Consider the following 57,671-nt stretch of genomic DNA (forward strand, 5'->3'; position numbering starts at 1 on the left):
ATAAATTAAAATAAATTGTTGAATAAATACAATAAAGAAATTATCTTAAAATTGATTTCTTTAATTACTTTTGAGAGTGTGTAAATAGATTTGTATTTTGTGTGCTTGTATATAAATCATGAAACGAGGGTATCATTATTGCTTAATTTTTTTACAACAATTTTGTACAAATTAAAACTATTATAGACTTTAAATGACATCCCCTATACAGGCTGAGCGGTATATAAAAAGGAGCAATTAATTTTATAAAATTAACGATTAACTTCTAAATACTATAAAGTGGAGTCTTTTAAAATGATGAATGAAGAAATATTTGATTTATCAGTTCCTTGATGCTGGCAGCTATGATACCATAAGTTATTCTGAGAAACTATATACTTTTATAATTGACATAAATAAACTCTTAAAAAGATTAGAAATTTATAAATATAGAAAGAGGTTGTTTTAAAAACAACCTCTTTTTATGTCGATTAATGTAGCGAATCTTAGCTTGTACATATATTTTTTTTATGGTATTCTAAGCTTAACAATTGTAACTAAAGTAGGTGTTTAATGATATGACAGATTACATATGCAAATCAATATTAAAAGAATTAAATTCAAAAAATATTATAAAAGAAGATGATATGGAAGTATATTATTATGGACTGCAATTACTTATAGCTACATTATTTAAATGTTTAGGAATTCTCATTATTGCTGCTTTTACTGGTATAGTAAAAGAAACTGTTGTATTTATTATATTTTTTAGTAGCTTGCGAATACAAGCTGGAGGATATCATGCTAAGACTGTTTTGAATTGCTTTATAGGGACTATAATTTTAATTTCTATTTCCATTATACTAGTAAAAATCCTATTTATGGCTTATCAGCCGTACTATATTCTAATATCTATGGTAGCTTCAATAGCCCTTGTTTTCTTATATGCACCATCGGAAAGTGAAAATAAACCATTAACTAAAGAAGAAGAAATAATATATAGACGAAAAAGTTTACAAACCGTAATTATAGGAAATATTATTATATTGATTTTAATGGCTTTCAGCGATAAATCTATTTACTTTGGAGTCATAGCTTCTACTGGTTTTTTATTAGAATCATTAACCCTAATACATCCTTGCAAACGTAAAAGTAAAACAAACTAGTATTTAAAGAATTGCTGGCAAAAGGGTGATTCTTTTTTATTAATTGATTTTCTTAATACTATATATTATTGAACAATAGATAAAGTAAATAGATGGAAGATGTTATATTATAAGGTATTAAATTATAATATCTAAAAAGACTTTTTCTCAAGTATTGGAGGTATATAGTATAATGAATTCAATGGTAATGAATTTCTTTACAAATACGATTGATACGACTCTAGTTTTCTATTTTTTAGTTAAGATACTTCATAAAAAAGATATAGATTTAAAAGTATGTATTCTGTTTTTATTAAAGCTAATAATTTTTAATACACTAATTAATGAAATATTTGGTCTTGCAAATTCTTTAGGATTCTTATCTATATTTATTGTATCTACAATAGTTTATTCATATTTATTATCTGAAAAATTTTATAAAGCATTACTTTATAGTATTTTAGGAACGGGATTAATGTTTCTTATTGAAATTATCACTGTTAATATAATCGCATTAATTTTTAAAATTACTCCATCAACAATATTAGAATTAAATATATACCGAGTTTTAGCAATTATTTGTGCTAAAGGTGGATTTTACTTATTTATTAAATATTTGATACAAAAAATTTATATACCTCGATATATGAAAGCTAATAATATGTGGAGTATTATTTTAAGTGGATTTTTTAATATTTTAGTCGTATACATGATATTTGTTTTATATAAGATAATGGAAATAAAATCAGTTGCAGGATATGTGTTTTCAATAGGTATGGGAATAGGAGTAATAATATTTAGCTGGCTCATATTCTCAACCTCAAAAAGAAAGATATATCAAAATCAGCAGGAAATTATTTGGAAAATTAAAGAAGAAGAATTTCATAAAAAGGATTTTTACATTAAGAGTATGAATGATATTCTTCATACTATAAGGTCACAAAGGCATGATTTAAATAATTATCTTAGTACTCTTTACGGACTACTATGTTTAGAAGATTATGAAGATGCTAAAAATTACATAACAAAGATTAATGATAGAGTTAGTAATATGAATAAAATAATAGAAACAAATCATCCTGTAATTACTGCTCTTGTAAGTATGAAGAAAAACAAAGCATTTGAAGAGAATATTGACATGGAATTAGAAATAGATATGCCTGAAGATATTTCCATTGATTTTGTTGATTTATCCATTATAATAGGTAATTTATTGGATAATGCAATAGAGGCATGTACTTTAATGGATAAAGATCTTGAAAGGAAAATTAAGTTATCCATAAGTGTTAAAGAAAAGCATTTGATTCTTGAAGTAACTAATACAAAATCTCAAAAAATAAAATTAGAGACTGAGAATATTACAGGAAGGTTCACAACTAAAGTTGACCAAGAGAACCACGGATTTGGTCTAGGTAATATTGAATTTATAGTCAAACAATATAATGGAATTATGAATATAGAAGATTTGGGACAAGAGTTTAAGGTAAATATAGCATTACCTATAGGAAAAGATATTAAGTATGGGATGCAATCTACCATTTATGCCATATAGCTGGTAGTGCAATATATACTATGTATATATAAAAAAGAAAAGGGGGATAAGGATGAAAAACAAAAGATACCTACTTAATTTAGTAGCAGTTTTAGCATTTACATTTGCAGAAATTAGTGCAATGAGTAATTGCTGGGGATTTTTATATCAACCAAAGATGCCTCAACAATTAAGAAAGTAAATTATGATAGTCATTAAAGAAAAAATCTCAAGGGATAAAATTCTTTGAGATTTTTTCTTTTTTTATTAAAAATTTATTTTATAACTTGTTTTTTTTACATTTATAAATTAGAATATAATATTAAGATATAATAAAGTATTATTAATTTATATATTGTTATACTAATAAATAGAGTATTTTTATAGAAAATAAAGGAGGAGTTAATATTGGAATTTGTAGGAGAAGGTTTGACTTTTGATGATGTTCTTTTACTTCCTGGCAAATCAGAAGTATTGCCTAAGGAAACTCATATCAGTACTTATTTAACTAAAAATATAAAATTAAATATACCTTTAATGAGCGCTGGAATGGATACGGTAACTGAATCGAAAATGGCAATAGCTATGGCTAGAGAGGGCGGAATCGGCATTATTCATAAAAATATGACTATAGAACAACAAGCAATGGAGGTAGATAAAGTAAAAAGATCAGAACATGGTGTAATCACTGATCCATTTTTTTTATCTCCACATCATAGTGTATCGGATGCATTAGAGTTAATGGAGAGATATCATATATCAGGAGTTCCTATAACAGATGAAGATGGAAAATTAGTAGGGATTATAACTAATAGGGATATTAGATTTGAAAAGGAAACTGCGAAAAAAATTGATGATGTGATGACTAAGAAAAATTTAGTTACTGCTACAATTGATATATCTATGGATGAAGCTTTGGACATTATGAAACAACATAAGATTGAAAAACTTCCTCTTGTAGATGACGAATTTATGCTATCTGGATTAATAACTATAAAGGATATAGAAAAATCTATTCAATATCCAAATTCAGCAAAAGATGATACTGGTAGACTTTTAGCTGGTGCGGCTGTTGGAGTAACTGGAGATATGATGGAAAGGGTATCTGCTTTAATTAAGTCTAAGGTTGACGTTATAGTCTTAGACACTGCACATGGACATTCTAAAGGAGTATTAGAAGCTGTAAGCAAAATAAAGAGAGAGTATCCAAACTTACAAGTAATTGCTGGAAATGTGGCAACTGCTGAAGCAACTGTAGACTTAATAAAACACGGAGCAGATGCTGTAAAAGTAGGAATAGGACCTGGCTCTATTTGTACTACTAGAGTTGTAACTGGTATTGGTGTACCACAAATAACAGCTGTAATCAATTGTGCTAAGGCAGCGAAGGAATATGATATTCCAGTTATTGCTGATGGAGGAATTAAATATTCCGGAGATATAACAAAAGCAATAGCAGCTGGAGCAAATGTAATAATGGCAGGTTCATTATTTGCCGGAACTGATGAGAGTCCAGGTGAAGAAGTTCTATATGAGGGAAGAAGATATAAAGAATACAGAGGAATGGGCTCTATGGGAGCAATGGATTCAGGAAGTAAAGACAGATATTTCCAAGAAGATGTTAAAAAATATGTTCCAGAAGGTGTAGAAGGTAGAATTCATTATAGGGGACCATTAGGAGATGTTGTGTATCAACTTATTGGTGGATTAAAATCAGGAATGGGATATGTTGGAGCTAAAAATATTGAAGAACTACAAGAAAAAGCAAGATTTATAAAAATAACATCGGCATCTTTGATAGAAAATCATCCACATGATATTCATATTACAAAGGAATCACCAAATTATAGTAGAAGATAAAAGGAGTGAAAGAATGCAAGATTTTATAAATAAAAGTATTGAAGAAATTAAAAATAAGGTGGGAAATAAAAAGGCTATATGTGCACTATCAGGAGGGGTAGATTCTTCTGTAGCAGCAGTACTAGTTCATAGAGCTATAGGAGATAATCTAACTTGTGTATTTGTTGATCATGGCCTTTTAAGAAAAAACGAAAAACAAGAAGTAGAAAAGGTGTTTAGAGATAAATTCCATATAAATCTAATCGTAGTTGATGCAGAAGATAGATTTTTAGGTAAACTAAAAGGAGTTACTGATCCTGAACAAAAGAGAAAGATAATAGGGGAAGAATTTATTAGAGTGTTTGAAGAAGAACAATCTAAACTTGAAGGTATTGAATTCTTAGTTCAAGGTACAATTTATCCAGATATAGTTGAAAGTGTTAATGAAGACGGTAAGGTAGCTGTTAAATCTCACCATAATGTAGGAGGACTTCCTGAAGATGTAAACTTTGAGCTTATAGAACCACTTAAAGAGTTATACAAGGAAGAAGTTAGGGAAGTAGGTAGGGCATTAGGAATAGAAGAAGAATTAGTAAGCAGGCAACCATTCCCAGGACCAGGATTAGGTGTTAGATGTCTAGGAGAATTAACTAAGGAAAAATTAGATATCCTTAGGGATGCTGACTATATCTATAGAGAAGAAATCAAAAAAGCAGGATTGGACAAGGAAATCTGGCAATACTTTGCAGTATTACCTAATATTCAATCAGTAGGTGTTATAGATGGCAAAAGAACCTATAAACATTTAATAGGATTAAGAGCTATAACTACTAAAGATGCTATGACTGCTAAATGGTATCCAATACCACTAGATTTATTAGAAAAAATATCTACAAGAATTACAGATGAAGTACCTCAAGTAAATAGGGTGGTATTTGACATAACAAGTAAACCACCGGCTACTATTGAGTGGGAGTAATGAATTTAAGTCTTGGAACCTTTGGAAACAGAGGCTTCAAGACATTTTTATTTTTTGAAATTACTAAAAAGGTACTTTTAGGATTTGTTTTATCCATATTTTGAGTGATGAATGGTTATTCTGCTTCTTTAGTGAATCAGCTGGAGTTTTATGGAGGTTAAGAGATGTGTTTTTAAAATGAATAGGGTAGATGAACTAGGAACTAAAATAAAGAAAGATGATATTATAGAAACTATTTCAGGAATTGGTGGAGTAGAAAGAAGATTATTAATAGAATAAATTTTGGCAATTTAGTAATTAGCAACTTTACAATTGAAGTAGGACCTATGGATTATGGTTTTGAAATAGATGGAATAATGGTTATGGATTTTTTAAAAGTAGTGGGAGCAATAATTTATTTAGATAAAATGGTCATATGTGACTAAAAGTATAGATATAAGGCATGGGAAGTTATATGTATAGGTAGATTATTGTGAATTAAAGATTATTTATATAAATTGTAAAGGAGAAAAATTATGGAACATACTGAACGCTGGTTAGAATGGGCAAAAGAATTACAGTTTTTATCTCAGGTAGGATTAACTTATTCTAAAGATGTCTTTGATATCGAACGATTTGAAAGAATTAGAGAAATATCTGCTGAAATGATTAGTTACCAGAGTGACATGCATTTAGAAAAAGTGAAGGATTTATTTTGTAATGAAACTGGTTTTCAAACGCCTAAACTAGATACAAGGGATGCAATATTTGATAATAGAAAAATATTGTTGGTTAAAGAAAGGAGTGAAAAATGGTCTTTGCCAGGTGGCTGGGTAGATGTGAATCAATCTATAAAGTCAAATACTATAAAGGAAGTAAAAGAAGAATCTGGTTTGGATGTCAAAGCTTTAAGGTTAATAGCTTTACAAGATAGAAATAAACATAATAAACCTACTTATGCTTATGGGATTTGCAAAGTATTTATTCTTTGCGAGATAATAGGTGGTCGTTTTAGTCCTAATATTGAAACTGTAGAAAGTAAATTCTGGGGATTAGAAGAGATTCCTTTATTAGCAGAAGAGAAAAATAATATGGAGCAGATTGAAATGTGTTTTAATGCATATCAAAATGAGAAGTGGGAAGTCCAATTTGATTAAGAAAATAGAAAACTACATTTATTATTTAGTCGCATAATTTATAGAATGTGTCTTGCTTGCAGATAATATTAGATTCTATTATTCCTATTAACTTAGAAATTCTTCTGTTAATAATCAAAACTTTGTGTGTCAAGCTAATGATATGAAAATTCATAACTAATAATAAAAAACAAAAAGCCAATAAAATATTCCAACTAACTATTTTATAGAGGATTTAATCAAAGATTAAATCCTCTATAAAATTATATATAAAATATAGAATATCTTAAGTTCTTAAAAATACCAAATTTCTATTCGACTTCGCCTATAGGAAATGTGCTATAATAATGACACTAGTATGAGGTATAGATAAATCAATAGGTTTGTACAATCATGATAGTTTTAGGATTGAAAGTTTCCCATCCGTATTCCATATAGTAGAGTATTGGTGAGATTTACTAAAGGATTATAATTTAAAGGTTATTGCAGAAATAGCGTCAGATGACTTAAGTGAGTTGTTGACTAATAAAATAAATAATATGGATAAAAAAGCTATGTTGCTCAATAGTTAAAATACCATTTCTATTGCCGCGAAAAATCACAATTTTATTAACAATTGGGGATTTAAAGTAATAGTTTCTTTAATAATTACAACAGCGGTAAATTTAATTACAAGAAAAATAGAATTTAAAAATTAATTTTGCAATCTTCCAATGTTGTTGAACATAAGTAGGGTTTATACGAAGTAATCTAAAATATGTTAATAAGGGTGAAAATATTGGCTAAAGAAAGAGATAAAATAAGAGTGTTTCTATATGTAAGTATGATTTTAGCTGTTGTACTAGGGGTATACGCTCAAGATATTGCTTATTTTTTATATAATAAATTGACTATACACTTAATAGTAGGTTTAAGCATTGCTACAGCAGCGAGTATAATCTTATTTCTAACTCCACCTATATTAGTATGTAAATTTAATAAGCGAATAGAGATTGGAGATAAAGAATTTAATATATATCTAGGAATTAATGTTTTAATAGGTATAATGATATCTGCTTTTTCATTAATCGTTTTAATAGCATGGTTAGGGTAATAAAAGAATTAATGATATGAGCATGAGCTATCATTCTAAAATGATTCCTATGTATAATAAAATATGCTTTGGATAATAGAATCGGAGATATTCATGCTCAAACATGACCAGCCAATATAAAGATTATAGAACTTATGAAAAATTGTGGTATTAAGGAATGTAATTATGAGGAAAGTTTTCGTATTGTTAGAGGTGAATTATATGCTGGCCTCACATTTAATTAAATATTCTAAAATATAAAGAATCCAATAAAAAATATATTATTTAACTCGATATTTTTCAAGTAGGTTGTCAAATTTAATTATAAAAATATAAGATTGTTCCATTACTGATTTGTCATTGAGCCATCTTTCTAGATGTTTTACTCTAGCCTTTTCATAGGTTTCAATACGTTTTTCCATTATATTTTCACCTAGATCATAATGCTTTGTATGAGGTAATAAAATTAATCCCAATATATCCGTTTAACAAACTGTCATATCCATTTTCTTAATTCATTAAGGCTCCCATCTACGGTCCATTTTTGTTGTGTTCTAAAATTGATTCTTAATTTATTTTGATCTCCTTAGATTACATTTGTTTTTAAATTTATAATTATTATGTTAAATATAGAAGAAAGGTCGGACAAAAAGCATTACTTGATTGTATTACTTATAGAGGGGTGGAAGGGGGGAAGCATATGTTATACACAGATGAAGAATTTCAGGAAATCTATCATAGAAATATTTCTATGATTTATAAGATTTCCATGATGTTCTTAAAAAAGCCCGATGATGCAGAAGATGCAGTACAGAGTGTATTTATAGAATTATTAAAGTTGAAAACAAAATTTGAAAGTTTAGAGCATGAGAAAGCTTGGTTAATTGTAGCAACTCAAAATCACTGTAAGAATATTGTAGCCCACTGGTGGAAGAAAAAGAGGACGGATTTAGAAAAAATTCCAGAGCTAGTTTATCTAGATGACAATTTAAAAGTTTTTATATGGGATGAGATATTAAAGCTACCAGATAAATATAAAATTGTGGTTTATCTGTATTATTATGAAGGTTATCAGACAGAAGAGATAGGGGAGATTTTGGGAATAAACAGTTCTACTATAAGGACACAACTTTCTACAGCACGAAAGTTATTAAAACCAGTTTTTAAGGAGGTAAATTATGTGTACTAAGTTGATTAGAGATACTATTGCAGGAATAGAACCTACTGAAGGAAAAGTAGATGAAATTTGTGAAAAATTATTGATTGAGAAAAGAGAACTAGAAATAAGTGAGAAAAGAAAAGGAAACCCTGGAAGGCTAAAAAAATTACTTCCTCTAGTAGCAGTTTTTACAATAATAATTTCTACAACAGCATTGGCTTATACGGGAGTGGACTTTAGTTTTTTAAAGTATTTAAATGAAAAAAACATAGTAAATGAAAGTTTAATTGGGGACATTGGAGTAGATGACTATATTTATAATATAGATAAAGAGATAGCAAATAAAAACGGAATTTTGCATATAAAACAAGTCATAATGGATGAAGATACAATTTTTCTTTATATGAGTTTTGAAGGTAAAGAAGATATAGACTTTACGGGAAAGAATAGATATTATTCTTTTAAAGGAGATGTATATAATAAACAATGGTTTTCAGAAGATGAAGTAGAAAGAAAAAAATTGATGGATGAATATGCAGAAAGCGAAATAGAGGTAGTAGAAAAAGGTTCAGCTGTCTATATAGATGGAATAGAGTTAAGAATTATGAAGGGAAATCCTAGAATTATAAAAGTGGATAAGAATAAAATGGGTTTAGTATTTTCTTATAATATGAGAGAATATTTAGAAGAATTTGAAGGGTTTATAGGTAGTAAAATGACTTTTTGTTTTAAAGATTTAGGATATTATAAAACTTATCCAATGACTTCAGATGATGGGAAGGATATCAATGTAATATCAGATAGATTTGTACCTTTGGTAAAAGGTAATTGGGAAGGCAATATTAAATTGGATGGGAAACTTCTTCCAACTAAGACTTATAAGATAGATGAAGAAATTGATTATAGTATAAAAGATGGAACAGAGGTAAAAATAAAAATTACAGATATAGGAATATCTAATTTTTCTCTAAAAATAAACGTAGAATGTGAAAAAAATGAAGATGTAGATATAGTAACACAATTAATCTTTGAACATACAGATCAACAATCCAAAATTGATGGAAATGTAGTCAGAAGTGGAGATATTAAATTAAAACATAAGAATGATAAGATTACACAGGCAGTAACCAATATAATTTTATCTTATTCAGAAGATGGAAGGATAACAGTAGAGAGAAGTTTCGACAGTCCAATCAATTTAGAAGAATTAAAATCCATAATTATTTGGGGAAAAGAGATAAAACTTAAGTAGGTGATTAGTTTAGGGTTGTAAGTAGAGATACTTATAACCCTATTTTGTTACGGTATTAAATTGTTATTATGGTTATTAACCACAGATATGATAAGAGAAATAGTGGAGTACATTATTAGCTAACTATAAAGATATAATTAATTGCGTAGTTATAGATATTTTAAATGTAAATTAGAGGTATAAATATGAGGAACCTGAGATATATGACTACTGTAGTTATGAAAATTATAGGAAATACTTTACAAGTAGTGTACTATAGGATATAATACACATAGTACACTGGAAAGGAGGGCTCTTATGTTTAATATAAATATTATGAGTGATAAACCCCTATATGAACAAATTATAGATAATATAAAAGAATTATCTTTAAAAAACATACTTAAGCCAGATGATAAACTACCTTCTGTAAGGCAGATGGCTAGTATGCTTTCTATCAATCCTAATACTGTTAGCAAAGCTTATCAAGAGCTGGAAAGACAGAGAATAATATATACTGTTCAAGGAAGGGGAACTTTTATGAGTGATTATAGTAAAGGTCCTGTTGATTACGATAGATTAGAAAAGGTTTTGGGAGAACTTAGAGATATATGTATAGAGTTAGCACACTTAGGATATGACAAAAATAAAATTTATAAAGAGATAGATAAAATACAATTAGGTATAGGAGGGGGGATAAAATGATAGAAGTAATAGGTGTAAATAAAGTTTTTAATGACTTTAAAGTCTTAGATGATATTAATATAAGTATAAAAAAAGGTACAATACATGGAGTAATAGGAGAAAATGGAGCAGGGAAAACTACCTTATTACAGATGTTATCAGGAGTATATCAAGTAGAGGAAGGAAAAATACTCATAGATGGTGAGGAAGTTTATGAGAATAGAAGAGTTAAAGAGAAAATAGGATATGTAGCAGATAGAAACCAATACTTTAAAGACTATAGAGTAAAAGAATTATTAGACTTTTACTCAGGAATATATAAAAACTTTTCAATAGATGACTTTTATAATTATAATAAAATTTTTAATTTAAAATTAGATAAAAAAATAAGGCAACTATCAAAGGGTATGCAAATGAGATTAGCCTTAATGCTGAATCTATCAATAAATCCGGAAATTTTAATATTAGATGAACCAACTTCTGGGCTAGATGCTATTATAAAAAAAGATTTACTAGATATTCTAATAAATCAAGTACATGAAAAAGAAACAACAGTAGTTATAAGTTCTCATCATATTGGAGAGTTAGAGAAAATATGTGATGAAGTAACAATACTTCACAGAGGGAAAGTTAAATATCAATCTAATATAGATGAAATAAAAGAAAGTGTTAAAAAGCTACAAGTCATATTTAAAGAAGATGTGGAAGCAGAACTTGAAAAAATAGATAATATTATAAATATTGAAAAGATAGGAAGTGTATATTATTTAATCATTGATAATTATGGCGAGGAAGTATTATCAGATTTAAATAATTTAGGAGCAGAACTTATTGAAAATGTAGGAATTTCTTTAGAAGAGATATTTATATATACAAATAAAAAAATAGATAGGAGTGAAATATATGAATAGATCAATATTAAAACATGAGATTAGATCTATGAAATGGATATCATTGTTATCTGTTATAATTAGTTTTTTTATAATATTAATGTTTAGTATAAATTTGAATACTAGGTACGAGGGTATTATTTTAGACGGTATATCGAGAAATAAAACTCTAATTAAAGATGCAATAGAAAGAATTACACCTATGGCATTAGTATTATTTACAGTTATTGCAATAATACAAGTTTTTATGCAATTTCAATCAGAAAAAGGTCAAGAAGTAGGTAGGTTTTTAAAATCATTACCAATAAAGAGGGAAACATTTTTTAAAATAAAGATATTAATTGGATTAGTAAATATAACATTAGGGTTCATAGTTTTAATAATAGGTTTAATAATTGTAAGAAAAAGCAATATGTTTTGGATAAAAGATATATACAGAATAAGCTTAATATCAGCACCTTTTATAGAAATGGATAGTGTAAGTACTATTTTAAAAGAAATAGGGATAATCTATTTCGTAGTCATTAGCTTTTATACATTTCTATTCATGATTCAATATACTTTTACAAATACAGTTGGTGGTATAGTAACTGGAATATTAATATGGTTAGCTCCTTTATTCTTACTATGGGCTACAATATTAACATTAGGAAGATTTAATATTATTTCCATGTATAGATCTGAGCTATTAAACAAGATATTGGGAAAAGCTAATTGGTTATTGCCTTGGACATATCCTATAGACTATGGCTCCATAGATTTAATTAGAGATCATACAGGAAGAGGGATAGTAGGAAGATATATTATAGAAAACTTATCATTAAAATATCTGGTGAGTATAATTCTAAGTTCATTAAACATAACCATAGCTTACAAATTTGCAAAGAATTCAAAAATAGAAGATGAAAATAGAATAATAATATTTAAGATATTTAGGCAAATATTTAAGTTTGGAGTTACGATATGTAGTGGATTATTAGTATCTATGATTTTTAATAGATTTTTGATGATTGAAATAAATAATATATTATTCTTGATTATAATCTTGGTATCAGCGTATATAGGTTATTTTATAAGTAATAAAATAACTGAAGTAGGAAATAGATAGGAGGGATAATATGAATAAATTAATAGTGTTAATTGGCTGCTCTTTAATCTTGACTGGCTGTTCAAGCTCAATAAATACAAGAGCTAGTTTAAATGATGGAGCAGAAGTAGTGAAAGTGATTTCGCTTGAAAATGACCAAGAGCAGATGTATATAAATGATGATATGAAAGAAGTTATAGATGAAATAAATAATTTAAGAGAAAAATATAAAGATATTTTGAAGGAAGGCAATTTTGAATCACTATATATAAATATATATGATAATTATCAAAGAGATTCTTATGATACAAGATTTGATAATAATATGTCTAGATACAATGAAGATTATTTTAATGATTTAGTTCAGATTATAGATAAGAGTATAGCTCATGGGTTAAAAGATTATGTAGATGAAATGTCAAATAAAAAATTAGAACCAAATGATTCAATTTCAAAAAAAATAGGAAGAGCAGTTGCAACAGTTATAACAGCAGACAATATAAATTATAAAGATAATCGTATAGTTATTGAACTAAATATTCTAGATATTAAAGATGATAATTATAGAAATATTTTTAATAAAATTTCAGATAATAACTATATTTTAGATAATGTAGTTAAGGGAGAAGAATTGGATTTAATAAATTTTGTAAATTGCAATGGATATACAAGAAACTATAGAGCTAATAATCCTAGTATAAGATATAATTTGTTTTTAAAAGATAAAGAGATAGAAAAAGTAAATATACTTATAAAAAAAGTTAAAGATAATAAATTAGATGGAATAGATATAGAAGTTTTTCTAAACTTGCTTTCTAGCCTAAATTTAAATGAAGAGGAAAAGAAAGTACTATTAGAAGAATATAGAAATATCTTTGAGGAAAAAGTTAATAGTAGAAAAACATCTACAGAAAAATATAATATTATTATTGAAGGTAATAAAGGAAATAAATATTTAGGAGAAAACAAGCAATTTATTTATTTTTCTATTGAAAACCGTCTATGAGCTCAATCATGGGATCAGCAATACTAAGCTCTTTAGTCTCAAGAATATACTGTATATCTTATAAAAACAAAAAATCCTTTTTGATTAAAGGATTTTTTGTTTTTTAATGTGTTTTTTATTTTATATTCATTTTAAATAATCTAAGTTTTATTAATATACTTCTCTAACAGTAAGTTCTTCGCTTATAGTAAACCCAAATCCATCTTCACGGATTCTCTTTACTGTTTCTTTTACAAATTTGTCTGCATTTTCAATAGCTTCTTCAGCTACCATAATACCTTTTTTAGTTATTTCGCCTTTAGCTAACATTTCAGCACCAATAATTAATGGTATTGCTGTAAGTGGAGCCATATTTCCTGCTACTCTTCCTATATAAGACATACTTTTGCCATCTTTTTTACCATGTAGCTCTGTGGCTGCACATGCAGTAACTCCCTTTAAAAATTCCTTAAGTTCTTCTTCTGTCATTGTGGGTTTGCTTGCTTTTTGTGCTAATAATACAGCTAGTGCAAAATCACGAGGTGATACAGGATTACCATTGATGTCAAGCGGATAATTAGATGTAAGACCTGCTAAGCTAAGGTCTTTAAAGCCTTCATATGCTGATACTGGTTCAAGGCTGAACCTTACAGATACATTTTGAATTCCAGATGAATATCTAGGGAATGTAAATACTTCAGGATGACCTATTCTGGTAACCTTACGAACGCCATAAGGTTCTCCAAAATCGAAATTCCATTCTTCACGGAATGAAGGTTCATTTAATTTTTCTCCATTTTTAATATATGGAGCATTGTGTACACATTCTAACATATGTCCAAGTACTGCAGGACCACCTGGTTCTTTCTCATCACATGCAAAGTAAAATATAGCTTCATTTAGTGAGTCGAAATAACGTTGTTCTGCACTACATGCTAGTACTGATAAAAATCCTGGGCTTGCACCAAGGCCCATTATCATACTAAGACCTTTTTCTTCAGCCTTCTTTGGTAAGTCTGATTCAAATATTTTATGGAATGCTTCAATATCATCACAGAAATCAATATAGTGTTTACCAGCTTTTATTGTAGTTTCTATAATCTTATATGCAAGAATATGATAAGGACCTGTACAGTTAGCAACTACATCACAATCCTTTATAAGTTCGTATAAAGCTTCCTCATCAGAAACATCAACTTCTGCTGCTTTTACTATTGGTGAGTTAAGACTTTCTACAATTTTCTTGTTTTTTTCAAGATTACGAGATGAAATTATTACTTCATCAAAGATGCTACCATGATTGATTAAATCTCTAATACCATAAAGTGCTTGAGAACCTGCTCCACCTAATACAACTAGTTTCATAAATAATCCCCCTTAAATCATTTTTGTGTATTTGGTTATTACCAGCTTGTTAATATTATATCATCAGTAGATGTAATAGTCTAACAAAATAGTAATTAATTTCCATTTATGATTTTATATATGAATTATTATATTTTTAATTACATCCTATATAGTGCTAAGATATATTAAATTCCATAATTAATACAAATATCTATGATAATACAATAATATAAAAATATATACTACAAAATAGAAAATATAAAAGTCAAAAAGAGTAGAATAACAAAATTGAATCCTTTAGAAACAGAAGGTTCAAGAGCTGTTATTTTTTGGTAGGTAGATTGAATTATTCTAGTTATCATTCAAGTATATATCCAACTTATTATGTTATAATACGTTTAGAAATTATTTGTTTTATATCTAAAGGGAGGAAAATTAAATTGAAAGCAGGATTATTAGAAATTTTAAGAAAAGAGGTAAGTCCAGCATTAGGGTGTACGGGACCAATATCTGTTTCTTTTGCTGTAAGCAAAGCAAAGGATATAGTTGGAGGAGTTATAGAGGAAGTAACAGTTACTATGGATCGTGATACATATAAGAATTCTATTTCAGTAGGGATTCCTGGAACTAAAGAAAAATGGTGAGGTTATTTTAAAAAAAGAATTTAATAATGATAAAAATGCTATATATCAACCAGGTCATGAAATAGGAGATTATACCATTAAGGATTTTATTAAATTTTCAAAAGAAGTTTCAATTGAATCTCTAGATTTTATTAAAACGGCTGTAGATATGAATATGGAACTAGCTAAAATAGGGATTAAAAAAAGCAGTGGAGATGGGTTTGGAAAAGCATAGTTACAAATAGGTGGAAAAAATCCCTTATATAAGGCAAAAGCCTATACGGCATCAGCCTCTGATGCAAGAATGGAAGGAGAAAGTTTACCTGCTATGAGTTGTGCTAGTAGTGGAAATGTGGGAATTACAGCATCTATACCATTAGCGATTATGGCAGAAGAAGAAAACTGTAGTGAGGAAAAGATGATTCGTTCTGTTGCATTAAGTTTTCTTATTACAGTTTATGTTAAGAATCATATTGGAAGATTATCACCGATGTGTGCATGCTCAATAGCAGCCTCTTTAGGTGTTGCCGCAGGGATGGCTTATTTACTTAATGGAACTGATGAAGAAATAGATAGGAGTATTACAAATGTAATAGGAAGTATAGGTGGTATTTTATGCGACGGAGCTAAAAATGGATGTGCCTTAAAGTTATCAACTGCAATAGGAGTTGCAATAGAATCAGCTTATTTAACAAAAGTAGGTGCTTCAATTGATACTGGTGAAGGATTAGTTTCTAAGACAGCAGACGATAGTATAAAAATCCTCGGAAAAATTGCAAGAGAAGGAATGATAAAGGCAGATATTGTAATGTGTAAAGAGATTATATCAAGGAAATCGGTATAACTTTAATTTTATATAAATAAATATTAGGAAAACTTTTTAAATTATTTTCTTATCTAAAACCCATGGAATTCCATGGGTTTTAGATTTATATTATATTTTATTTTTAAATATCTTTAAATTATATGTAACTTTTCTTCCATTTTTACGAATAGTTAGTGGAGGATGATAAAATGGAAATTAAAATACAAAATCTTAGTAAGAAATATAAAAATGTAAAGGCTTTAAATAATATTAATTTAACTATTAAAACTCCATCTATGATTGGACTTATAGGCCCAAATGGAGCTGGAAAAAGCACATTAATGAAGATCCTAGTAGGACAATCTATAGCTACAGAAGGGGATGTGCTAATAGATGGAGTTTCATTAAATAAGAGAGAAAAATATTTAAAAAGTAGGCTAGGATATTTACCTCAAGACTTTGGACTATATGAGGAGTTAAAAGTAGAGGAATATCTAGACTATATGGCTTCATTGAAAGGAATAAACAGAAATAAAAAAGAAGTGATAAAAAGAGTTTTAATAATGACTAATCTTGAAGAAAAAAGAAAACTTAAAATAAAGACACTTTCTGGAGGACAAAAGCAGAGAGTTGGAATTGCCCAGGCAATGTTAAATAATCCAGAACTAATTATAGTTGATGAACCAACAGTAGGGTTGGACCCTGAGGAAAGAATTAAGTTTAGGAATCTTTTTTCTGAAGATTCTATTAATAAAATAGTTATATTGTCTACCCATATCATTGAAGACGTAGAATCTATATGTAATCTAATTATTGTTATAAATAAGGGGAAAATACTTTTCGTTGGAGAACCTAGTGAATTAGTCAGTAAAGCCGTAGGTCATGTGGGAATTGTAGAGATTAGAGGTAATGATAAGGATGATTTCTTACAGAGAGAATCAAAAGGAGAGTTTAAAATTATATCTACAGTTATAACTCCTTCTGGTATTAAATATAGGGTAGTATCTGAGAATCTAGATTCTTATTTTGAAAAAGTAGTTCCTTCATTAGAAGATGCTTATATGTATTGTATGTTGGAGGAGGAAAGACAATATGGGGTTATTTAAGAACGAAGTTAGATTAATGTTTAAATCCAAGATGGTTATAATTTTAATTGTAGTTGCCTGCATTATGGTTTCTATAGGTATCAATTCATTAAATATGTCTAATGACTTTGATCTATTTTATATAAATAGATCTTCTTCAACTATTTCCTTTGGTTCTGCAAAATTTGGAGCATCAATATGTTCTATATTATTTGGTTTGTTTACAGTGTTGACTTTAGATAAGGATAAGAGAAAGAGAAGTAAAGAGGTTATAGAATCCAATATTAGCTACCATAATTTAATGATGATTAGGATTTTATCAATAGTTTTTTATGAAATATTAACAACTATACTTGGAATGATAATTGTTATTGCTACACAAAGGTTTATATATGGTATTCCGATTAATATTTTTTATTATTTATTTAATTATTGGATTATATTTTTTCCATCTCTTTTATTCTCTACTTTAATAGTAAGTGGACTATATTTTTTAACAGATAGTATGGATATAAGCTTTATAACTTTAGGAATATTTTTTGTTAAGAGTCTAACTTCAAACAATTATTTGTTTACATGGGTACAGACTAATATAGATATTATTTCAGATTTTGTAGGAATTCAGGTTATAGGAAATACAATTCTATATAATAGGCTATTATGGATTTTTATTTGTATTTCAATATTTTCCATAGGATTATTGTGTAAGAGAAGATATGAATTTGGTCTAGGAAATTCATTTTCAGTTAATATAAAAAACAGAGCATTGATATTATTAGTTATAGCTGCAATACTTGGAAGTGGATTTACTTATATAAAAGAACCTTATACAATGGAATTAGTTAGAGATTTTGAATCTGTTATTGGTGAAAAAGTAAGCTTAATTAGCCTTAGTCCAGAAATTATTTTTAATAATGAAAAGGGAGAAATGAAAGGTACGGTTTTATATAAATTCATAAATAAAGGCTCTAATTCAATTATATTTGAGACAAATACTGGACTGAGTATAGACTATATAAAGGTTAATGGAGAAGAAACAGGATATAAAGAAACTAAGAATAAAACTACTATTGAAATACCTATACCAAATACGGAAAAAATAGAAATAGCAATTTCATATGAAGGCAAGGTAAAATCAGATAAAAATAGTGTAGGCAGAGGTATGCCAGGATATATTTCTAAAGATAGTATTTATTTGATTGAGAACTCTAATTGGATTTTTAGACCTTTAGTTAAAGAGGGAGATAATATAAAGATTTCTGGATATTATTCTGCACCAGATTATTTAACGATGATAGTACCTGGAAGACTTGTAGATATGGAAATAAAAAATGGGATGAAAAAATGGATATTCGAGTATAATTCCCATACATGTGATATTGGAGCATTTGCAGGTATATATAAAAAATCTCAAATTGCATTTGAAAATATGATTGTAGAATTTTATTATTCTCCTAGACATGAAGAATATGTTAAAAATATGAAAATAGAAGAAAATATAAAAAATATAATGAAATATTATACTGAAAATATAGGAGAATATTATTCAGATATATATCCTTTAAAGATTGCAGAAGTTCCTCTATATAAACGGGGAGGACATTCATCTGAGAATGTTATAACTGTTTCTGAAAACATGTTGAATCGTGAAAAGGACATGTATTCAATAATAAACAATGAAGACCTTCAATATAGTGATATGAGAATGGATGTTTTTATGGAGGATATAAGTCTTATAGCCCATGAAATGGCTCATCAATGGTGGGGAACTGGGGTTAATGTAGTAGAAGCAAGCCCTTGGTCTAGTGAAGGACTTGCCCAGTATTTTTCCTATAAATATATACAAAATGAATTTGAGGATATTGTATCAAATATGTATTTAAGTAGATGGGAAAGACGTGTAAATGAGTTAAAGAACTATTATTATATAAATAATAATGAAATGTTAGATAGAGTAAATGAAAAATATAGAAGATCTTTAGAAATGGAAAAGATGCAAAGTGAATTATACTATTTAATGCCTATTAAACTATTAAAGGGAGAAGAACTTCTAGGAGAAGAAGAATTTTTAATGGAATTAGGAAAAGTATATAAAAAATATGTATCAAAAGATTTAACTTATGAAGAATTTCTTAAAGAGATGAATCTTTCTAAGGGGGACATAGAAATTGAATAATATTAATCTATTAAAATACGAACTTAAAAGAATTATAATATCAAAGAAATATTTTTATATGCTACTTCTAGTGATGGCATCGGCTTATGATTCATTAACTAGACTGGTAACAGGAGGATATTATGGAACTGCCCCATTTTCAGAATGGACCTATACATTTTTTATTCAATTAACTTCACCTTTAGTAATAAGTATTATGATATTCATAATGACTAGTATTTTTACTGAGAAAGAGTTGAGAGCTAGAAAGATATTATTTTCAGCACCAATATCTCAAAGTAAATATTATATATTAAAATCCATCTCTATAATAATTGCATTTATAATAACAGCTTCGATTCCTATTATAATAAGTTTTGTATATTATAAAGTTTTATTTAATTATACTCAATTTTTCATTTTTATGAAGTCTATTATATGGTTTCTCATTCCTTCTTTTATATTTCTCCTAGGGGTTGCAATGGCTTTAGGGAAAATTAGTATAAGGTTATTATATGGATTAATTCCAATTACTTTTTTATTAGGGACTATAGATACGACGTATATTTTGCCACAATGGCTAGATATATTTGGAGCTCATTTTTTTAAGATGGCTACATTTGCTGATTTATTTGGAAGAGAAAGTGAAATTGTATCATTAAATATACCAAATTCTTTTATTTATACTAGGATTGTATTTATCACTTTGGGAATTATATTTTTAATATATACATGTATGAAGAGTGAAAAGGAATAAATGAAATATGACGATGCAAAAGAATAAGGAAAACAGGAGGTGGGAAAGTGGAAGAACAGTTACAATTATTAAAAGATGGAAATGAAGATGCTTTTGAAGAATTCATTCTTGAAAATAGAAAAGCTGCTGTAAATTTTGCATTAAATATACTCAAAGATTACTATGCAGCAGAAGACATTGTACAAGACAGCTTTGCCATCTTTTATGTATATAGATATAAGTTGAATAACTATAGTACCTTAAAATCCTATTTGTTTTCTATTATACACAATAAATCTGTAGATTATATTAGAAATAATAATAAAAATATTTACATTGATTATGATACTATTTCCACTATTTCTCCTGAAGAAATTCTTATAGAAAAAGAAAAGAAAGATAGGTTTATGAAAAATTTTAATAGACTTAATGAGAATGAAAAAAACATACTTTATTTATATGCCTTTCAAGAAATGAGTTATAAGGAAATTGCAGAAGTATTAAAAATTAGCTTAGCTAAAGTGAAGATTACTATTTTTAGATCAAGAAAAAAATTAAAGGCTTCCTATATGGAAAAATAAGCTATTTGGAGGTAGAGCTTATGAAATATTATGAAGATGAGCGAAGATATTTAAATGAGATATGGAAAAAAGTAAGAACACATGAGTATGATAGGTATCAATTAGAAAAAACAAAAGAAAATAAGAAACTTTTGAGGAGAATAGAGATAAAATTATCACTTTTAATATTTGGAAGTTTAGCTTTTATAAGTTTGATGCTATATTTTATATTGGGAATTAGTATGGAGATGTTAATGATATGTATACCAGCATTTTTATTAGGAGCTCAAGTATATGAATACTTGACTTTTTATGAAACTAAAAGGAGGATATTCTGTGAAAATTGAGATTAAGGAATTGGTAAAAGACTATGGGCGTTATAGGGCATTAGATGATGTAAATCTTACTTTTGAGGGAGGATTACATGGACTTTTAGGACCTAATGGGGCAGGAAAGACAACTTTTATTAGAATTTTATCTACATTATTACCTAAGACATCAGGAGAAATTTATTATGATGATATAAAGATAGATAATAAAAAGGAAATAAGAAAGCTAATAGGTTATCTTCCGCAGGAATTCTCCTTTTATCCAAATTTCACAGTTTATGAAACATTAGATTACTTTTCTTCTCTTTCCAATATAAAATTAGATAAAAAAGAAATATTACAGAGGCTAGAAAGAGTACATCTTCAAGATATATATAAAGCAAAAATAAAGACTCTTTCAGGAGGAATGAAGAGAAGACTAGGAATAGCTGTAGCAATAATATCAGATCCAGAAGTATTAATTGTAGATGAGCCTACGGCTGGCCTTGATCCAGAAGAAAGAATAAGGATTAGAAATATGCTTTCTGAATTTGGAAAAACAAAAACCATACTATTATCAACTCATATTGTTGAAGATATTCAATTAAGTTGTAAAAGCCTTTCTATCCTCAATAAAGGAAAAGTTCTTTATAATGGAACAGTAAAGGATATAATAAAAAATGCTGATGGATATATATGGAATTTGACTATAGATGCAGAAGAATTTTATCAATTTATGGACAAGTACAATGTTATTTCATCTATAATAGACGGGGAGAAAATTTCCTTGAGAATATTATCAAAGGAGAAGCCTTCTTTAAAAGCTTGTAATATTCAACCGACCTTAGAAGATGCATATATGAAACTCATAAAGGGGGTATAGAAATTGCTCAGAAAAATCTTTTTAAAGCAAATAAAGGAACAAATCAAAAGCATAAATATATGGATTTTAATAGTAGCTATATTTTTATTTTACTATACTCAGTTTATAGGGGATATAAAGAGATATAGTGTTAATCCTATAGAGTCTAGGATAAAGGATGAAGTATTTTTATCTATAGATCAATTTTTCGGAATTACAAAGGAGTATACGGATTTAGAAGAATTAATGGAAGCTATTTATAATAATATGAAAATTGATTATGAATCTGGAAAGGTACTGAAAATAAAAGGAACAAATAGAATATACGAAAAGATAGATGACGAACAGAAAAAGACTTTATACGAAGCCATAACTGAGATTGAACAAAAGGATTTTATATTTGATTCTAATATACTAGAAAAAGTAGATAAGTCTTTAGGAGAAAATACGGTCTATGATTTATATAAATTAGATTTAAATCTCTATTCAGAATATATATATAATAATATGAAATATGATTATGAATTAGGAAATACTCTAAGGTTCAGAGGAATAGGCAGGGTATATGAGAAGATAAATAATGAACAGAGAAAATATTTAAAAGAGGCTATGGAGGAAATAAAAAACACCTCTTTTGAAACTATGGATGAATATGATGAATTTATGGGAAAAGTAGATGTAGCTTTAGGAGGACATACTATATATAATAAAAATAATAATATAACAATGATTATGGAAATTAAACATAATGACTATGAAAAAGAAATAGAAAAATATAATACCATAGTCAAAGAGGATAAGATAACTAATGCTTATGGGAGACTTTTTGCTGATTATATAGGAATTGCTACAAGTTTGTTTACTGTATTTATAACTGCCTTTACTCTTATAAAAGATAAAAGATATAGTACTAATGAGATTATATACACTACTAGAGTATCCTCCTATAAGTATATTATAGGAAAATATTTAGGAGATATAATAATTGCAATTTTAATAGTATTATTAGTAGCTGCCCGTGCAACATGGGTATTTCATGGATTTTCAAAACTAATAGGAGAATCTATTTCTTATACAGCATTTTTTAAGTATTCCATATTATGGATTTTTCCGACTATTATGTTTGTAACGTCCTTAAGTTATGTACTTCAACTTATATTTGATAATGGAATAGTTCCTATTATATTTCAATTTTTTTATTGGAGATATAGTGTTACTCCTCTAATACCAAAGGGCATTCAACCTACAAAATATTTCATAAGGTTTAATAGAGTTGTTCCATATTCGGAGTTTCAGCCGCTTATAAAGGATATATGTTTAAATAGAATACTATTTACTCTATTTGCTTTAATATTATTATTTATAGCTATAAAGCTGTGGGATAGGAAGAGAGGGAATATAAATAGTGGATTTAAAATTAGAAAAAAAGGTATTTTACACTAATGTAAAGATAATTTCATTTAATATTATAGCCTTAGCATTAGTATATATAGGAACCCTTTATCTAATGGTAAATATAAATAGTTTATCAGAAGATAGTATAATTTTTATTGGTGAGCAGCTTCTATCGCCTATTGGAATAGGGATGTTTGTTGGAATAGGACTGATTGAAAATGGATATAAAGTAGGAGAAATGGTTTACTTAAAACCATATCCTTATTGGAAAATTGTTTTCTATCGGATCATCATTGTATCTATACAGTTGTTTCTAATATTAGCCATTTTAATTAATAATTATAGACTGATAGTATTTGGATAAAATTAATTTAATAATAGGTTTCTATAAAAGTAAAATTTACTTTGATTAGTACTAGTTTTGGTATATAATTAGTTAATGGGTAATAATGAATAAGCTGGAGGTGATAAGATTGGCTGATATGGAGAATATACTACAGCAAATTTTAGAAAATCAGTTATTTATGCAAAACCAATTTAATAACATGCAAAATCAATTTAATAACATGCAAAATCAAATAAACACCATGGATAACAAAATTGACAATAATCATAAACAGGTAATGGATCGTCTAGATAATGTGGAAAAAGGATTATTAACTTTAGAAAATAACCAGAGCGCAATTAAGGAATTTATATTACAAAGTGACTCATCATTTAGAAAAAGTGAAGAAACTTATAAAGTAATTCAAGATATTAGAAATATATTTGCAAAAGAAGATTAATATATTAAAACCATAATTTTAGCTATTGCTACTATTATGGTTTTATACTTTTACACATAAAAAAGATTAAATATAGTTGGTTAATATTTAACATCTATCAAACAAAGACCCTTAGGTTCAATCATAGGACCTGCAATACTACGGTCCTTAGATTCAAGTATAGATTTTATATCCTTTGGGTTAATTTCTTCTTTCCCTACTCTAACTAAAGTTCCTGTAATAATTCTGATCATGTTGTGTAAGAACCCATCACCTTCAAAGTCTATGTATATATAGTTGCTTTCCTCTGAGATACTAATACTTGTTATAGTTCTAACAAAACTTTTCTTTTTTGATTTCATAGTAGTAAAGGCAGAGAAGTCAAAGGTTCCCACCAATTCGTCAGCAGCCTTTTGCATTAAAGAGAGATTTAGTTTTTCAGGAATATGAGAAACAAATTTCCTAGTAAATACATTTTGATATTTATTATTATCTATTGTATATCTATATAATTTGGATTTTGTATTATATCTTGAATGGAATCTTTCATCTTCTTCTAGAAGATTATAAGCTACGATATCATCAGGTAAATATCGATTAATATATTTTTCTATTTCTTCTATGGTCATATTAGAATTGGTAAAGAAATTGCAAACTAAAGATTGTGCATGAACTCCCTTATCAGTTCTTGAGCAGCCTATTACATTTATATTTTCAGATGTCATTTTACTAAGTAAATCTTCTAATTTTCCTTGTATAGTATTATTTTTATCACCTAATCTTTGCCAGCCTGAATATCGACTACCATCGAATTGTAAGTTCATTTTAATATTTTTCATTTTATCTACTCCCATTAATTGATATAATCATTATAACTCATATTGTAGATTCTATAAATATAAAAAATAATCACTCTGTATATACAGAGTGATCAAAGCAAATATAAACTATACTTACTCCATTTCCTTTAAAATTCTTAAATAATGGTTTGCTTCTCTTAGAACGTGATCTCCCAAGAGAGGTATGATGATGGACCTGATTTTACATGCTAATAAACCCTGAGTACCAGCTTTTTTAAAGGCCATTACTTTCTCTGTTGCTTTTAGACTTTTATTTAATATCTCTTTTTCATTGTTTTTATTGCAGTTTTCTTCTAATATTTTTTCTAATGTTTCGGCCAATTCTTCTGCTGTTTCCTTTAAATTTTCTTCTGTAGGGTCAAGTAGTCCATCAATAAACTCTAAATGTTCTTCCATTATTTGATTCCAAAAATTTAGTTCATCGCATATAGTTCTATCTGGTAACTTTCTATTTTGTAGAGATTTTAATGATTCCATATATAATTTAGCTTCTCGAAGAATATGTTCTATTAGAAGAGGATAAAGGGTGGTAAATATCTTACATTCTAATTGAGATTTAATCAATTTTTCCTTAAAGTCAATGACTTCCTCTAATAAATTAATTGATCTCATATTTATATTATATAATTTTTCTTCTAACCATTCAGTATAGTTAAAGTCTACATCTGATTTTAAATTACTTTCAACTTTAGTAATTTCCGTATTTATAGAAGAACCAGATAATTGTGAGGATATTTCTTCAGCTTTTAAAGTAAAAGGTGTTATAATCTCATTTGATTCTAATACTTGATTTTCTATGGCACAGTTTGCAAATACAACTGTTTCAGCCAGTACCACTTCAAATGATTTCTTAAGTAAATTAGCTTCACCGATTTCAGCACTATTAATTGGTGGAAGATTAACTTCTATGAAAAACATATGCTCTTTCATAATCCTTTGAAAAAATAAATTTGTTTCCAACGAAATTTGAATAAATTCTTTTCTCGATAACAATAAAATCCCCCCTTTAAATATAATATTCATATAAATATAATATTATGAGGGGATTGATGATTAGTTTATACTGTTATTAAGTTTTTCTCTAATACTATCATTGATTATATTGTTATTTGCCTTCAAATTACTTAGAAATTCTTTTATTATATTTGAAAAATTAGTATATTGATATTTTTCCATAGTCTTTTCAAAATCTTTAATTACATTTTCCCTCATTGCAAAAGTGTTTTCGTCAAAGTTAGGACTATGGTTATCTCCATAGAAATAAGTGTAGACATACCATTTATAGATTTCATTGACCCTTGGCAATAAATTAGAATATGGATAAATCATTTTAAAACTTTCCACGGTCAATATTCTTTCAGCTAATTTATCCCTTGGTATTATAAGGCTACCATCTTTCATGAAGGGTTCATTAGTGTCTAAGGCTAATATTTTAAGATAATCATTATATTCATTGGTAATATTTTCACTAAAGTTATCTATAAACTTTTGATTATCAATCGAGTAATAATACATATTCTCAGAAGTATCTAATTTATATCCCAAAGTTATATTATCTATTAAATGTTTTTTCAATTCAGGTTCATCTTTTAACACTTTTTCACGATTTAAATATTCTAAGCTGTTTAATTTATCGATAGATAAACCATATTTTTTAAATAGATAATCAAAGTTCTCACTATATTGATACATTTTAAATAAATCATCTATTTCAATACTTTTGTTTAAAGACATTTCATCTAATTTTTTTATATATTCAGTTAAAATCTCTGTATTATCATGTGTGGATAACTTGCCTTTGTGCTCATTTATATATTTTAATGCTTCTGGAAAATTGCTTTCTATTAGTTTTTTTGATTCCTCAAGGACTTCTTTATCGGAATTTTCTTTGGAATAATCTTTTCTTTCAACTTGAAGTAATTCAGCACTATCTTTACCATCCCATTTATACCAAAGAGTCATTTTATCAGAACCTACGGAACTTGAATCTTCAGTTTCTGGATCTACTGTATAAATACTAAATTCTAAAATTCCATCATTATTTATATCCTTGATTTCATTATTAGTATATACGGATATTAAAGATATTTTATTTTCATTTAATATATTTTTAAGTTTCTCATCTTTTAAAATAAATCCATAGGTTACTCCAGAGTGAGCACCTACACTGTTATTAAGAAGTAATCCATTTTGATCTTGAGATATTTTTCCGATTACAATTTGATAATTAGTATTATCATAGTTCATTGAGACTTTATCTATAAGGGTATATTTATCTCCATTAAATTTGTATATTTCTAAACTTCCTTCATCAGCCATATTATTAGGATCTCTCTCTTTAAATACAGCAATTTCAGGTATATTATCATCATCAAGGTTTCCAATAGCATAAGAAGGATTATTATTTGTAAGTTCATTTCCAAATTTAGTTGCATATTCCATATATGTTTTATCTTTTAGAAAGTCATAATCTTTATCTTTTGATAAGATAAAGTCTTTTATTGACTGCTCTAGAGTCAAAGGAGCAGGCGAGCTTTCATTAGTAGAACAAGCAATTAAAAAAATAGCCAGACATAATACTAGGACTATGAGTTTCATTGATTTCTGTGACATATAGCACTCTCCTTTCTATAAGGATATTATACACTGAAATCACTAGTCGTTGGTAACAAACAAGTTACAATAATAACTGCCATTTTTGTTAAAATAATATCTATTGTTTTGTTAATATGTTATAATTATATAAATATGAAATAATAGGAGGATAATTAAATGTCAGTTAATGTAAAGATTTGTATGGGGACCCATTGTGCCATGATGGGAAATTTAAATTTACAGGAGAGTATTGAGAATCTCCAATCTGAATATCCAGGTAAAATTGAAATTGAGGCGGTAAAATGTCTAAAATATTGTGAAAATAATAAAGCACCTGTAGTCGAAATAAATGGTAAAATAATTACTAATGCTAGTGCGGAAAAAATCATATCACAAATACTAGAGGAGGTCAGATGATGAGAGGTATATTTACACCTATTACACATATCCGAAGGCAAGTATTTACAGAGATAGCAAAGGTAGCTTGGGAAGAAAGAGACCCAAGAGAAGTAGATGACATACCTTATAAAGTAATAAGTGGAGAAGTACCAAATTATAGAGGAAGTATTTTTCATGAAAGGGCAATTGTAGCAGCTAGAACTAGACTTGGATTGGGATTAGATAGAAAACTAAATGTTGATAATGGTCGTTTGTCTAAGGTAATTGATGAAGCTGTTGTAACCCATAGTATAATTAAAGAACCTTTAGTAAATGTAATTCCTTTCGCTTGTGCGTCTTGTGAAAGTTCAAAGCATTTTGTTACTGATAACTGCAGAAAATGTATTGCTCATCCATGTATGATTGTCTGTCCAGTTAATGCTATTAGTATTGGTAAGGATAGAGCGATAATAGACAAGGAGAAATGTATAGATTGTGGCAAATGTGCAAAAGCATGTCAATACCATGCAATTATGAAATTAGAAAGACCTTGTAAAGTTGCATGTGGAGTAGATGCTATAGAATCAGATGAATTAGGAAGAGCAAAAATAAATTATGACAAATGTGTAAGTTGTGGAATGTGTATAGTAAATTGTCCTTTTGCAGCCATTACAGATAAATCTGATATATTCCAACTAGTTTTAGCTATTAAACAAGGCGAAGAAGTACATGCAATAATAGCACCTTCTTTTGTAGGACAATTTGGACCATTTGCAACACCAGGAAAAATAGTAAGAGCAGCCAAAGATTTAGGATTTACAGAAATTATAGAGGTGGCCCTTGGAGCAGATGCTGCTGCACGACATGAGGCTGAAATGTTTCCGCAATTGGTACCAGACAAACAACCATTTTTAGGTACATCATGCTGTCCATCTTGGACAATGACAGCTAAAAAATTCTTTCCAGATTTATATAAATATATATCTTCATCAAATACACCTATGGTAGAGACTGCAAAAGCAATTAAGAAAAGAAGTCCAAGTGGTAAAATAGTATTTATAGGACCATGTATTTCAAAGAAAATTGAGGCAATGGATGAAGAAGTTAGGCCATATATTGATTTTGTAATTACATATGAGGAACTTGCTGCAATATTTGTAGCGGCTAATATTGACGTTGCTGAGATTAAAGAAGATGAAATTGTTGCAGATGCTTCAACAAAAGGAAGAAATTTTGCATTTGCATCAGGTGTTGCATCATCTGTAAAATCAAGTATAGAACAGGCTCATCCAGGATTAGAAATACCAGTTCATAATGCAAATGGATTGTCAGATTGCCGTAAGATGTTAGCAATGGCAAAGGCGGGTAAATTTAATGGATATTTATTAGAAGGTATGGCATGCCCAGGAGGATGTGTAGGTGGACCAGGAACAATGTTACCAATAGAAAAGGGTGAAAAAGAAGCGAAGGAATTTGCTAAAAAGTCACCATATAGTGATGTTTTCCAAAATCCATTTTTTGAGGAAGATAATGAGGAGAAATAAAACTTTAAATTTAAATTTAAATTGGTAAAGGGCTATTACAAAGCATCCAGTCGTAAGATTGGATGCTTTGTTTATTTGTCGAAATTTACACTATGAGAAATTTAAGAAAAATAGAGGAGAATAAGGAGTATTGGAGAATAAGTAATATAGTGTAAAATTTAATTGAAGGAAGTATAGGTAGAAAATAATATTTAATTATTTTTTAGACAAAATCCAAAGGAGTTCGTAATTAGAAGACAGTATGAAACTACATTTAAAGAACTCAGTCTTGGGTTTTTATTAGATTTTAACTTAAAGTTGGCTAAAGCTGATAAATCCTGGGTTACTATATGGGTGGAGGGGTATAGTAAAGGGAAACCTGTAGAGCCTTTTCATCTTATTGAACTTTCATCTGGATTAAGCTCAAAGGAAGTAGAAGAAGGATCTATGGGATTTGGAATGATAGACTCTCATAATAAAGAAAAATTACTTTTTCTTTATTCACCATATTCTGGGTCAAGACTTTATATTGATGACGATAATTTATTTGTAAATTCTAGAGCTAGTACATGGGACTATGCCATAGGAAATGAAAAAATTACTTTGGAATCAGGACAAGAACTAATTTTAGGAGTGTATCGTCAGGTTGAAAAATCTTTAAGGACTTATGACTATCAAGACTTAGATTCTATAAATCAAATGATAAATGAGGATATAACTGTGCTTTTACTTAAAATCAAGGTAGAAGAGGAAAACGAACCAATGGAAGTAAAGGAAGAGTAATGCTAAGAAGTGATTTATTTTGAAGAAATTAGAAACTGCAATTAAGTTGAGAGGGGAAGGAAGAGTAAATATGAAAAAAATAGAGCATAATTCAGTGGGCATTATGTGGGAAAAGTATTTAGAAACAATTGGCGAATCTATTTCTAATACTAAGAAAGAATATGTATCATGGCATTTTGAGATAACAGAAGATGCAGCAAACAAATTAGCAAAACTGGTTTTGGAAGGCAAGAAAAAAGCTACAGCATCTTCATTATGGGTGTATGACTACGAGGGAGAACCTATACCAAATGGAGGTGATTACAGTATAATAACGGATTGGGACGGTATTGCAGTATGTATTATTCAGACAAGACATGTTGAAATAATACCATTCAAATTAATTACAGAAGAACATGCAAGAAAAGAAGGTGAAGGAGACTTAAGTCTTGAATATTGGAGAAAAGTTCATGAAGAATTTTTTACTGAAGAATGTAATAGTATTAACAAAGAATTCACCGAAGATATGCCAGTTATTTTTGAGGAGTTTAAGGTAGTTTATATTTAATTGAAGATAAGTCTAAAAAATGAAAATTATATTAAGAAGAAGGAAGTATATATGAAAAAACTAATTATTATTAATGAGGTGCTAGGAGTTGATAATATGATAAAGGTGAATTTTTATGATTTAAATACAGTAGAAGATATCAAACTTCAATTTGCAGTTATTATGGCAAAATATAGAGGCAAATGGATATTTGTAAGGCATAAAGAGAGGTCGACTTGGGAAATTCCAGGAGGACATAGAGAAATAAATGAAGATATTAATTTTACTGCTTCAAGAGAATTAAAAGAAGAGACTGGTGCAAAGAATTTTAGAATTCTTCCGGTTTGTATATACTCTGTAACTAGGAATGAGACTAAATCTTTTGGGCAATTATTTTATTCTGAGGTAGAAAGTCTCGATGAATTGCCAAATTCTGAAATAGGTGAGATCAGGTTATTCGACACCATACCTCAAGGCTTAACCTATCCTTTAATTCAACCATATTTATTTGAGAGAATAGAGGAGTTTTGCGTGGAATTAATTGAAGATTAGTTGGGGGCAGATATATATTACTTGTTAGTATGTGTAAAATTATGTGTAATTAACTATATTAATAAGAAACAATATGCTGCCATATTAGACCTTGTATACTTTACTTAATCTAATTCTAAGAAGAGATTAGAAGCAAATAACTCAATATATATTTCTCAATAGACTTAAAGAAAAAAGAATATGGGATAAGTGACCCAAGGTTACTGTAATCTATAAATAAAGCTTGAATAGAATTATATAAAGTAAAAGTTTGGAGGAAGAATTATGGGATCTAAAAATTTCAGGGTTATAATATTATTTAGCATTTTTGTAATATTATTTCCATCAGTAATTTATGCAAATTCATCTTGGCATTGGCTAACTACTAGTCCCTTAACAGTTTTGCCTTTCGCCATTATTTTTACATTGATTATTGAAATAATTATGGTAATAAAATTGGGTAAGGTAAGGAATTATAAAAAAGTTATAATGATTGTAAGTCTAGCAAATCTAATATCTTTCCTTGTGCCATATATAGATAGAGCATATCGGTTTAGACCTATGAGCCGTGAGTATGCTTTATTAGATGCTTTTCATGCAGGGCCATTCTATATAGTATTAGTGGGATATTTATTATTAACTGTTCTGGTAGAATTACCAGTGGTATATTTGTTACTTAGAAAAGATTCTGATGATGAAAAAGATTTGAATAAATCAATTATATTTTCTAATATAATAACTACTTTATTAGTTGCAATATGTGAAAGGCTTATTTGTATTGGCAAATGGTAATTTATAAGCTAAAATAGTTAGAAACTTAGAGGTGAGGCTTTGAAGGTAGCATTTTTAGATAGAGATGGAACAATTATAGAAGATTATGAAGATAATTTATGGAGTAGTATAACTGAACCTGTTTTTATAGATGGATCAATAGATGCCCTTAAAGCTATAAGGCAAAAGGGATATGAAATCGTTATTATAACAAATCAATATTTGATAAATGAGAATATCATTAGCTTAGAACAATATGAAGATATTGCAAATAAGTTTACAAAAAAATTGTTAGATAATGGAGTTGAAATATTAGATACATTCTACTGTCCACATTCTAAAGAAGAAAACTGTAACTGTATGAAACCCAAAGATGGAATGATAAAAATGGCATTAGAAAAATATCTCAATATAGATTTGGAAAGTTCTTTTATAGTTGGAGATTCCTTATGTGATGTTCAACTTGGAGAAAGGTTAGGGATAAAGACATTTGGTATAGGATTAGACAAAAGGGGAGGAAAAACAATAAAAGTAGATTCTATAAAAGATATAGTTAAATATTTATAGATATGTTTTGTCGAGGCTAAGTCAATGGAAAATTGTTTATATTAGGATTATATGAAAGCTATAGATCATTTAAATAGATATGTTTCAAATGTAGATAAATTTATTGATTTTTATAGAGAGGTTCTTGATTATGGACTAATTGATAAAGGAATTAAAGAAAATGGGAAAAACTATGCAATTCTTAAGAGTGATAGACATGAACTATTTATTTCTGAAAGAGATAATTTTAAAATAGAAACAGAGGAAAATTTTAGACATATTGGCTATTATATTGAAAATGTAGATGAGCTTCTTGAGAGCTTGAAATTAAAAGGATATGTAGATCAAGAGAAGGAAATTATAGTTAATCCATTTTCAAGGCAGTTTTATATAAAAGATCCAGATGGCTTTGAAATAGACTTAATTCAATGGACAGATAAGAATAAATTTTATCATCACTTAAAAGATAAAAATATAAAATGGGTTATCCTCAAATATCATTTGCTCGTAAATATGAAAAAAAGTTAGAAGATAATTTTATTGTTGTTAATTGGGATCAAAGAGGTTCTGGCATGTCTTATTCATCTAATATTCCAAAAGAGTCTATGAATAGAGGACAGTTTATAGAAGATACAAAAGAACTTATTGATTATCTATGTGAAAAGTATGAAAAAGAAAAGATATATCTAGTGGGACATTCTTGGGGAACAGAACTTGGTTTGTATGTAGTAGATAAATATCCAGAAAAAGTAGCTGCCTTTATAAGTGTTGGACAAGTTGTTAATGGAATAGAAAGTGAAGTGATTTCATATGATTATGTTCTAGGAATGGCTAATGAGAACAATGATAAAAAGGCCCTAGAAGACCTAATGAGAATAGGAGAGCCGCCTTATAAGAATACTGTTAATGATATTGCAATACAGAGAAAATGGCTATCTGAATATGGAGGAGTGGAAAGAAAAGTAGATATGATTATAACACCCCCTCTGTGTTGATTGAAGAATACTATAATGAGATAATGGCACCTAAAAAAGAATTGATATGGTTTGAAGAATCAGCACATTTTCCAAATTTTGAGGAGTATGAAAAGTTTAATGAGCTAGTTATACGAATAAAAGATAATATTGAAAGTGAGGTTAATCATGGAAAATTCAAGCATAAGTAAATATACATTTGAATCCCCTAGATTAGGATTTAGAATGTGGCAAGAATCAGACAGAGAATTATTTGCTAAGATGAATGCTAGTAAGGAAGTAATGAGATACTTTCCAAAGACTTTAGATTCTAAAGAAACAGATGATTTTCTTAATAGGGTACAAGAACATTTCAAGGAAAATGGTTATGGCTTATGGGCAGTAGAAATAAAAGATACTAAAGAATTTATAGGATTTATCGGATTATTGACTGCAACTTTTGAATCAGATTTTACACCATGTGTTGAAATAGGATGGAGATTAGATAATAAATACTGGAATAAGGGGTATGCAACGGAAGGTGCAAAGGCATGTTTAGAGTATGGATTTAATAAATTGAATTTAGATACCATATATTCTTTTACAGCAGAGATAAACAAGCCGTCTGAAAATGTTATGAAGAAGATAGGTCTAAAGAAGGTTGGAGAATTTGACCATCCAAAGGTGGAAGATAGTAGTCGGTTAAAACATCATGTTTTTTATAAGATAGATAAGAAAGAATATCAAAGAATTTAGATACAAAATTTATAATAAAGGGGAGAGGTTTTATGGCAACATGGGGGGCGCATATTAGAATAGCTGAAACTATTCTAAATGCAGATAGGAGTTTAGATGAAAAATATTTTCTTGTAGGTAATGTAGGTCCAGATTGTGGTGAACCTAATGAGGATTGGAGTGAGTTTTTCCCTTCTAAATCAGTTAGTCATTGGATTAATGAAGATGATGTTATTGAAGCAGAAAAATTTTACAATGAATATCTGAATAAAGAAATAGAAGATAACAAATTGTATTCATTCTTATTAGGTTATTATGTCCATTTATTAACGGATATTGAGTGGATAAACATAATAGATGAAAAGAAAAAAATAGATGGTGAATATAAGAAATTAGAGACAGATGAAAAATTTATATGGACTATTAAGGAAGATTGGTATGACTTAGATCATCTATATTTTAGGAAAAACCCTAATTGTATATTCCATAGGATATTTAAAAACATAGAATCATTCCCTAATTATCTAGATTATTATCCTGCTGGAGCAATAGAGAGACGATTAAGATATATTAGCGAATTTTATACTAAATATAGTGGTAATCCAGAAAGAGAATATATATACTTGACAGAAAAGGAAATGGATGATTTTGTAAGTAAAAAATCCGATTATATTATAGAATTGTTAAAAGGGAAAAGAAAATAGGAAATAATTTTATAAACCTCTTATTGAATTTTAAATTTTGAATCAGTGAGAGGCTATTTTTATGCTGTAAGAGATTGTATAAAAAGAAGGTATTTAGTAAACTTTGTAGAATAAGTATATAATGTAGATTGTTGAGGAGGAATTTATAATATGAATGAAAGGATAATTGAAAAATTTTGGACTTTAATGAGTGATGGAATGTTTGATGAAGTAGGAGAGTTAATGCAAGAAGATGCTAATGTAAGACTACCAAATACTAGAGAATTTTTCAGAGGTAGAGATAAATATATTAACTTTAATAAAAAGTACCCAGGGTGTTGGATAATAACCGTAGATAAAATTTTCTCTAAAGATGAGATAGTTATTTCTGCTGTAAAAGTAGAATCAGAGGATAAATCAAGCAGCTTTTATGCTACTTCTTTTTTTACTATTAAAGATAATTTAATTAGTGAGATTGCAGAATATTGGGGTGATAATGGAGAGCCGCCACAGTGGAGAATTGAAGAATCACTATCAGAAAGATATTAATTATATTTAAAGAAGAGTAATAAGTAATTAATTTAATTAAAATGTGATAATTTCAGTACTCTCATTATATATGGATTTACATAAATTAATACAAAGAATTCTCTGTTTATTAGAGTTTATATAAATGAAATTTTTAAAGAAAATAGAAATTGGATAAATAAATGATAAAGGTGTAAAATATGTATTAATTAATATAAAGGATGATTTTGACAGAGCTTAGGAGGTAAAGGTTTGGAAAACAATATGATTGTTATTGTTAAAGGAATAATTCTGTATAATGATAGAGTTTTAATTGTAAAACGTGATGCTAATGAACACATTGGAGCAGGTAATTGGGAGTTTGTTGGAGGAAAAGTTGAATTTGGAGAAGAATTAGAAGAAGCATTATATAGGGAAGTAAGAGAAGAAGTTAGATTAGATATTTCCATAGATAGGCTTCTCTATGCTACTACTTTTAAAACCAATCCTGAAAAGCAGGGAGTTATACTTGTATATAGATGCTATGCAAAAGATGATAAAATTAAACTTTCAGAAGAACATAGTAACTATAAATGGGTATTTGAAGAGGAGTTAAGAGAACTAATATTTGAAGACATTTTGGATGATATGGATAAGTACAATATTTTTCCATTAATATTTTAAAATAGAAGAATTTAAGTCATTGTAATGGAATAAAGAAGATTATGAAAAATAGTTTGATAAATATCAATTTTATTTTAAAACAATTCTTGACATATATAAACCATACTGTTAATATGTAAGTGTAATAAATAATAAATACGTTGCTCATATAGGTTCCATAATATGGTTGGGACGTTTCTACAAATGACCGAGAATCATTTAGCTATGAGCGAAAGTGTACCTAGGGTTCCGAAGATTTTATCTTGCTGGACCAAGCGGTACAGATACTCTAAAAGGTATTACACCGAAGGGATAAAAGCCCAGTCGGGTAGGTTTCGCTTTGCCTACCCGGCTGGGCTTAATTTAATTTTTTGAGGAGGGTTAAATTTGGAATTTAAAAGAATTTTTATCGAAAAGAAAGAAGAGTTTAACACTGAAGGACAGTTATTATTGAAAGATTTTAGAGATTATTTAGGAGTGAAAAATTTAAAAGCGGTAAGGACAGTTAATGTATATGATTTAATTAATGTGACAGAAGGAGAAAAGGAAGTAATAGTCAAAGAAATACTCTTTGAAGAAATCCTAGATAATAAATATGAAAATAACCTTCCAATTAAAGCAAATGAAAGATTATTTAGAGTTGAATATCTAAAAGGTCAGTACAATCAAAGAGAAGACTCTACAAATCAAATGATTAGAATGTTAACAAAAAATGAAGATATAATAGTGCAAAATTCAAAGATAATAATACTAGAAAACATAACAGAAGAAGAATTGAATAAAATAAAAAGATATTATATGAATCCAGTAGAGATGAAAGAGGTTTCCGTTGATAGCTTTAAATTTGAAAGTGAAGAAGAAACCACAAAAGATATTGAAATAATAGATGGATTTATAGATATGAATCCATCCGATATAAAGTTTTTTAAATCAAAATATGGAATTGGAATGGATATAGAAGATATCTTATTCTGCCAGAAACATTTTAAAGAAGAAGATAGAAATCCAACTATTACAGAGTTGAAATTAATAGATACCTATTGGTCAGATCACTGTAGACATACTACATTTATGACAGAAATTACAGACATATCTATGGAAGAAGGAAAGTATAAAGAAGTATTTCAAAATGCATTAAATGAATATATAAAATCTAAAGAATTTGTTTATGAGAATAAAGAAAGACCAATTTGTTTAATGGATTTGGCTACTATCAATATGAAAGAAACAAAGAAAAAAGGTTTACTAGATGATAAGGAAGAATCAGATGAAGTTAATGCTGCTAGCATTGAAATAGATGTAGATGTGAACGGAGTAAATGAAAAATGGTTATTGATGTTTAAAAACGAAACTCATAATCATCCTACAGAGATAGAACCTTTTGGTGGTGCATCTACTTGTTTAGGTGGAGCCATAAGAGACCCATTATCAGGAAGAGCATATGTATATCAAGCCATGAGGATTACAGGTTCCGCAGATCCAAGATCTAAATATGAGGATACTTTACCTGGAAAATTACCGCAAAGAAAGATTACACAAACAGCTAAGGCTGGATATAGTTCTTATGGATATCAAATAGGTGCGGCAACAGGATATGTTAAGGAAATATATGACAAAGGTTATATGGCTAAGAGAATGGAATTAGGTGCATTAGTTGCAGCAGCACCAAAGAATGCTGTATTTAGAGGAAATTCTGAGCCAGGAGATTTGATTGTTTTAGTAGGGGGAAAGACTGGTAGAGATGGATTAGGTGGAGCTGTTGGTTCTTCTAAGGAACATACTGAAGAATCTTTACACACATCTGGTGCAGAGGTACAAAAAGGAAATCCTCCTATAGAGAGAAAGATAGTTCGTCTATTTAGAAATGAAGAAGTATCTAAGATGATTAAAAAATGTAATGATTTTGGTGCTGGAGGAGTTTCAGTAGCTATAGGTGAATTAGCAGATGGACTTTTCATTGAATTAGATAAAGTGCCACTAAAATATCTTGGACTTGATGGTACAGAGATTGCATTATCTGAATCTCAAGAAAGAATGGCTGTAGTTATAGCACCAGAAAATCTAGAAAAATTTAAGTCCTTTGTAAAAGAAGAAGATGTAGAGGGCACAGTAGTTGCTAAGGTTACAGAGGAGAAAGTTCTCAAAATGGTTTGGAGAGGAAAGACTATAGTAAATATTAAGAGAGATTTCCTAGATACAAACGGTATAAGAAAGAAAAATAAAGTTAATATAGAACACCCTATGGAAGAACTATATTTAAATAAAATCCCATCCCATATAGAAGGAAAGAATATTAAAGAAGCGTTTATAGAAAACGTAAAGGATTTAAATATTTGCAGTCAAAAAGGTTTAGTAGAAGGCTTCGACCATACTGTAGGAGCAAGCACAGTGTTGATGCCTTTGGGTGGTAAATATGGACTTACTCCGGCAGAGGGAATGGCAGCAAAGCTTCCTGTATTAGAAGGAGAAACAAATACTTGCTCTTTAATGAGTTATGGTTATGAGCCAAAGATTTCAAAATGGAGCCCATTCCATGGTGGATATTATGCTGTTATAGAATCTGTTGCTAAGATTGTAGCCATGGGTGGAGATTACAAAAAGATAAGATTAACTTTCCAAGAATATTTTGAAAGAATTGGTAATGATCCAACTAAATGGGGAAAACCATTTTCTGCATTACTTGGTGCATTTCTAGTACAAAAAGAATTAGATACTCCAAGTATTGGAGGAAAGGATAGTATGAGTGGTACATTTGAAGATATTCATGTTCCACCAACTTTAGTTAGTTTTGCAGTGACTACAGATAAAGTAAAAAATATTATTTCACCAGAATTTAAAAAAGCTGGTTCAACTGTGGCATTAGTTAAGTTGGATATAGATGAAAATGGTATGGTTGATTTTAATCAATTAAAATCAAATTATTCTACAATTAAGGAACTAATAAATAAAGGTCAAATAATTTCAGCTTCCACAGTTAAATTTGGTGGTATTGGAAGATCTATTGCAGAAATGACCATAGGCAATAAAATAGGATTTAAGTTTAATGAAATAAATAAAGATGAATTATTTAAACCATTATATGGCTCCATAGTAGTTGAGTTAAAGGATATAGAAACATTAGAGAATGCTGATTATAGAATCCTTGGAACTACCATAGAAGAAAAATATATTGAAATAGATAAAGAAATCATCCAACTAGATTCTTTAATTAAATCCTTTGAGGAACCATTGAATGAAGTATTCCCAGTATATAAAGATGAAGAGTCCATAGAAAGTATGGTTTATAGTAAAGGAAATATAGTTACAAGAAAAGCTAATATAGTAAAACCAAAGGTTTTAATACCAATATTTACGGGAACTCATGGAGAATATGATATGACCCGTTGCTTTGAAGAAATTGGAGGCAAAGTAGATACATTTGTATTTAAAACTTTATCTATAAAAGACATGGAAGAATCATATAAGGAGCTAGCAAGAATAATTAAGGATTATCAAATAATAGGATTGCCAAATGGCTCGTTACTAGGAGATGAACCAGAGACTGGCGGAAAATTGATGAAACTAATATTAAGTAATCCTTATATAAAGGAAGAAATAAATAATCATTTATATAAAAGAGATGGGTTAATACTTGGTGTAGGTGCTGGTTTCTTGGGATTGATGAAATTAGGTTTAATGGAAAATGATTCGGATAATAATGGATTAAATATTATTTACAATAAGAGTGGTCAGTTTGCTTCAACTTTAACTAATATAAGAGTTAGTTCAAATCTATCACCTTGGTTTAGCGAAATGAAAGTAGGAGATATATATACTGTTCCAGTAGCTACAAAGGAAGGAAGAGTAGTAGGAGAAAATGTAGATGAATTAATAGCTAAGGGACAAGTTTCAACTCAATTTGCAGATGAAAATCCAACTGGGGCTATATATGGTATAGAATCTATAACTAGTCCTGATGGAAGGATACTAGGTACTATTTCCTCCATAGATAGAATTGGAAATGGATTATATAAGAATTCAGAAATATTAGGAAAACATAAGATTTTTGAATCAGGTATAAAATATTTTAGATAGGAGAATAGAGGATGAAAGTTAGTATATTAATGGGAAGTATATCAGATAAACCTATAGCGGAAAAGGTAATAAAGATTTTTGATAAATTTGGAGTGGAATATGAGTTAAAAGTAATATCTGCCCATAGAACTCCGTATAAGGCTATTGAATTTGCTGAAAATGCTGAAAAAAACAATACAGAAGTTATTATAGCCATAGCTGGAAAGGCAGCCCATTTGGCTGGAGTATTAGCAGGAGTAACCCCTCTTCCTGTAATAGGAATTCCTGCTAAATCCTCCACTATGGACGGATTAGATTCACTTCTTTCTGTAGTACAAATGCCAAAGGGTGTTCCAGTAGCTACAGTAGCCATAGATGGTGGAGAAAATGGAGGACTCCTAGCAGTTCAGATGCTTTCTATAAAGTATCCTGAGCTAAGAGAAAAATTTAAGGAATACAAAAAAGAGATGGCAACGGAAGTCGAGCAAATAAATTTGAGTTGCGAAACTGCGAGTAGAAACTAACTAGAGAGAAGGTGCAATCTTGAGCGGAGTTGTAGGAATTTATAGCAAGAAAAGAAATGATGTGTCAAAAATAATATACTATGGATTATATGCATTACAACATAGAGGTCAAGCAAGTACTGGTATTGCAGTAAATAACAATGGGTTTGTTGATTATTTTAAGGACTCAGGTTTAGTACATGAAGTATTTCCAAAGGAAACTATGGAAAGGCTTCGAGGAAATATTGGTATAGGACATGTAAGATATATAACTATAGGTGATAATACTACTATAAATGCACAACCTTTAGTTGTAGGATATAAAAGAGGTGCATTGGCATTGGCTCATGATGGTGCTATAGTAAATTTTGAAAGATTAAGAGATGAGTTAGAGGACAATGGCACCATATTTCAATCCCAATTAGATACTGAAGTAATAGCTAACCTGATTGCAAGATATCATAAGGATAATATAGAAGATGCTGTAATAAAGGCTTTAGATACTATAAATGGTACCTATGGACTTGTTATGATGACTACAGATAAGTTAATAGGTGCAAGGGACCCTTATGGGGTTAAACCTCTTTCTTTAGGAAAAATTGGAGAAGATTATATAATAGCATCAGAGACTTGTGCTTTTGATACTATAGGAGCTGAATTTATAAGAGATATAGAACCTGGAGAAATTGTAGTTATAGATGAAAATGGGTTGAAATCAATAAGAAAAGCTTCAAAAAGCAAAAAGCTATGTCTGTTTGAAATAATATATTTTGCAAGACCAGATAGTAAATTAGATAATAAGAGCATTTATTTATCAAGAATAGAAGCAGGGAAAGAGTTAGCTAGAGAATCTGCTGTAGATGGAGATATTGTTATAGGTGCTCCAGACTCTGGTACAATAGCAGCCATAGGATATGCAGAAGAATCGGGAATTCCCTATGCAGAAGGACTAATAAAAAATAGATATGTTGGAAGAACATTTATAGAGCCTACTCAAGAATTAAGAGAGCAGGGAGTTAGGATAAAACTTAATGTATTAAAGGAAAATGTTGAAGGGAAAAGAGTAATATTAGTAGATGACTCTATAGTAAGAGGAACTACTATAAAAAGAACTATTGAGATGATAAAAAATGCAGGTGCAAAGGAAATACATGTAAGGATATCTTCACCGCCAGTTCTTTATTCATGTCATTTAGGTATGGATACACCTAATAGACAAAATTTAATAGCGGCTCAAATGACAAAGGAAGAAATAAAAGAATTAATAGGAGTAGATTCCTTAGAATATTTGTCTCTTGACGGATTATTAAAGGCTTCAGGAGGAAAATTATTTTGTACAGGATGTTTAAGTAATGATTATCCAATATCTAATGGTATCGAATAATTATAAATATAATGAAGGTAATTAATATTAAAGAAATGTATGATGTATAACTTAAATAATATATAATTGCAAAATTAATATTTCATAGACTTAAAATTAAGGTCAAGGTCATAAATATTGTAAATCATGTAATTAAGCAGAAATAAATTTGTGATTTTTAAACTTATATTTACCATCAGATTATAAATCATTAGTATTTTATCATGTTTTAATCTAATGAGATGCAAATAAAAAAATACTGTGAATTGGGAATTATGGATTGGAGGGTTCGGCATGAGTTTAACATATAAAGATGCAGGTGTAGATAAAGAAGCAGGATATAAAGAAGTACAGCTTATAAAAGGGATGATAAAGAAAACTCATATTCCAGGAGTGCTATCAGATATAGGCGGATTTGCAGGTTTATTTCAATTAGATACTAAATCCTATGAAGAACCAGTTTTAGTATCGGGAACAGATGGAGTAGGGACAAAGTTAAGAGTAGCTTTTATGATGGATGAACATAATACAATAGGTGAAGATTGTGTAGCTATGTGTGCCAATGACATACTTTGTCAAGGAGCTAAGCCTTTATTTTTCCTAGATTATATAGCTACAGGAAAGCTTGTACCTGAGAAGATGGCTAGTATCGTAGAAGGTGTATCTAATGGATGTATTAAAGCAGGTTGTGCATTAATTGGTGGAGAAACTGCTGAAATGCCAGGATTTTATAAAGAAGAAGAATATGATGTGGCAGGTTTCTGTGTAGGAGTAGTCGATAAGAAAAAAATAATAAACGGTTCTACAATAGAAGAAGGGGACTATATTATAGGGCTGCCATCTAGTGGAGTTCATAGCAATGGTTTTTCCCTTGTAAGAAAAATAGTATTTGATAAGGAAAATATGAAAGTAGATCAATATATAGAAGAACTAGGCTGTACCATAGGTGAAGAACTTCTAAAACCTACTAGAATATATACGAATCCAGTATACAATTTAGTAGAAAAATTTAATATTAAAGGATTATCCCATATAACTGGAGGAGGCTTTTATGAAAACATTCCAAGAATGTTACCAGATGGGCTAACAGTTTATATAGATACTGCTAAAATAAATACACCAGTTATTTTTAACCTACTGCAACAATGGGGAAATATTTCTAAAGATGAAATGTATGGTACCTTTAATATGGGAATAGGTATGGTTATGGCAGTGAGTAAAGATGAATTAAATGATATAGCTAAATTTTTACAAGACCAAGGAGAGGAGTTTGTAATTCTTGGTGAAGTTAAAAAAGGAGACAAAGGAGTAGTATTATGTCACCAGTAAATATGGGTGTTTTAATTTCTGGAGGAGGTACTAATCTCCAGTCTATAATAGATAATATTAAAGATGGAAATATAAATGGAGAAATAAAACTAATTATTTCTAATAAAGAAGATGCTTATGGTTTAACTAGAGGAAAAGATGCAGGAATAGAAAGCATATATTTAGATAGGAAATTATTTAATAATGATAGAGAATATAATTTAGAATTAATAAAAAGGTTTAAAGAAAAAGATGTTAAGCTAATTATTCTAGCTGGATATTTAAAAGTCCTATCTAAAGAGTTTATTCAAGAATTTAGGGAAAGAATAATAAATATTCATCCTTCTTTGATACCTAGTTTTTGTGGAAAGGGATATTATGGTGAAAATGTACATCAAGGAGTATTGGACTATGGAGTAAAAGTAACAGGTGCTACAGTTCATTTTGTAGACGAGGGAACGGATACAGGACCTATAATACTTCAAGAAATTGTATACGTAGATAATCAGGACACAGTAACCACATTAAAAGAAAAAGTATTAAAGGTAGAGCATAAACTCTTAGTACAAGCTGTTAAACTATATTGTGAAGATAGACTAACTATTCAGGGAAGAAAAGTGATTATAAAATAGAGGTGAAGTAATGAAAAGGGCGTTGATTAGTGTTTTTCATAAGGAAGGTATAGTAGAATTTGCATTGGAATTAAAGAAATTAGACTGGGAGATAATATCAACTGGCGGAACACATAAAATTTTAAAAGAAGCTGGGATTGAAGTAATAGAAGTGGAAGATGTAACTAAATTTCCAGAGATATTAGATGGTAGGGTAAAGACTTTAAATCCATATATCCATGGTGGACTCTTATATAGGAGAGATGATGAGAAACATGTAAAAACAATAAAAGATATGGAAATTAATCCTATTGATATGGTAGTAAACAACCTTTATCCTTTTGAAGAGACTATAAAGAAACAAGGGGTAACCCATGAAGAAATCATTGAGAATATAGACATTGGTGGACCATCTATGATCAGGGCAGCAGCTAAAAACTATAATGATGTAACAGTAATAGTAGACCCATCGGATTATTTAATGGTATTAGATGAATTAAAATCTGAAGGAAAAACTAGTTTAAAGACAAGACAATATTTAGCAAGAAAGGTGTTTAACTATACAGCTTATTATGATACTTTGATATCAAATTATTTTAATGAAATAGAAGAGGTTGTTTTTCCAGATATACTAACTTTAGCTTATAAATCTAAGAAAGAATTAAGATATGGAGAAAATCCTCATCAAAGAGCAGCTTTTTATAAGGAAGTGGGAAAAAAAGAAGGCACTATTGCAGGAGCAATACAACTTCATGGAAAAGAACTTTCTTTCAATAATATTAATGATGCTAATGGTTGTATCGAAGCTTTAAAGGAATTCGAGGAACCTACTGTAGTCGCTGTAAAACATGCTAATCCTTGTGGTATTGGCAGTGGAAAAGATATATTAGAGGCTTATGAGAAAGCTTATGAATGTGATAAAGTATCTATATTTGGTGGAATAATTGCAGCTAATAGGGAAATAGATGAAAAAGTAGCTGCTAGAATAAATGAAATATTTGTTGAGATAGTAATGGCACCTTCATTTACTGAAAAGGCACTAGAGATACTTACTCAGAAAAAGAATATAAGAGTATTACAAATAAAAGATATTATGGATAAGAATTATAAAGAATTAGATAAAAAGAAAGTATTAGGTGGGCTTTTAATTCAAGATAAAGATAATATCTTATTAAATGAAGAGTTAAAAATAGTAACGGAAAAACGTCCTACAGAGGAAGAAATAGAAGACCTATTATTTGCTTGGAAAGCTGTAAAAAGTGTAAAATCCAATGGAGTGGTTATAGCTAAAAATAAAGCAACTATAGGTATTGGACTAGGAGAAGTAAATAGAGTATGGGCAGTGCAAAATGCAATAGAAAGAGCTGGAGAAAAAGTTAAGGGTGGAGTTTTAGCTTCAGATGGCTTTTTCCCATTTAAAGATTCTATAGAATCTTTGGCAAAGGCTGGAGTTACAGCAATAATTCAACCAGGTGGATCTATAAGAGATAAAGAAGTAATAGAAGAAGCCAATAAAAGTGGCATTGCCATGATAATTACTGGTATAAGACATTTCAAACATTAATGTCTAGGGGGTAAGAAGATGAAAGTATTAGTTATAGGCAGTGGTGGCAGGGAACATGCATTATGCTGGAAAATAGCTCAAAGCAAGAGGGTAAATAAAATTTATTGTGCTCCAGGAAATGGTGGAACGGCTGAAATAGCTGAAAATATATCTATAAATGTAGATGAAATAGATAAATTAGTTCAATTTGCCATGGAAAATAATATAGATTTAACTGTAGTAGGACCAGAATTGCCCTTAGTATTGGGATTAGTAGATAAATTTAAGGAAAAAGGATTAAAGATTTTCGGAGTTAATAAAGAGTGTGCTGAGTTTGAGGGCAGCAAAGATTTCTCTAAAGGCTTTATGGAAAAATATAATATCCCTACTGCTAAGTATAAGACATATACCAATTTAAATGAAGCAATAGATGGGATTAAGGAATTCACCTATCCATTAGTTATAAAGGCAGATGGGCTATGTGCTGGAAAAGGTGTAATCATTTGCCATAATGAGAAGGAAGCTATAGATACATTGAATAATATTTTAGGGGAAAAAATATTTGGTTCTGAAGGAGAAAAAGTAGTCATAGAGGAATTCCTAGATGGTATAGAGGCATCACTTCTTTGTGTAGTCACTAAGGACAAAGTAATTCCAATGGAATCTGCTAAAGACTATAAGAAGATATATGATGGTGATGAAGGACCGAATACTGGAGGTGTGGGATGCTTCTCGCCTAGTCCGATTTTCAATCATGAACTGAAGGAAAAAATTGAAAAGAATATACTTAATAATATAAAAATTGGATTTAATCAAGAAAAAATGGATTTTAGAGGAATATTATTTATTGGTTTGATGATAGTAGATGGGGAGCCAAAGGTCCTAGAATTTAATGTAAGATTTGGTGATCCTGAAACGGAAGTACTGCTTCCAAGACTGGAATCAGATATAATTGATATATTTGAAAAAACAATAGACGGGACATTGATTAAATCAGATTTAGAATGGAAAGAAAAAGCTTGTGTTACTGTAGTAATTACATCTGATGGTTATCCTAGTGATTATGAAAAAGGATTTAGAATTACAGGAATAAATGAACTAGATAAAAGTATTATACTCTTTCATAATGGTACGAGATTAGATAAAGAGTTGACTACAAATGGAGGAAGGGTCCTATCTGTTACTAGTTTAGGAGATACAATTGAAAAAGCTAGAGAAAATATATATTTAAACATAGAAAAGCTTCAATTTAATGGAATGAAATATAGAAAAGATATAGGAAAACTCTAATTGTTAACTATTAATTTATAAAGCAGGGGAAAACCTGCTTTTTTTATTGAAAAGGATTTCAAAAAAAATATTGTTCTGTTATAATACTATATAGTACTATAATTTTTTAATAGGTTGAAGCAATAAAAAACCTTTAGGAAGATATTTATTTTATTAAGATTTAGTCCATATTAGTAAGGGTATAATTTACTTAGGTAATTTTAATAATAGGTAATATAAAATAAATATAAGGAGGAATTAGTATGAAGACTGATGTTCAAATTGCTCAGGAAGCGAAAATGATGCCGATATCTGAGGTAGCGTCTAAGCTAGGGATAAATGAAGATAAGCTTATACATTATGGAAAGTATAAGGCAAAAGTCGACCTAAGACTTTTGGAGGAATTAAAGGACAAACCAGATGGAAAGCTAATCTTAGTTACTGCAATTAACCCTACTCCAGCAGGAGAAGGTAAGACTACTACAAATATAGGGCTTTCAATGGGTTTAAATAAAATAGGTAAGACTGCTATAACAGCTCTTAGAGAACCATCCCTTGGACCTAGCTTTGGTATTAAAGGAGGAGCCGCTGGGGGAGGATATGCTCAAGTAGTACCTATGGAAGATATTAACCTTCATTTTACAGGTGATTTTCATGCAATAACTACAGCTCATAACTTAATTTCGGCTTTATTAGATAATCATATTCACCAAGGAAATGCGTTGAATATTGACCCAAGAAGAGTAGTATGGAAGAGAGTTCTTGATATGAATGATAGAGCTCTAAGAGATATAGTAGTAGGATTAGGTGGAAAACCAAATGGTATGCCAAGACAAGATGGATTTGATATAACAGTTGCTTCAGAGATAATGGCAATATTCTGTTTATCAAAAGATTTGGAAGATTTCAAAGCTAGAGTAGGAGAAATCATCGTGGCATATAAATTTGACGGAAGTCCAGTATTTGCTAAAGATCTTCAAGCTCAAGGTGCAGTAGCATTACTTATGAAAGATGCTGTAAACCCTAACCTTGTTCAAACATTAGAAAACACACCAGCATTAATCCATGGTGGACCGTTTGCAAATATTGCCCATGGATGTAACTCAATGTTAGCTACAAAATTAGCCCTAAAAATGGCAGAATATACAATTACAGAGGCAGGATTTGGTGCAGATTTAGGCGCAGAGAAATTCTTTGATATTAAATGTAGATTTGGTGGATTAAAACCGGATGCTACTGTTATTGTAGCTACAATAAGAGCACTGAAATACAATGGTGGAGTTAAGAAGGATGAATTAGGTTCTGAAAATCTAGAAGCATTAGCTAAAGGATTTGAAAACTTAGAGAAACATATTGAAAATATTAATAAATTTGGAGTACCTGCTATAGTGGCTATCAATAAATTCCCAACAGATACTGAAGCTGAACTTAATTACGTACTTGAAAGATGTAAGTCATTAGGTGCAGAAGCTGTATTATCAGAAGTATGGGGTAAAGGTGGAGAAGGCGGAATAGAAATGGCTAAGGCTGTAGTAGAAGTATGTGAAACAAAAGAATCCAATTTCAAGACCTTATATGATGTTGAAGACTCAATTAAAGCTAAGATTGAAAAAATAGCTAAGGAAGTTTATGGTGCAGATGGAGTTGACTTTACTAAATCTTGTGAAAAAACAATTGCTAATATAGAAAAGTTGGGATTTGATAAGATGCCAATTTGTATGGCAAAAACTCAATACTCACTTTCAGATGACCCAACTTTACTTGGTAGGCCAAGAGGATTTAAAATTACAGTTAGAGATATAAAGGTATCTAGAGGTGCAGGTTTCTTAGTAGCTTTAACGGGAGAAATCATGACAATGCCAGGATTACCAAAGGTTCCAGCTGCAAACAATATTGATATATTGCCAAGTGGAGAAATAGTAGGATTATTCTAAATAATAGCTGGGCAAAGACCCAGCTATTATTATCCCTATGTCATTTTAAACACTTTAGGATAAAACTATAATCTATTAGGAGGAAGAAATATGGAATTTAATTCAAAAATAAAATCTGATCAGGTAGATAAATTTTTTGAGGCAATTTTACTTCTGGACAATAAGGAGGAATGCTATAGGTTTTTTGAGGATATATGCACTATAAAGGAAATACAAGCAATAGCACAAAGATTAGAAGTTGCAAAATTACTTAAAGCGAATAAGACTTATAATGAGATAGAAGCAGATACAGGTGCTAGTACAGCAACAATAAGCAGGATAAACAGGGCTTTAAACTATGGTGCAGAGGGATATAATATTATATTAAGAAAACTTGGTATAATAGATTAGTGAGGGACCAAGAGTCCCTTGTTTCTTATTGTAATACATAAAAGAATTGAAATAATAGTAGTGTATAATTTTGATTTAAGATATTGATATGCTATAAATGATTTTAGATTAAGATAATAAGGCAATGACCAGTTAAAGGTTATTGCTTTTTATTATATGGATAAACTTGTTATGATTTGTGTATTAAGGGTATTTATCTAAAGAATGTATAAAACTTGGGATAGAAAGAAGGGGTAGAAATGATGTGGAAAGATAAATACAAAGTAGGGGTAGAATTAATTGATGAACAGCATAAGGAATTATTTAAGCGTTTATCAGAGTTTATCCAGATTGTTCAAAGTAAAACTACTGATTGGGATGAAAGATTGGACAAGGTAAAAGAAACAATGGAATTTATGAAAGAGTACGTAGTGTTTCATTTTGATGATGAAGAGGCATACCAAGCAAAGATCAACTATCCAGATATTGAGATACACAAAGAAGCTCATAGAAAATTTAAAGAAGGAATTAATGACTATGCTAGGATTTTTGAGGAAGGCGGATTTACGGAGGAAAAGATGCAAGAGTTCAGTGCTAAGCTTATGACATGGCTAATTATGCATGTTGGTAAAATGGATCAAAAGATTGGAGAATATGTAAGAGAAAAAGGAGGACAAGATTAATGAAAGCAGAATATATAAACTCCTTTTATAAAGCAACTCAGGATGTATTTCAATTAATGCTTGATACAAATGTTGAAAGAGGTAATTTAAAAGTAGTAGATGATATGGTTTGCAGTAAAGAAGCAAATGTCGTCCTTGGGGTTACAGGGGATTTAAAAGGTACAATTTTATTTGGTTTTACTAAAGATATGACATTGGAAATGGTAAAGATAATGTCAGGAATGGAAATGGATGAAATTGATAACTTTGTATCATCAGCATTAGGTGAGGTAGCGAATATTATTGGAGGAAATGCAATAACTAATTTAACTAATCATAATTATATATGTGATATTGCTCCACCACAAATAATCATAGGGAAATATAAATCTATTTCCATGGCAAACAGAAAGGCATTACTTATGCCCCTAAAAACACCTATCGGTGAATTCGATATTAATATATTTTTAGCAGAAAATTAAATTTTAATTGTATTGTATAATAAATATTACTAATATATAATTATATTAAAGGATATAATTGAGATAGGGATAAGGGGAGGTGCAAGTATGACTAATGAAGAATTTCAAATATTAGTATTGGAGAAATTGGGAAACTTAGAAATCGGACAAAATAATTTAGTTGATGGACAGAAACGATTAGAAAAAAGACAAGAGAACTTAGAACTGAGACAAGGGAAACTAGAAGAAGGACAAGGAAGACTAGAAGAAAGACAGAAAAGATTAGAAGAAAAACAAGAAAAGTTAGAAGATAGACAAATAAAATTAGAAGAAGGGCAAATAAGACTAGAGGAAAGACAGGAAAGATTAGAAGAAGGTCAAGTGAGATTAGGACAAAGACAAGAAAAATTAGAAGATAGTCAAAAAAATCTATTGGAAAATCAAAATGACTTAATGAAAGCACAAAAAAGTCTAGAAGAAGGACAGAAAGAAATTCTTATAAAACTTGAAGGTGTAATAGAACAGACTGCTAATTTAACGGAATTCAGACATGAAATCAAACAAGAACTTGCAGAAATAAAGTCGAATATATCAAGAATAGAGATAGCTACTGCTGATAATTGGAGTGACATCGCAAGACTGAAGGCAGTAAGATAATATAGTTTAAGAACTCATTATGGGTTCTTTTTTGTTTTAATTGAAAAGTTACATTTATGATGTTACTCCCAGATATTCTGTTTACTAACTAAATAGGATATTTTGGTGGTGTTTTATGGTTTTAATTGTTATTAGATTAAATTAAATATTGATAAATTAATATTTTTTCTTACTTCATTGGAATAATGTCCTATTTATTATATAATAGGAAAGAAAGAAACGAATGTTTAGAAAGGTGTGGAGTAATGGATTACCTAAATGGATTAAATGATAGACAGAGAGATGCTGTATTACATACCGTAGGACCTCTGCTTATTTTAGCAGGGGCAGGGTCAGGAAAAACTAAAGTAGTAACTCATAAAATAGCATATTTAATCGAAGAAAAAGGAATTTTCCCGGGAAATATTTTGGCAATAACCTTTACAAATAAAGCTGCAAATGAGATGAAAGAAAGGGTAGCCAAGCTATTATCGACAGATGTAGATAATATGTGGATGGGTACGTTTCACTCGATCTGTGTTAGAATACTTAGACGAGATATTGATAAAATCGGATATAATAGATCTTTTACAATATATGACAGAGATGACCAGATAACATTAATAAAAGAGTGTATAAAAGAAAAAAATCTAGATAAGGACACATATAAGGAATCTTCGGTTTTATCTCAGATTGGCAAATTAAAAGATGCTATGACAGATCCAGATAAATTTATAAATCAAAATTATAAGGATTTTTATTTAAGGAATATTGGAGAATTATATGCTCTATATCAAGAAAAGCTTAAGCAATATAATGCATTAGATTTTGATGATTTAATAATAAAAACAGTACAGCTTTTAAAGTCAAATTCTGATATCTTAGACTATTATCAAAGGAAATTTCAATATGTGTTTGTGGATGAATACCAAGATACAAATAAGGTACAATATGAATTAATTAAGTTGCTATCAGACAAGTATAAGAATATTTGTGTGGTAGGAGATGAGTCGCAATCTATTTATGGTTGGAGAGGAGCTGATATTACTAATATCCTAAACTTTGAAAATGATTTTCAAGGATCTACAACTATAATATTGGAGCAAAATTATAGATCTACACAGAATATACTTAACTTAGCCAATAGAGTAATAAAAAACAACTCTGAAAGAAAAGATAAGAATCTATGGACTGAAAATAATGAGGGGGAACCTATATATTATGAAGAGTTGCCAGATTCTGAAGATGAAGCATTATTTGTAGCTAGTAAAATAGATGAACTAATATCTCAAGAGTACAGTCTATCTGATTGTGTTATACTTTATAGAACCAATGCTCAATCTCGTTCTTTTGAAGAATCTTTTATGAGAAAAAATATTCCATATAAAATCGTAGGAGGACTTAAATTCTATGATAGAAAGGAAATAAAGGACATAGTAGCTTATTTAAATGTACTAGAAAATCCAGTAGATAATATTTCGCTTAAAAGAATAATAAATGTTCCTAAAAGAGGAATAGGAAATGCGACTATAGATAAATTGGAGGAATTTGCATCAGAGACCAATGATTCTATTTATGGAGCATTATTATCTTTAGATAAGATATCGGATTTAAATTCTAGAGCAAAGAATAGTTTAAAGCCATTTATAGATATGATGAATAAGCTTATAGCTATGAAGGAAATAATGGGAGTAAAAGATTTTATAGAGGAAGTTATTAATACTACAGGATATATTAAGGATTTAGAAAGAGAAGATACTATAGAGGCTCAAACAAGAATAGAAAATATTAAAGAGTTTATATCTGTTGCAATAGACTTTGAAGCACGAATGGGAGAAAGTAATTTAGAAGAATTTCTAGCCAATGTAGCTTTACTTTCAGATGTAGATAAAACATCTGACACTACTAATGTAGTTACAATGATGACTGTACACAGTGCTAAGGGGTTAGAGTTTCCAACTGTATTTTTAGTTGGTATGGAAGATGGACTATTTCCTATGACTAGAGCATTAGACAATGAGTCACAATTAGAAGAAGAAAGAAGACTTTGCTATGTTGCCATCACTAGGGCGAAAAAGCTATTATTCATAACCAATGCAAGAGTAAGGACAATTTATGGGAATGTAAACTATACCCTACCATCTAGATTTATTGATGAAATGGGAGATGCTATAGAAAGAAAAGAAAAGAAAAATATTAAGGAGCAGCTAGTATCAGTAAGGGATTTTACAGCTAAAAAAGAAAGATTTTCCCCTAAACCATTTGTAATGCAAGTTCAGTCTAAACCTCAAGGTGATATAAATTTAGATGTAAGTGTAGGAGATAAAGTAAAACATAAGAAATTTGGAATAGGCACTATAGTTCAAATAAAGGATAGAGATAATGATAAGGAATTAGTGATATCATTTGATGGAGAAGGTCTAAAAAGATTGCTTCTTTCCATTGCTCCTATAGAAATATTGAGGTGATATTATGGATAATGAAAAAAGAATAGAAGAACTTATAGAGATAATTAGTGATTTGAATTATCATTATTATACCTTAGACGAGCCTAAGGTATCTGATAAGGAATACGATTTATTATATGATGAACTAATAAAATTAGAAAAGGAAACTGGGATAATACATCTATATTCTCCAACGCAGAGAGTAGGAGGAGAGTTAGTAGATAAGTTTGAAAAACATACTCATTTAGGGAGATTGTGGAGTTTAGATAAGAGTCAAAATGAAGTAGAGCTAATTAACTGGGATAATAGAGTTAGAAAGGCTATAAATGAATACAATTTATCTAATGAAGATAAACTACCTAATCCAAAATATATAGTGGAATATAAATTTGATGGACTGACTATAAACCTTACTTATAATAATGGATTATTGGTACAAGGTGCTACAAGGGGAAATGGAACCATTGGAGAAGCTATATTACCGCAGCTTAAGACCATAAAATCTATTCCTTTAAAGATAGATTTTAAAGGAGTTATGGAGGTACAAGGTGAAGGGTTAATGCCTTTATCTGCATTGGAGGAATACAATAGATATGCATTAGAACCCCTTAAAAATGCTAGAAATGCAGCAGCAGGAGCTTTAAGAAATTTAGATTCTAAAGTGACAGCAGAAAGAAACCTAATAGGATATTTTTATAATATAGGATATATAGAAGGAAAGACATTTCAAAAACATACTGAGGTATTGGAATTTTTAAAAGAAAATAGATTACCTGTTTTTCCCTATGTAAAAGAATTCGAATCAATAGAAGATATAATTAAGGAAATTGAAATAATAAAGGAAGAAAGGCATAATCTAGATATATTAACTGATGGACTAGTTATAAAAATAGATGATATAAGAACTAGGGAGATTCTTGGTTATACAAATAAATTTCCCAGGTGGGCAATAGCTTATAAATTTGAGGCAGAAGAGACTACAACAAAATTATTAGAAGTAGTATGGAATGTTGGAAGAACATCTAAGGTAACGCCTACTGCAATACTAGAGCCAGTGGAAATTGGAGGAGTTACAGTTAGAAGGGCCACATTGAATAATTATGACGATATTGAAAGAAAAGGAGTAAGGATAAACTCGAGGGTACTTATTAGAAGATCCAATGATGTTATTCCAGAGATATTAGGAATAGTTGAAACAGATGATGAAACTTATGAAATAGAAAAACCTATACATTGTCCAGCATGTAATTCCGAACTGATTCAAAATGGAGTTCATATATTTTGTCCAAATTCATTATCTTGTAAACCACAGTTAGTATCAAGACTAGTTCATTTTGCTAGTCGAGATGCTATGAATATAGAAGGATTTAGTGAAAAGACAGCAGAAAAGTTTCTAGAGGAATTAGATATAGTAGATTTACCTCAGATATATGAAGTAAAATATGAGGATTTAATTAAATTAGAAGGATTTAAGGATAAGAAGACAAATAATTTATTGGAAGCTATAGAAAAATCTAAACATATATCCTTAACATCTTTTATATATGCGTTGGGAATAAATAATGTGGGCATAAAAACAGCAAATGATTTAGCGAATTATTTTAAATCACTGGACAATCTAAAAAAGGCAACCTTTGAAGAATTAATAACTGTAGGAGAAGTTGGAGAGATAATAGCTAATAGTATTTTAGAGTTCTTTCATGATGAAAGAATATTAGAAAGCCTAGATAAGTTATTATCTGAAGGTGTAAATCCATATTTTGAAGAAGTTGAAGTACAGCAATCTATATTTACAGATAAAACTGTAGTTATTACAGGTACAATAGAGGGACTTAGTAGGAATGAAATAAAGGATATTGTAGAGAAAATGGGGGGGAAAGTAACAGGTTCTGTTAGTAAGAAAACAGACTATGTTATAGTAGGAGAAGACCCAGGCTCTAAATATACTAAGGCATTAGAATTAGGCATTGAGATAATAAATGAGGAAACATTATTACAATTAACAAAGAATAATTGAAAAATTAAAGCAATAGTTATAAAATATTTTTATATATTTAGTTGAGTAGACAATTTTTAGATATTAATTGTTTAGTGTTTTAATTCTCGATTTTCAATTGAATAATTAGGAGGGTAAGATTATGATTACTAAGGAACAGGTAGAACATATAGCTAATTTAGCTAGATTAAAGTTCTCAGAAGAAGAGATAGATGAGTTTACAAATAAGTTTGCAGAAGTTCTAGAATATATAGAAACATTAAATGAAGTAGATACAGAAAATGTGGAACCTACTTATCAAGTTAATAATCATATTCAAGTATTAAGAGAAGATATAGTAGAAGAAGGAGAAGGATTAACTAGAGAAGAAGTCCTTCAAAATGCAATAGAAGAACAATATGGATATTTTAAATTACTAAGGATAGTGGAATAAGAAGGGGTGAGATAATGGATATTACAAAATTATCAGCATTTGAAATGAGAAAGAAAATACATGAAAAAGAAATATCAAGTAGAGAATTGATTGAAGCCCATTTTAATAAAATAGATGAAATGGAAAAAGATATAAATGCTTTTATATCTTTAAATAGAGAGGAAGCCTTAAAAGCGGCAGATAGAGTAGATGAAAAAATAAAGAATGGTGAAGGAATAGGATTATTAGCAGGATTACCTATAGGGATTAAGGACAATATTATGACCAAAGATTTGAGAACTACTTGTGCATCTAAGATGCTAGAGAATTTCATTCCACCATATGATGCAACAGTTGTAGAAAAAATTAAATCTGCCGATGGGATAATTATAGGAAAGACTAATATGGATGAGTTTGCTATGGGCTCATCTACAGAGACTTCATATTTTGGACCTACTAAAAATCCTGTTGATTTAGAAAGAGTACCTGGAGGGTCCTCTGGAGGATCAGCTGCAGCAGTAAAGGCTGGAGAAGTAGCATTAGCTTTAGGTACAGATACAGGAGGCTCTATTAGACAACCAGCATCTTATTGTGATGTTGTAGGGATAAAGCCAACCTATGGTATAGTATCAAGATATGGTGTGGTTCCTATGGCTAACACATTGGATCAAGTAGGAGTATTTGGAAGAGATGTAAAGGATGCTGTCTTTATGTTATCTTCCATAACTGGATATGATAAGAAAGACTCCACTTCTTTTAATAATCCAGAAGGAACTATAATATTTGGAAGTTTTCCTGAGAAAATAGATTTTAACAATTATTTAAAAGGAATGAAAATAGGATTTCCTAAGGAGTTCTTTAATGAGGGTGTAGATGATAGCATTAAAGAACAAACAACTAAATCAATTAAAATATTGGAATCTTTAGGTGCTGAAGTAGACGAGATTTCTTTACCCCATTTAGAATATGGTCTATCGACTTATTATATTATATCAACATCAGAAATTAGTTCTAATTTAGCTAGATTTGATGGTGTCAGATATGGATATAGAGCCAAGGAATATACTACATTAGATGAATTATATATAAACTCAAGAACTGAAGCCTTTGGAGAAGAAGTAAAAAGAAGAATAATGTTAGGTACTTATTCATTAAGTAGAGGATATGCAGATCAACATTATAAAAAGGCATTGAAAATAAGAACTTTAATAAAAAAAGACTTTGACAAGGCTTTTAATAAATATGATATAATCATATCTCCTACATCTCCTATGCTACCATTTAAGTTTGGAGAAAAAACTAAAGATCCTTTATCCATGTATATGGCGGACTTATTTACTGTTCCAGTTAATCTTGCAGGTCTTTGTGCAATGAGTATACCATGTGGATATGTAGATGGACTTCCTGTAGGTCTTCAAATAATCGGAGATAGATTTAAGGAAGCAAATATTATTAAAGCGGGGCTAGGATTTGAAGGAGGACTAAAAAATGAGCTATAAAACTATAATTGGACTTGAAATCCATACTGAACTTATGACTAAAACAAAAATGTTCTGTAGCTGTACAAATGCTTTCGGTAGTGAAGCCAATACACATTGTTGTCCTGTTTGTATTGGACTGCCTGGAGCACTTCCTGTGATAAATAAAACTGCTGTAGAATATGCCATAAAGGCAGGGATTGCCTTTAATTGCGAAATAAATACTAGGACTCGAA

The 57,671-nt window shown here is 29.3% G+C and carries 61 protein-coding genes and 1 riboswitch (1 of these 62 only partly in view); of the genes, 56 read left to right on the top strand and 5 right to left on the bottom strand.

Features of this window, described 5'->3' with window-relative positions; all coding sequences use genetic code 11:
• The first annotated feature begins 557 nt into the window (after nucleotides 1-557).
• From ABWP20_RS01725 to ABWP20_RS01760, 8 genes are all read left to right on the top strand, one after another.
• The gene (locus ABWP20_RS01725; protein WP_353093125.1) at nucleotides 558-1,145 is read left to right on the top strand and encodes an accessory gene regulator ArgB-like protein; all 588 of its coding nucleotides are present in this window, start codon (nucleotides 558-560) and stop codon (nucleotides 1,143-1,145) included.
• A gap of 172 nt (nucleotides 1,146-1,317) precedes the next feature.
• Nucleotides 1,318-2,676, top strand: a complete 1,359-nt coding sequence (locus ABWP20_RS01730; RefSeq protein ID WP_353093127.1) for a sensor histidine kinase — start codon at nucleotides 1,318-1,320, stop codon at nucleotides 2,674-2,676.
• A 52-nt stretch (nucleotides 2,677-2,728) separates the two neighbouring features.
• Complete coding sequence (locus ABWP20_RS01735) at nucleotides 2,729-2,857, top strand: cyclic lactone autoinducer peptide (protein WP_353093129.1); 129 nt, start codon at nucleotides 2,729-2,731, stop codon at nucleotides 2,855-2,857.
• A gap of 206 nt (nucleotides 2,858-3,063) precedes the next feature.
• Nucleotides 3,064-4,515, top strand: coding sequence for an IMP dehydrogenase (gene guaB / locus ABWP20_RS01740; RefSeq protein WP_353093131.1), 1,452 nt, complete (start codon nucleotides 3,064-3,066; stop codon nucleotides 4,513-4,515).
• A 13-nt stretch (nucleotides 4,516-4,528) separates the two neighbouring features.
• Nucleotides 4,529-5,473 (top strand): glutamine-hydrolyzing GMP synthase, encoded by a 945-nt coding sequence (gene guaA / locus ABWP20_RS01745; RefSeq protein WP_503012508.1) that lies wholly within the window; start codon nucleotides 4,529-4,531, stop codon nucleotides 5,471-5,473.
• Nucleotides 5,474-5,623: 150 nt separating this feature from the next.
• Nucleotides 5,624-5,752, top strand: a complete 129-nt coding sequence (locus ABWP20_RS01750) for a hypothetical protein (RefSeq protein WP_353093133.1) — start codon at nucleotides 5,624-5,626, stop codon at nucleotides 5,750-5,752.
• A 236-nt stretch (nucleotides 5,753-5,988) separates the two neighbouring features.
• Nucleotides 5,989-6,609 (top strand): NUDIX hydrolase N-terminal domain-containing protein, encoded by a 621-nt coding sequence (locus ABWP20_RS01755; RefSeq protein ID WP_353093135.1) that lies wholly within the window; start codon nucleotides 5,989-5,991, stop codon nucleotides 6,607-6,609.
• Nucleotides 6,610-7,366: 757 nt separating this feature from the next.
• Nucleotides 7,367-7,681 carry a hypothetical protein gene (locus tag ABWP20_RS01760; RefSeq protein ID WP_353093137.1) on the top strand — a complete coding sequence of 105 codons (315 nt, stop codon included), beginning with the start codon at nucleotides 7,367-7,369 and terminating at the stop codon, nucleotides 7,679-7,681.
• A 260-nt stretch (nucleotides 7,682-7,941) separates the two neighbouring features.
• Here ABWP20_RS01760 and ABWP20_RS01765 read toward each other — a convergent pair whose 3' ends face one another.
• Nucleotides 7,942-8,082: a hypothetical protein gene (locus tag ABWP20_RS01765; protein ID WP_353093139.1), complete on the bottom strand. Its 141-nt coding sequence runs from the start codon at nucleotides 8,080-8,082 to the stop codon at nucleotides 7,942-7,944.
• 278 nt (nucleotides 8,083-8,360) lie between these two features.
• On the opposite strand from ABWP20_RS01765, the gene ABWP20_RS01770 reads away from it, so the two are divergent.
• The 6 genes from ABWP20_RS01770 to ABWP20_RS01795 all read left to right on the top strand — a co-directional run bounded on the left by ABWP20_RS01770 (nucleotide 8,361) and on the right by ABWP20_RS01795 (nucleotide 13,717).
• Nucleotides 8,361-8,849: an RNA polymerase sigma factor gene (locus tag ABWP20_RS01770; RefSeq protein ID WP_353093140.1), complete on the top strand. Its 489-nt coding sequence runs from the start codon at nucleotides 8,361-8,363 to the stop codon at nucleotides 8,847-8,849.
• Nucleotides 8,839-10,071 carry a hypothetical protein gene (locus ABWP20_RS01775; protein WP_353093142.1) on the top strand — a complete coding sequence of 411 codons (1,233 nt, stop codon included), beginning with the start codon at nucleotides 8,839-8,841 and terminating at the stop codon, nucleotides 10,069-10,071. The genes ABWP20_RS01770 and ABWP20_RS01775 overlap by 11 nt, the downstream gene beginning before the upstream one ends.
• A gap of 297 nt (nucleotides 10,072-10,368) precedes the next feature.
• Entirely contained in the window at nucleotides 10,369-10,755 is a 387-nt protein-coding gene (locus ABWP20_RS01780) for a GntR family transcriptional regulator (RefSeq protein ID WP_353093144.1), read from the top strand.
• The gene (locus tag ABWP20_RS01785) at nucleotides 10,752-11,645 is read left to right on the top strand and encodes an ABC transporter ATP-binding protein (protein ID WP_353093146.1); all 894 of its coding nucleotides are present in this window, start codon (nucleotides 10,752-10,754) and stop codon (nucleotides 11,643-11,645) included. The genes ABWP20_RS01780 and ABWP20_RS01785 overlap by 4 nt, the downstream gene beginning before the upstream one ends.
• On the top strand, nucleotides 11,638-12,732 hold the full coding sequence (locus ABWP20_RS01790) for a hypothetical protein (RefSeq protein ID WP_353093148.1): 1,095 nt from the start codon (nucleotides 11,638-11,640) through the stop codon (nucleotides 12,730-12,732). Before ABWP20_RS01785 ends, ABWP20_RS01790 begins: the two co-directional genes overlap by 8 nt.
• A gap of 10 nt (nucleotides 12,733-12,742) precedes the next feature.
• A complete protein-coding gene (locus tag ABWP20_RS01795) occupies nucleotides 12,743-13,717 on the top strand; it encodes a hypothetical protein (protein WP_353093150.1) in 975 nt (324 codons plus the stop codon).
• A 150-nt stretch (nucleotides 13,718-13,867) separates the two neighbouring features.
• On the opposite strand, the gene ABWP20_RS01800 is transcribed toward ABWP20_RS01795, so the two are convergent.
• Nucleotides 13,868-15,061, bottom strand: a complete 1,194-nt coding sequence (locus ABWP20_RS01800) for a saccharopine dehydrogenase family protein (protein ID WP_353093151.1) — start codon at nucleotides 15,059-15,061, stop codon at nucleotides 13,868-13,870.
• Between the two features lie 422 nt (nucleotides 15,062-15,483).
• On the opposite strand from ABWP20_RS01800, the gene ABWP20_RS01805 reads away from it, so the two are divergent.
• The 11 genes from ABWP20_RS01805 (at nucleotide 15,484) to ABWP20_RS01855 (ending at nucleotide 24,357) form a co-directional block, all read left to right on the top strand.
• Entirely contained in the window at nucleotides 15,484-15,687 is a 204-nt protein-coding gene (locus tag ABWP20_RS01805; RefSeq protein ID WP_353093153.1) for a hypothetical protein, read from the top strand.
• 220 nt (nucleotides 15,688-15,907) lie between these two features.
• A complete protein-coding gene (locus tag ABWP20_RS01810) occupies nucleotides 15,908-16,510 on the top strand; it encodes an L-serine ammonia-lyase, iron-sulfur-dependent, subunit alpha (RefSeq protein WP_353093256.1) in 603 nt (200 codons plus the stop codon).
• Between the two features lie 170 nt (nucleotides 16,511-16,680).
• Nucleotides 16,681-17,577: an ABC transporter ATP-binding protein gene (locus ABWP20_RS01815; protein ID WP_353093155.1), complete on the top strand. Its 897-nt coding sequence runs from the start codon at nucleotides 16,681-16,683 to the stop codon at nucleotides 17,575-17,577.
• Nucleotides 17,564-19,732, top strand: a complete 2,169-nt coding sequence (locus ABWP20_RS01820; RefSeq protein ID WP_353093157.1) for a M1 family aminopeptidase — start codon at nucleotides 17,564-17,566, stop codon at nucleotides 19,730-19,732. The genes ABWP20_RS01815 and ABWP20_RS01820 overlap by 14 nt, the downstream gene beginning before the upstream one ends.
• A complete protein-coding gene (locus ABWP20_RS01825; RefSeq protein ID WP_353093159.1) occupies nucleotides 19,725-20,468 on the top strand; it encodes a hypothetical protein in 744 nt (247 codons plus the stop codon). Before ABWP20_RS01820 ends, ABWP20_RS01825 begins: the two co-directional genes overlap by 8 nt.
• Nucleotides 20,469-20,515: 47 nt before the next feature.
• Nucleotides 20,516-21,028, top strand: coding sequence for an RNA polymerase sigma factor (locus ABWP20_RS01830; RefSeq protein WP_353093161.1), 513 nt, complete (start codon nucleotides 20,516-20,518; stop codon nucleotides 21,026-21,028).
• 20 nt (nucleotides 21,029-21,048) lie between these two features.
• Complete coding sequence (locus tag ABWP20_RS01835) at nucleotides 21,049-21,354, top strand: hypothetical protein (RefSeq protein ID WP_353093163.1); 306 nt, start codon at nucleotides 21,049-21,051, stop codon at nucleotides 21,352-21,354.
• A complete protein-coding gene (locus ABWP20_RS01840) occupies nucleotides 21,344-22,198 on the top strand; it encodes an ABC transporter ATP-binding protein (protein WP_353093164.1) in 855 nt (284 codons plus the stop codon). Before ABWP20_RS01835 ends, ABWP20_RS01840 begins: the two co-directional genes overlap by 11 nt.
• Before the next feature lie 3 nt (nucleotides 22,199-22,201).
• Nucleotides 22,202-23,620: an ABC transporter permease gene (locus ABWP20_RS01845; protein WP_353093166.1), complete on the top strand. Its 1,419-nt coding sequence runs from the start codon at nucleotides 22,202-22,204 to the stop codon at nucleotides 23,618-23,620.
• Entirely contained in the window at nucleotides 23,583-23,936 is a 354-nt protein-coding gene (locus ABWP20_RS01850; protein ID WP_353093168.1) for a hypothetical protein, read from the top strand. Before ABWP20_RS01845 ends, ABWP20_RS01850 begins: the two co-directional genes overlap by 38 nt.
• Nucleotides 23,937-24,045: 109 nt before the next feature.
• Complete coding sequence (locus tag ABWP20_RS01855) at nucleotides 24,046-24,357, top strand: hypothetical protein (RefSeq protein WP_353093170.1); 312 nt, start codon at nucleotides 24,046-24,048, stop codon at nucleotides 24,355-24,357.
• 80 nt (nucleotides 24,358-24,437) lie between these two features.
• Here ABWP20_RS01855 and truA read toward each other — a convergent pair whose 3' ends face one another.
• The 3 genes from truA to ABWP20_RS01870 form a co-directional block, all read right to left on the bottom strand.
• Complete coding sequence (gene truA, locus ABWP20_RS01860) at nucleotides 24,438-25,175, bottom strand: tRNA pseudouridine(38-40) synthase TruA (RefSeq protein ID WP_353093172.1); 738 nt, start codon at nucleotides 25,173-25,175, stop codon at nucleotides 24,438-24,440.
• Between the two features lie 114 nt (nucleotides 25,176-25,289).
• A complete protein-coding gene (locus tag ABWP20_RS01865; protein WP_353093174.1) occupies nucleotides 25,290-26,189 on the bottom strand; it encodes a DUF2935 domain-containing protein in 900 nt (299 codons plus the stop codon).
• 60 nt (nucleotides 26,190-26,249) lie between these two features.
• The gene (locus ABWP20_RS01870; protein ID WP_353093176.1) at nucleotides 26,250-27,809 is read right to left on the bottom strand and encodes a hypothetical protein; all 1,560 of its coding nucleotides are present in this window, start codon (nucleotides 27,807-27,809) and stop codon (nucleotides 26,250-26,252) included.
• A 159-nt stretch (nucleotides 27,810-27,968) separates the two neighbouring features.
• On the opposite strand from ABWP20_RS01870, the gene ABWP20_RS01875 reads away from it, so the two are divergent.
• From ABWP20_RS01875 to gatB, 31 genes are all read left to right on the top strand, one after another.
• Complete coding sequence (locus tag ABWP20_RS01875) at nucleotides 27,969-28,208, top strand: NAD(P)H-dependent oxidoreductase subunit E (RefSeq protein ID WP_353093178.1); 240 nt, start codon at nucleotides 27,969-27,971, stop codon at nucleotides 28,206-28,208.
• Nucleotides 28,208-29,713, top strand: coding sequence for a 4Fe-4S dicluster domain-containing protein (locus ABWP20_RS01880; RefSeq protein WP_353093180.1), 1,506 nt, complete (start codon nucleotides 28,208-28,210; stop codon nucleotides 29,711-29,713). Before ABWP20_RS01875 ends, ABWP20_RS01880 begins: the two co-directional genes overlap by 1 nt.
• A gap of 333 nt (nucleotides 29,714-30,046) precedes the next feature.
• Nucleotides 30,047-30,475, top strand: coding sequence for a hypothetical protein (locus ABWP20_RS01885; RefSeq protein WP_353093182.1), 429 nt, complete (start codon nucleotides 30,047-30,049; stop codon nucleotides 30,473-30,475).
• 19 nt (nucleotides 30,476-30,494) lie between these two features.
• Entirely contained in the window at nucleotides 30,495-31,022 is a 528-nt protein-coding gene (locus tag ABWP20_RS01890; RefSeq protein ID WP_353093184.1) for an ASCH domain-containing protein, read from the top strand.
• 51 nt (nucleotides 31,023-31,073) lie between these two features.
• Nucleotides 31,074-31,553: an NUDIX hydrolase gene (locus ABWP20_RS01895; RefSeq protein WP_353093185.1), complete on the top strand. Its 480-nt coding sequence runs from the start codon at nucleotides 31,074-31,076 to the stop codon at nucleotides 31,551-31,553.
• A gap of 264 nt (nucleotides 31,554-31,817) precedes the next feature.
• Nucleotides 31,818-32,324 carry a hypothetical protein gene (locus ABWP20_RS01900; protein WP_353093187.1) on the top strand — a complete coding sequence of 169 codons (507 nt, stop codon included), beginning with the start codon at nucleotides 31,818-31,820 and terminating at the stop codon, nucleotides 32,322-32,324.
• A gap of 39 nt (nucleotides 32,325-32,363) precedes the next feature.
• The gene (locus tag ABWP20_RS01905; RefSeq protein ID WP_353093189.1) at nucleotides 32,364-32,870 is read left to right on the top strand and encodes a D-glycero-alpha-D-manno-heptose-1,7-bisphosphate 7-phosphatase; all 507 of its coding nucleotides are present in this window, start codon (nucleotides 32,364-32,366) and stop codon (nucleotides 32,868-32,870) included.
• 51 nt (nucleotides 32,871-32,921) lie between these two features.
• Complete coding sequence (locus ABWP20_RS01910; protein ID WP_353093191.1) at nucleotides 32,922-33,377, top strand: VOC family protein; 456 nt, start codon at nucleotides 32,922-32,924, stop codon at nucleotides 33,375-33,377.
• Nucleotides 33,329-33,844, top strand: coding sequence for an alpha/beta fold hydrolase (locus tag ABWP20_RS01915; protein WP_353093193.1), 516 nt, complete (start codon nucleotides 33,329-33,331; stop codon nucleotides 33,842-33,844). Before ABWP20_RS01910 ends, ABWP20_RS01915 begins: the two co-directional genes overlap by 49 nt.
• 23 nt (nucleotides 33,845-33,867) lie before the next feature.
• On the top strand, nucleotides 33,868-34,014 hold the full coding sequence (locus ABWP20_RS01920; protein WP_353093195.1) for a hypothetical protein: 147 nt from the start codon (nucleotides 33,868-33,870) through the stop codon (nucleotides 34,012-34,014).
• A complete protein-coding gene (locus ABWP20_RS01925; RefSeq protein WP_353093197.1) occupies nucleotides 33,992-34,558 on the top strand; it encodes a GNAT family N-acetyltransferase in 567 nt (188 codons plus the stop codon). Before ABWP20_RS01920 ends, ABWP20_RS01925 begins: the two co-directional genes overlap by 23 nt.
• Nucleotides 34,559-34,590: 32 nt before the next feature.
• Entirely contained in the window at nucleotides 34,591-35,241 is a 651-nt protein-coding gene (locus tag ABWP20_RS01930; protein WP_353093199.1) for a zinc dependent phospholipase C family protein, read from the top strand.
• A 150-nt stretch (nucleotides 35,242-35,391) separates the two neighbouring features.
• Nucleotides 35,392-35,769, top strand: a complete 378-nt coding sequence (locus tag ABWP20_RS01935) for a nuclear transport factor 2 family protein (RefSeq protein WP_353093201.1) — start codon at nucleotides 35,392-35,394, stop codon at nucleotides 35,767-35,769.
• A 231-nt stretch (nucleotides 35,770-36,000) separates the two neighbouring features.
• On the top strand, nucleotides 36,001-36,411 hold the full coding sequence (locus ABWP20_RS01940; RefSeq protein WP_353093202.1) for an NUDIX hydrolase: 411 nt from the start codon (nucleotides 36,001-36,003) through the stop codon (nucleotides 36,409-36,411).
• A 124-nt stretch (nucleotides 36,412-36,535) separates the two neighbouring features.
• Nucleotides 36,536-36,636: riboswitch (purine riboswitch) on the top strand.
• Between the two features lie 141 nt (nucleotides 36,637-36,777).
• Complete coding sequence (locus ABWP20_RS01945; RefSeq protein ID WP_353093204.1) at nucleotides 36,778-40,464, top strand: phosphoribosylformylglycinamidine synthase; 3,687 nt, start codon at nucleotides 36,778-36,780, stop codon at nucleotides 40,462-40,464.
• An 11-nt stretch (nucleotides 40,465-40,475) separates the two neighbouring features.
• Entirely contained in the window at nucleotides 40,476-40,967 is a 492-nt protein-coding gene (gene purE / locus ABWP20_RS01950; protein ID WP_353093206.1) for a 5-(carboxyamino)imidazole ribonucleotide mutase, read from the top strand.
• Between the two features lie 19 nt (nucleotides 40,968-40,986).
• Nucleotides 40,987-42,330, top strand: coding sequence for an amidophosphoribosyltransferase (purF, locus tag ABWP20_RS01955; protein WP_353093208.1), 1,344 nt, complete (start codon nucleotides 40,987-40,989; stop codon nucleotides 42,328-42,330).
• Nucleotides 42,331-42,603: 273 nt separating this feature from the next.
• Nucleotides 42,604-43,638 (top strand): phosphoribosylformylglycinamidine cyclo-ligase, encoded by a 1,035-nt coding sequence (gene purM, locus ABWP20_RS01960; RefSeq protein WP_353093210.1) that lies wholly within the window; start codon nucleotides 42,604-42,606, stop codon nucleotides 43,636-43,638.
• Entirely contained in the window at nucleotides 43,626-44,249 is a 624-nt protein-coding gene (gene purN, locus ABWP20_RS01965; protein ID WP_353093212.1) for a phosphoribosylglycinamide formyltransferase, read from the top strand. Before purM ends, purN begins: the two co-directional genes overlap by 13 nt.
• 10 nt (nucleotides 44,250-44,259) lie before the next feature.
• On the top strand, nucleotides 44,260-45,792 hold the full coding sequence (purH, locus tag ABWP20_RS01970; RefSeq protein WP_353093214.1) for a bifunctional phosphoribosylaminoimidazolecarboxamide formyltransferase/IMP cyclohydrolase: 1,533 nt from the start codon (nucleotides 44,260-44,262) through the stop codon (nucleotides 45,790-45,792).
• 18 nt (nucleotides 45,793-45,810) lie between these two features.
• Nucleotides 45,811-47,061: a phosphoribosylamine--glycine ligase gene (gene purD, locus ABWP20_RS01975; RefSeq protein WP_353093216.1), complete on the top strand. Its 1,251-nt coding sequence runs from the start codon at nucleotides 45,811-45,813 to the stop codon at nucleotides 47,059-47,061.
• A 242-nt stretch (nucleotides 47,062-47,303) separates the two neighbouring features.
• On the top strand, nucleotides 47,304-48,974 hold the full coding sequence (locus ABWP20_RS01980) for a formate--tetrahydrofolate ligase (protein ID WP_353093218.1): 1,671 nt from the start codon (nucleotides 47,304-47,306) through the stop codon (nucleotides 48,972-48,974).
• 90 nt (nucleotides 48,975-49,064) lie between these two features.
• Nucleotides 49,065-49,364: a YerC/YecD family TrpR-related protein gene (locus ABWP20_RS01985; RefSeq protein WP_353093220.1), complete on the top strand. Its 300-nt coding sequence runs from the start codon at nucleotides 49,065-49,067 to the stop codon at nucleotides 49,362-49,364.
• Between the two features lie 239 nt (nucleotides 49,365-49,603).
• Nucleotides 49,604-50,026 carry a bacteriohemerythrin gene (locus ABWP20_RS01990; RefSeq protein ID WP_353093221.1) on the top strand — a complete coding sequence of 141 codons (423 nt, stop codon included), beginning with the start codon at nucleotides 49,604-49,606 and terminating at the stop codon, nucleotides 50,024-50,026.
• Nucleotides 50,026-50,487: a chemotaxis protein CheX gene (locus ABWP20_RS01995; protein WP_353093222.1), complete on the top strand. Its 462-nt coding sequence runs from the start codon at nucleotides 50,026-50,028 to the stop codon at nucleotides 50,485-50,487. The genes ABWP20_RS01990 and ABWP20_RS01995 overlap by 1 nt, the downstream gene beginning before the upstream one ends.
• An 87-nt stretch (nucleotides 50,488-50,574) precedes the next feature.
• Nucleotides 50,575-51,123, top strand: a complete 549-nt coding sequence (locus tag ABWP20_RS02000; protein WP_353093224.1) for a hypothetical protein — start codon at nucleotides 50,575-50,577, stop codon at nucleotides 51,121-51,123.
• A 245-nt stretch (nucleotides 51,124-51,368) separates the two neighbouring features.
• Nucleotides 51,369-53,570 (top strand): DNA helicase PcrA, encoded by a 2,202-nt coding sequence (gene pcrA, locus ABWP20_RS02005; protein WP_353093226.1) that lies wholly within the window; start codon nucleotides 51,369-51,371, stop codon nucleotides 53,568-53,570.
• Between the two features lie 4 nt (nucleotides 53,571-53,574).
• The gene (gene ligA / locus ABWP20_RS02010) at nucleotides 53,575-55,566 is read left to right on the top strand and encodes an NAD-dependent DNA ligase LigA (protein ID WP_353093228.1); all 1,992 of its coding nucleotides are present in this window, start codon (nucleotides 53,575-53,577) and stop codon (nucleotides 55,564-55,566) included.
• Nucleotides 55,567-55,687: 121 nt separating this feature from the next.
• Entirely contained in the window at nucleotides 55,688-55,978 is a 291-nt protein-coding gene (gene gatC, locus ABWP20_RS02015) for an Asp-tRNA(Asn)/Glu-tRNA(Gln) amidotransferase subunit GatC (RefSeq protein WP_353093230.1), read from the top strand.
• Between the two features lie 14 nt (nucleotides 55,979-55,992).
• Nucleotides 55,993-57,456 carry an Asp-tRNA(Asn)/Glu-tRNA(Gln) amidotransferase subunit GatA gene (gene gatA, locus ABWP20_RS02020; protein WP_353093231.1) on the top strand — a complete coding sequence of 488 codons (1,464 nt, stop codon included), beginning with the start codon at nucleotides 55,993-55,995 and terminating at the stop codon, nucleotides 57,454-57,456.
• A protein-coding gene (gatB, locus tag ABWP20_RS02025) for an Asp-tRNA(Asn)/Glu-tRNA(Gln) amidotransferase subunit GatB (RefSeq protein ID WP_353093233.1) crosses the window boundary here: on the top strand, nucleotides 57,446-57,671 show its 5' end (the start). Its footprint extends 1,205 nt past the window's final position; 226 of the gene's 1,431 nt are visible here — the first part of the coding sequence; the start codon lies at nucleotides 57,446-57,448; its stop codon lies off the right edge, out of view. The genes gatA and gatB overlap by 11 nt, the downstream gene beginning before the upstream one ends.

It is taken from the genome of Tissierella praeacuta (genome assembly GCF_040396155.1).
Lineage (GTDB): Bacteria > Bacillota > Clostridia > Tissierellales > Tissierellaceae > Tissierella > Tissierella praeacuta_A.

Coding starts and splice junctions, on each gene's coding strand:
- purH (WP_353093214.1), top strand. CDS start 44,260: ATGAAAAGGGCGTTGATTAGTGTTTTTCATAAGGAAGGTATAGTAGAA.
- ABWP20_RS01795 (WP_353093150.1), top strand. CDS start 12,743: ATGAATAAATTAATAGTGTTAATTGGCTGCTCTTTAATCTTGACTGGC.
- ABWP20_RS01990 (WP_353093221.1), top strand. CDS start 49,604: ATGATGTGGAAAGATAAATACAAAGTAGGGGTAGAATTAATTGATGAA.
- ABWP20_RS01730 (WP_353093127.1), top strand. CDS start 1,318: ATGAATTCAATGGTAATGAATTTCTTTACAAATACGATTGATACGACT.
- purM (WP_353093210.1), top strand. CDS start 42,604: ATGAGTTTAACATATAAAGATGCAGGTGTAGATAAAGAAGCAGGATAT.
- ABWP20_RS01755 (WP_353093135.1), top strand. CDS start 5,989: ATGGAACATACTGAACGCTGGTTAGAATGGGCAAAAGAATTACAGTTT.
- purD (WP_353093216.1), top strand. CDS start 45,811: ATGAAAGTATTAGTTATAGGCAGTGGTGGCAGGGAACATGCATTATGC.
- ABWP20_RS01780 (WP_353093144.1), top strand. CDS start 10,369: ATGTTTAATATAAATATTATGAGTGATAAACCCCTATATGAACAAATT.
- ABWP20_RS01725 (WP_353093125.1), top strand. CDS start 558: ATGACAGATTACATATGCAAATCAATATTAAAAGAATTAAATTCAAAA.
- ABWP20_RS01815 (WP_353093155.1), top strand. CDS start 16,681: ATGGAAATTAAAATACAAAATCTTAGTAAGAAATATAAAAATGTAAAG.
- ABWP20_RS01985 (WP_353093220.1), top strand. CDS start 49,065: ATGGAATTTAATTCAAAAATAAAATCTGATCAGGTAGATAAATTTTTT.
- ABWP20_RS01775 (WP_353093142.1), top strand. CDS start 8,839: ATGTGTACTAAGTTGATTAGAGATACTATTGCAGGAATAGAACCTACT.
- ABWP20_RS01920 (WP_353093195.1), top strand. CDS start 33,868: ATGGCACCTAAAAAAGAATTGATATGGTTTGAAGAATCAGCACATTTT.
- ABWP20_RS01800 (WP_353093151.1), bottom strand. CDS start 15,061: ATGAAACTAGTTGTATTAGGTGGAGCAGGTTCTCAAGCACTTTATGGT.
- ABWP20_RS01870 (WP_353093176.1), bottom strand. CDS start 27,809: ATGTCACAGAAATCAATGAAACTCATAGTCCTAGTATTATGTCTGGCT.
- purN (WP_353093212.1), top strand. CDS start 43,626: ATGTCACCAGTAAATATGGGTGTTTTAATTTCTGGAGGAGGTACTAAT.
- ABWP20_RS01835 (WP_353093163.1), top strand. CDS start 21,049: ATGAAATATTATGAAGATGAGCGAAGATATTTAAATGAGATATGGAAA.
- ABWP20_RS01735 (WP_353093129.1), top strand. CDS start 2,729: ATGAAAAACAAAAGATACCTACTTAATTTAGTAGCAGTTTTAGCATTT.
- ABWP20_RS01935 (WP_353093201.1), top strand. CDS start 35,392: ATGAATGAAAGGATAATTGAAAAATTTTGGACTTTAATGAGTGATGGA.
- truA (WP_353093172.1), bottom strand. CDS start 25,175: ATGAAAAATATTAAAATGAACTTACAATTCGATGGTAGTCGATATTCA.
- ABWP20_RS01925 (WP_353093197.1), top strand. CDS start 33,992: ATGGAAAATTCAAGCATAAGTAAATATACATTTGAATCCCCTAGATTA.
- pcrA (WP_353093226.1), top strand. CDS start 51,369: ATGGATTACCTAAATGGATTAAATGATAGACAGAGAGATGCTGTATTA.
- ABWP20_RS01995 (WP_353093222.1), top strand. CDS start 50,026: ATGAAAGCAGAATATATAAACTCCTTTTATAAAGCAACTCAGGATGTA.
- ABWP20_RS01880 (WP_353093180.1), top strand. CDS start 28,208: ATGAGAGGTATATTTACACCTATTACACATATCCGAAGGCAAGTATTT.
- ABWP20_RS01910 (WP_353093191.1), top strand. CDS start 32,922: ATGAAAGCTATAGATCATTTAAATAGATATGTTTCAAATGTAGATAAA.
- gatA (WP_353093231.1), top strand. CDS start 55,993: ATGGATATTACAAAATTATCAGCATTTGAAATGAGAAAGAAAATACAT.
- ligA (WP_353093228.1), top strand. CDS start 53,575: ATGGATAATGAAAAAAGAATAGAAGAACTTATAGAGATAATTAGTGAT.
- ABWP20_RS01790 (WP_353093148.1), top strand. CDS start 11,638: ATGAATAGATCAATATTAAAACATGAGATTAGATCTATGAAATGGATA.
- purE (WP_353093206.1), top strand. CDS start 40,476: ATGAAAGTTAGTATATTAATGGGAAGTATATCAGATAAACCTATAGCG.
- ABWP20_RS01895 (WP_353093185.1), top strand. CDS start 31,074: ATGAAAAAACTAATTATTATTAATGAGGTGCTAGGAGTTGATAATATG.
- ABWP20_RS01765 (WP_353093139.1), bottom strand. CDS start 8,082: ATGGAAAAACGTATTGAAACCTATGAAAAGGCTAGAGTAAAACATCTA.
- ABWP20_RS01915 (WP_353093193.1), top strand. CDS start 33,329: ATGGGTTATCCTCAAATATCATTTGCTCGTAAATATGAAAAAAAGTTA.
- ABWP20_RS01930 (WP_353093199.1), top strand. CDS start 34,591: ATGGCAACATGGGGGGCGCATATTAGAATAGCTGAAACTATTCTAAAT.
- ABWP20_RS01750 (WP_353093133.1), top strand. CDS start 5,624: ATGGAGGTTAAGAGATGTGTTTTTAAAATGAATAGGGTAGATGAACTA.
- ABWP20_RS02000 (WP_353093224.1), top strand. CDS start 50,575: ATGACTAATGAAGAATTTCAAATATTAGTATTGGAGAAATTGGGAAAC.
- ABWP20_RS01820 (WP_353093157.1), top strand. CDS start 17,564: ATGGGGTTATTTAAGAACGAAGTTAGATTAATGTTTAAATCCAAGATG.
- gatC (WP_353093230.1), top strand. CDS start 55,688: ATGATTACTAAGGAACAGGTAGAACATATAGCTAATTTAGCTAGATTA.
- ABWP20_RS01875 (WP_353093178.1), top strand. CDS start 27,969: ATGTCAGTTAATGTAAAGATTTGTATGGGGACCCATTGTGCCATGATG.
- ABWP20_RS01900 (WP_353093187.1), top strand. CDS start 31,818: ATGGGATCTAAAAATTTCAGGGTTATAATATTATTTAGCATTTTTGTA.
- ABWP20_RS01785 (WP_353093146.1), top strand. CDS start 10,752: ATGATAGAAGTAATAGGTGTAAATAAAGTTTTTAATGACTTTAAAGTC.
- ABWP20_RS01980 (WP_353093218.1), top strand. CDS start 47,304: ATGAAGACTGATGTTCAAATTGCTCAGGAAGCGAAAATGATGCCGATA.
- guaA (WP_503012508.1), top strand. CDS start 4,529: ATGCAAGATTTTATAAATAAAAGTATTGAAGAAATTAAAAATAAGGTG.
- ABWP20_RS01770 (WP_353093140.1), top strand. CDS start 8,361: ATGTTATACACAGATGAAGAATTTCAGGAAATCTATCATAGAAATATT.